Origin of the sequence: Capnocytophaga sp. oral taxon 335 str. F0486 (assembly GCF_000277665.1) — a bacterium.
Classification (GTDB): Bacteria; Bacteroidota; Bacteroidia; order Flavobacteriales; family Flavobacteriaceae; genus Capnocytophaga; species Capnocytophaga ochracea.
Window position 1 is genome coordinate 1 of record NZ_AKFR01000022.1, and the last position, 53,620, is coordinate 53,620.

Consider the following 53,620-nt stretch of genomic DNA (forward strand, 5'->3'; position numbering starts at 1 on the left):
CTTTCTATACCAATCGTCCAAGATTCGTATAAGCTTCCTATAAGCTCTCTATAAGCTAACCCCACCCTCCTTACACCCTTTTTTCACCAAAAATCCTTCTAACTCACTTTTTATATTTTTCGTTTTTCTCCGATAACTCAGACCAGTCCAATTTGTCCGACAAGTCAGACTCGTCAAAAAACCTTTTTTATCACTACCACCCATTTGCTAATTTTCAAATTTGCTATTCTGCTAATTTTTCCCGCCCATCGTGCTACGACTGCCTGTGCGGCTCGCACCTTTGGCAAAGTTGATTACTGGTATTTCCGGTATTATTGGCATTCCCGGCATTACTGGCATTACTGGTATTCCCAGCATTATTGCCTTTTCCCTCATTTGCTATTTCGCAATTATTTTGTACTTTTGCACCCAATAACTCAAAAAACAAACAAGCGTATGGCTAAGAATGTAGTGATTGTAGAGTCGCCTGCCAAGGCTAAAACCATTGAAAAGTTCTTAGGTAAGGACTACAAAGTAGTGTCCAGCTATGGGCATATTGTCGATTTGCCCTCCAATGAACTGGGCGTAGATATCCAGCACGGTTTTAAACCTAATTACCTCATCTCTAACGACAAAAAAAATCTTGTAAAAGAACTCAAAGCACTCACGTCAAAAGCCGAAGTAGTATGGCTCGCTTCCGATGAAGACCGTGAAGGAGAAGCAATTGCGTTTCATCTTTCCGAAACACTCAAACTAAAAAAGGAAAATACCAAGCGCATCGTTTTTAACTCCATTACCAAATCGGCTATTGAAAACGCTATTAAAAACCCTCGTGGTATTGATTATAATCTGGTGAATGCACAGCAAGCACGCCGTGTACTCGACCGCCTCGTGGGCTATGAACTCTCTCCCGTACTGTGGAAAAAAATTAAAAGCGGACTCTCAGCAGGACGCGTACAGTCGGTAGCAGTACGCCTTATCGTAGAACGCGAACGCGAAATACAAGACTTCAAAACGCAATCCTCTTACCGAATTACTGCCGAATTTATCACCTCAGAAGGCAAAGTTGTAAAAGCCTCTTTGCCTAAAAATTTCGACACACAAGCCGAAGCTGAAAACTTCTTGCAACAGAATATCGGAGCGCATTTCAAAGTGCAATCATTAGAAACCAAACCAGCCAAGAAAATGCCTGCGCCCCCCTTCACTACTTCCACCCTCCAACAAGAAGCCGCACGCAAACTGCACTTCTCAGTAAGCAAAACAATGACGGTAGCCCAACGCCTCTACGAATCTGGTTTTATCACCTATATGCGTACCGATAGCGTGAATCTTTCACAAGAAGCGCTCAACACTGCCAAAAACGCTATCGTGCAACTCTTCGGAGCTCAGTACAGCCAAGTGCGCAAGTTCGCTACTAAAAGCAAAGGCGCACAAGAGGCGCACGAAGCCATTCGTCCTACCGATATGAGTCGCTCCTCTATCGCTGCTGAACCCGACCAGAATAAGCTATACGAACTGATATGGAAACGCACCCTTGCCTCACAAATGGCAGATGCTCAAATAGAGCGCACTACCGTAAAAATAGAAGCCGATAAGCACAAAGAATACTTCGTAGCCAATGGCGAAATGGTACAGTTCGATGGCTTTTTAAAAGTGTATTTAGAAAGTACCGACGACGAGGAAGAAGAACAAGAAGGAATGCTCCCCAATCTCAAAAAAGGAGAAGCTCTTACGCATCGCTATATTACTGCTACCGAGCGTTTCACTCGTCCATTACCTCGTTATACTGAGGCTTCGCTGGTGAAAAAGTTAGAGGAACTCGGTATCGGACGCCCATCTACTTATGCTCCTACTATTTCTACGATTCAAAACCGCGGATATGTGGAACGTAGCACACTCGAAGGTGAAGTGCGCCCCTATCAGCAACTCACCCTTGCAGGCAATACTATCAAAACACAAACCCTTAGCGAACGAGTAGGTGCCGATAAAGGCAAGCTTGTCCCCACCGATATAGGTAGTGTAGTAAACGATTTTCTCGTTTCCCATTTCGATACGATAATGGACTATAATTTCACTGCCAAAGTAGAAAATAGCTTCGACGAAATAGCCGAAGGCACTGAGAATTGGACAAAGATGCTCACACAGTTTTATAATCATTTTCACCCCGTAGTAGAAAATGTTGAAAAGCATACAGGTCGTGAAACAGGTGAACGCGTGCTGGGTACCGACCCTAAATCAGGTCGCCCTCTCAGCGTACGCTTAGGTCGTTATGGAGCTATGGCGCAAATAGGGAATCCCGATGATGCCGAAAAGCCTATTTATGCAAGTCTATTAGCAGGTATGTCTATCGAAACGATTACTTTTGAAGAAGCCCTCAAACTCTTCGAGCTTCCTCGTCAGTTAGGCATTGTCGATGGTAAGAATGTAGAAGTGAATGTAGGGCGTTTCGGACCCTATGTGCGCTACGGCGATGCTTTTATATCACTTGATAAAGGTGAAGACGTTTTCAGTGTAACTCTCGAGCGGGCTAAGCAACTCATCGGCGAGAAGAAAAAAGCTGACGCTCCTATTGCCACCTATCAAGGAGTGGAAGTTACCAAAGGTGTAGGTCGTTTTGGTCCCTTTATTAAGTGGAACAACACCTATATAAACGTTACCAAAAAGTACAATTTCGACCATCTTAGTCAGCAAGATGTAGAAGAACTTATAGAAGATAAGCTCAAAAAAGAATCGGAAAAGGTAGTGAAAGAATGGGACGAAGGAGCTATCCGTATAGAGAAAGCTCGCTGGGGACGTTTTACCCTCCTCAAAGGTAAAACCAAAGTAGAACTCCCCAAAGACACCGATATAGCAACTTTCACCAAAGAACAAGCTCTTGCCCTCCTTACCGAGAAAGAGCCTAAACCTAAAAAAGCCCCTTCTAAAAAGAAATAATACAATAATAATAGGCTATCAAAAAGATAAGATTTCTTTCTTGATAGCCTATTTTGTATCATAAAATAAGTATTTTTATAATACTGATTTTTTTAATTCCGCAATCGTTTGGGTAGGGTTAGTAGCATTGAAGATAAAACTGCCTGCTACTAAGGCATCAGCACCTGCCTCTACAAGTGCTTTAGCATTCTTTAAACTCACTCCACCATCTATTTCTATAAGTGCGTGTGCCTCTACTTGTTCAATAAGTGCTTTAGCTTGACGCACTTTCCTATAAGTATTTTCAATAAATGACTGTCCACCGAATCCAGGGTTCACACTCATCAGCAAGAGTACGTCTATATCTTGAATAACATCTTCCAACAAAGCGACAGGTGTATGCGGATTGAGGGCTACCCCTGCTTTCATTCCCTCTGCTTTAATTGCTTGTATAGTGCGATGCAAGTGCGTACACGCCTCGTAATGCACAGTAAGTATATCACTACCGAGCTTAGCAAAAGTGCTGATATAGCGGTCGGGGTCAATAATCATCAAGTGAACATCTAACGGTTTGGTAGCGTGTTTGTGAATCACTGAAAGCACGGGCATACCATAAGAGATATTAGGCACAAAAACACCGTCCATAATATCGATATGAAACCAATCAGCTTCGCTGGTGTTTACCATTTCAATAGCTTGTTGCAGGTTGCCGAAATCGGCAGCTAATAATGAAGGAGCGAGAATCATATTTTTAATGTTTAATGATTAATGTTTAGTAATTTATTTTATGAAGCAAAAGCAATTTTTAGTATACCATCGTTATTCGTAATTCGTCATTAGCCAACACTTCCTTCTAGCGAAATCTCTAAGAGTTTTTGAGCTTCAACAGCGAACTCCATAGGGAGCTTGTTAAGCACTTCCTTGCCAAAACCATTTACGATGAGTGAAATCGCTTTCTCGGTATCAATGCCCCGCTGATTGCAGTAGAAAATCTGGTCTTCACCAATCTTAGAGGTAGTAGCTTCGTGTTCTATTTGAGCAGTAGGATTTTTAGCTTCTATATAAGGAAAAGTGTGCGCTCCACAGAGGTTACCCATCAATAGGGAGTCGCATTGAGAGAAATTGCGTGCATTTTTAGCATTAGGCACTACTTTCACCAATCCGCGGTAGCTGTTTTGTGATTTTCCTGCCGAAATACCCTTAGAGATAATTGTGGATTTGGTATTATTGCCTAAGTGTATCATCTTAGTACCCGTATCGGCTTGCTGAAAGTGGTTAGTAACCGCAATTGAGTAAAATTCGCCTATAGAATTATCCCCTTTGAGCACTACTGAAGGGTATTTCCAAGTAATAGCAGAGCCTGTTTCTACTTGTGTCCACGATATTTTGGCATTTCTCTCAGCCAAAGCGCGCTTGGTTACGAAGTTATATACACCGCCTTTACCGTCTTTATCACCAGGAAACCAGTTTTGTACTGTAGAATATTTAATTTCGCCATTATCCATAGCTATAAGTTCTACCACAGCAGCGTGTAATTGGTTTTCATCGCGTTTGGGCGCCGTACAACCTTCAAGGTAAGAGACGTAAGCACCTTCATCAACAATGAGGAGGGTTCGCTCAAACTGTCCTGTTCCTGCTTGATTGATACGGAAATAAGTAGAAAGCTCCATAGGGCAACGCACCCCTTTGGGTACATAGCAAAAAGACCCATCAGAGAAGACCGCTGAGTTAAGAGCTGCGTAGAAATTATCGGTTTTAGGTACGACGGTACCAAGGTACTTACGCACCAAGTCGGGGTGTTTTTGTATCGCTTCGGAGATGGAACAGAAGATAATGCCTCGTTCTGCCAATGTTTTTTGAAAAGTGGTCGCTACTGAAACTGAGTCCATCACTACGTCCATTGCTACGGCAGGTTTTTCTTCTTCTACTCCCGCAAGGCGTTTTTGTTCTTCAAGAGAGATACCGAGTTTTTGGAAAGTTTCCAATAGCTGAGGGTCTACCTCATCAAGGCTGTTGAGTTTAGGTTTCTGTTTAGGAGCAGAATAATAAGCAATATCTTGAAAGTCGGGAGTTTCAAACTTGAGATTTGCCCAATGAGGAGGCTCTTCCATCGCTTGCCACGCACGGAAGGCTTCTAAGCGCCAATCGGTCATCCACTGGGGTTCGTTTTTCTTTTTAGAAAGGGCTATTACCACTTCCTCGTTGAGCCCTTTAGGAAAAGTTTCTGATTCGATATCTGTATAAAAGCCGTATTTGTATTCGCTGTTTTCTAATTCTTCTTTAAGTTCTTCTTCTGTATATTTAGTCATAATTGCTTTTAGATAAGAGGTAAGAGATAAGAGGTAAAAACTCCTCTTATTTATACCGAGATGCGATTTTACAAAGCGCAAAGATAGTACTTTAAATTGAATCTAAAATACTATCTTTATAATTATTTTGTTTGAGAGATAGAGTTTGCCTATAGTTAAGCTATTGGGTAAGACTGTCTAACAACTGATGTACTGCATCACTATTCCAGCGTGCAATGCCGTCTTTCTGAGCGCGTACATAACCGTTTTTATCTACTATGTAACCTGCAGGAATCTTATCGGGGTCAAAAGGCTTTTTAGGAGCTTCGATAATGAGGTAGGTAACTTTGAAATGAAAATTGCGCTTTTGCATCATTTCATCTACTGGTTCAGGGAGCTCATTGGTGATGATGTAAAAATCCACTTTATCCTTATAAGCATCGTAGAGTTTTTCGACTGCATAAAGATCGGCTACACTGATTTCACGCCAAGAAGAGAAGAAGTATACAAATGATGGTTTCTTACCTTCGGTTTGGGAATAGTTAAACTGCACATTATTGCGGTCTTTCAGTTGCCAATCGAAGTCTATTTTACGAGCTTTATCAGCGGGAATAATATCTACCGAACCGGCAAAGACACGCTGTAGTAATATCTTACTTTCGTACCCCAAAGGAGTTACAAAGAAAGAGAGCACAAAAAGAATAAGTAGTAGGTTGAGTATGGTACGTTTTTTCATAAACTAATTTTATTGATAGCGATTGCAAAGGTAATACTTTTTTTCTAATTGGGAAACTTACTTCAATATCAGAAATCAAATAGCTTTTCGTGTTACTCATCTATTTAATTTATAATCAATTACTTTTTACTTCCTGTAATTGCACATTTTAAAGCTAATACACTTCCCAAATGTACTCCCTCGTGTGAAATATTGAAGTAAATAGCTTCTTCAATAGTATTGAGTTCGTACTCTATGCCCGTTACATAATGATTATAATGCTTAAAAATTCCTTTTTGATAATCAGTTTCGAGCCAATTTACAGTGCTGATGAGAAGGTCTTTTAGTTCCTCTATCTCGGCAGAAGTAGGGATATGTCCATCAGGAATGGTGCCTTTGCGATAACGCTCTACAAACTCAGGGGTGAGATAAGTAGGCAGGTCGCTATTGGCATAGCAATAATTTTGCTGGGTAACTACGCAGTGAGCGAGATTCCACAATATATTGTTTTTAAAGCCCGCAGGAATAGTTGCTAATTCTTCGGGGGTAAAGCTATTGAGCAATTTGAGTTGTCGCTCACGCAATTTTCGGTATAAAGTAAACACTTCTTTCATATATTTAAAAATCAAAATCAAAGTCGTTGAGTTCGTCTAATTTAGTATTCTCTTCTTCCGTAAGCACTTCTTGCAAGAGTTCGGCAGTAGCTTCTTTGCCGGTACCCCAAAGGTCTCCTAAAAGTTCAGCGATACTGTTCTTTTGGTTGGGCTCAAAATCGGAAAAAGCACGGCGCAAGAATACTACCGAGCGCATAAACTGCTCTTCGTCCAACTGCCGTACATAATTGTCTAACTCTTGCCATATAATCGTACGCGATAACAATGCGTATCTATTTCTTCCAGAAAAGCCTTCAAACCACGAGGCTCCTAAATCGGCGGGAACACCTGCTGAAAGGCGACGAGACACTTCTTTTCCACATTGTTCTTCAGTAGCTAAATTGTGCTCTAACAATATAGCAAAGGCTACCCCCGAGAGCTTGGTGTTCACATCGTCGCGCCACGCAAGGTGGGTGAGTTCTTTTTGCCACGTTTCGGTATCTACCAATTCGTATTGCTGTTCGGCTATAAACTCCATAGTATTGATAGCTTCTACAATTTGTTTAGAGGCTTTATCATCACAAGATGAAGCATCTATCAGTAATAACGAAGCACGGAGGAAAAGCTGTTGCAAGATAGGTTTCAGCGGTTCGAGATTGAACTGACGCAGGTCACCGTACTGTATAAGCACCGAGAGCTCGTGTGCAGCAAAGGCAGTTTCGGCAAAACTATTACTATCTACCAAAAGGCGTTGCAAGGTGCTGAGCGCATTGCTAAAAATATGCGTAAGCTGACATTCGCAAGCCTGCCTAATGATTTTAGCCACCACCGAAAGGTCGGTGCTTTCGTTGAGCTGTTCTTTGAGTACAAAAGCGGTTGCTATTTCAAGCGTTTCACCTTTAAGGTTAGCTTCTACGATTTCTATTTCGACCTCAGGACTCCACTGTAACACCCATTTCTCTGCCCACGAGGCTTTATCCTGCTGTACGTGCTGCTGGGTGGCAAAGTGAATGTCCAACACTTCCAAGCGATGGAGGAATGTAGAGCGATTTAGGTCTATAAAAGCAGCTTCTTTGGTCTTTACTTTTAAGTTCTCACGCAGGTCGAGGGTGAGGTCTTGCGCTACCGCCGATTTGTAGTTGGTGAGCTTTAAGCGTTTCAGCTCTTGGTTCATACCCTCTTGTACGGGCGTCTGGCTCACCCCTTCGGGTAATGCCCCAATAGCCGTACCGATATCTACCTTATTGATAGCATCGGCTACCACAGCAAGGTCTCCCCCACCAAAACAAGTAACTACTGCATCGTGGAGGTCTTGCAACACAGGGTAAGTACCGCCTTTCATAGCCGAAAGCACATTAGCAAGACGCACCGCTTCAATTACGCTAGCAGAAGAGGCATTTTGCCCTTGATCACGCAAGATTTTGGCTACTTTGGTGAGATAGACAGCTGAGAGCTGATTGAGGGTGTTTTCGTGCATCGCTTGCCACATCAGTTCAAAGTAATAAGGAGCCGTATTGCCCGCTCCGTAACCCGTGCGACTGCTGAGACGCAAATAGGAATAAGGCATCAGGGTGAGTTGAGAGGTAGCTTTGGGGAGCTTTTTGAGCTCGTCATCAGTTATAGCAGGTAGGCTGTTTTGGATACCTGATAAGTGGTAAGCCCCTACGATTACTACTATTTCTTCGGGTTTGAACTCGGTGCAAGCCTTAGCAATCTCACGTTTCATATATGCCTCACGAATGAGATTATACGAGAAATCGAAAGGCGCGTCTTCATATTCTTTATCTATGACCATTTGGCGCATTTCACCCGATTGTAAGGCAAGTGTGGGTGCAAAAGCATCAGGATTGAGATTGTGTTCAAAATGGCGTTCCCAATAATCTTCATAGTCGGTTTCGCCCCCCTCTTCGGCTATTTGCTTGTAGAGGGTATTATGGTAGAGATAAAAATCTTTGGCTTTTTCGGCTTCTTCCTCCGTGCGTTGCTCCTGCTTCAATTTCAGCATATTCTCCGAAGGCAAATCGATGAAACGAAGTGTTACCTTCTTCTTTACTCCCCAACATATTGCTTGATATTCGGGAGAATAAGACGCAAATGGATAAAGCACTGTTTCGATAGGCAATTCGGTAGTATAGCCCAGCATAGCGATAGGAGGTTTTACCCCCTTTTGCGCTATTTGAGATATCAGAGGGGTAGCATCGGCAGGACCTTCGATGAGAATACACTTGGGGTTGTTTTCCTCTAAGAAGGCAATTAAATGGTAGGTTGCCGAAGGCGACAGATGCCTTACACCGAAAAAGTGAATGTTATTCATAATAACTGAGGGTGCGTTCTATAATTTGTCGGGGTTCACCGTTGATGAAAGTCGTTTTGGCAATCCAATTACCTCGATTATCGTATTTATACTCGTAAGTCGCTACATTCTTCTGTTTTTGAGGTAGTTTATTTTCTGCTTGTAGTTTGATACAATCTCCTTGACTATTGTACTTTTTGGTCGTAATATTCACCAACTTATCATCTTTGTCGTAAGTGCGATTACGTTCGGCTAAATGCTGTTTATTGAACTTGCTTTCTACCCTTTGCAACAAATTGCCCTGAGCATCGTAGTAGCGCATCTCGACAGGGTCGCCTTGTTTGTTGTAAGTATAAGCTATGGTAGACTCTAACTGATTGGCGTGATAAGTTTCCTCTTTTAGCACTTTGCCATTGGTATCTACTTGATAGTTATAATGCGTTTTTAAGAAGCCCCCAGGTGAGTAGGTCGCATCTTTGATAAGATAGCCTTCGGGGTTGTAGACATAAAGGGTTTTATCGGAATTGTAACGGGTTTCAAACAGTTGCCCTTGCGGATTGTAATAGTATTCCATACAACTGTACAACTCACCGTTTTTGAAGAAAAAGCGCATTTGAGTGAGATATCCATTGGGGTTGAAATCTTTTTGAAGATTGTCGAGGTTACCTATCTTGACTACTGTATCCAAATCGCGGTCGATGGCTCCTTTTACGAATGTTTTTCCTTGGGTAACTACCTCATAAGGGATACTGCGCTGACTTTTCACTTTTCCTTTGAGTCCTGAGAGTTCCCAATCGGTAGGGGCTTTGTGTTGAGCGGTGAGGATAGTGGTTGCGATGAATAGGATAGATGTGATTAGATATTTCATTAGTTATGAGTTAAAAGTTATGAGTTATCAATTAAGAGTTATGAGTTGTGCAAAGGTAGGGATTAATTATGAATTGGCAAAAAAAGAAAGAGGAATTGATTATTTTTAGTCAATTCCTCTTCCTCGTTTAATCAAAATTCAGTATTAAATTACTTCATTGAGGTAGGCTTTGAGCATCCAAACGGTTTTCTCTTGTTCGGTTACAAAGTCGCTCATTAGATTATTAGTCCCTTCATCACCTATTTCGTCGGAGAAGTCTAACAATTCTCTTTCCAAAGGTAATAGAGCGCTAAGGGTATTAATGACCAAGCGTACGGTTTTATCATCGTCGAAAATGTTTTCGCCTACGGGAACAGAAGTGTGCTTTACATAGCTTTCGAGAGTGTGAAAAGGTACGCCACCGAGGGTAAGAATACGCTCAGCTATTTCGTCGACTTGTTCTTGTGCGGTATTATAAAGTTCTTCGAACTTCACGTGTAGTTCAAAGAAGCGTTTTCCTTTTACGTTCCAGTGTACACCGCGCAAGTTTTGATAATACGTTTGATAATTGGCAAGCAGTACATTTAGCAAGCCGATTTCTTTTTCTACTTTGGCTTTATCAAGCCCTAAGGTATTTAAACTCATAATTTGTTATTTTAAAAATTCTACGGTGCAAAGATAGCAGTTTTTTTGCAAAGAAAAGCTACTGGATTTATAGATTTTTTTAATTTTAAAATAATGGTAATTAATAGTAGAGAATGAGAAAATGAGAGAATGAGAGAATTAGAAAATTAGCAGATTAATAAATGAAGGCAGAGAAAAACGAAAGATATCAGAAGTGAGTTAAGAGGAATTTTGATGAAAAAAGGCTATGAGAAGGGTGGAGGGAGCTTATAGGAAGCTTATAGGAAGCTTATACGAATCTTGGACGATTGGTATAGAAAGGGTATATAAATAGTTGATTCATAATATAATACAACAGCCCTAAAAATGTTAAAATCGGGGTTTCGAGGCGAAAGAAAGAGAAATAGGCGTTAGGCCTTAGGGCATAGGCACTAGGGGGAGTATGACGGAAAAGGGAAGGAATGACGAGGAACGAATGACGAATGACGGAGGTAATGAGGTGAAAAATATCTCCCTTTACAAATATTCCGCTCTCGCGGGGCACATACCCAGCTGTCGCTGGCTACCTTCAAAGGGGGAATATAGCGACGGGAAAGTCGAAGGTAATGTGGTGAAAACCTCGTCGATGAGATGATGGTAAGGCGAACCTAAGATGGGGGTATAGCGATGGGGAAAAGGATTTTTGGTAGTGGTTGTTTTTAGATAAATAAGAAGAAAAGCGTTCGTATAATTGCTTATAAATGAATAATAAGGAAAGAATAGAGAAAGTTTTCGTAAAAATATTTGATAAAAAACTTGTACGTGTTAAAAAAGTGTTATACTTTTGTAGCGTTGAAATTTTCCTGATTTAGTTAACCAAAATTTTTCTTGTTATATGAACAAATGCATTTATTGTTTGTTACTGCTTGTGCTGGTCTTCTGTACACAAGTAGGTAGGGCTCAAATAAAGGTAACCGGTGTTGTTACCGATGAGCATAAAAGTCCACTGCCTGGAGTAAGTGTACTGATAAAAGGGACTACTCACGGGGTAGCAACGGACTTTGACGGTAATTACAGCATTGATGTACCTAATAATGCTGTATTGGAGTTTAGTTCAGTAGGTTACGAAACACAGACTAAGAAAGTAGCCGTAAATGGGGGGGGTGTAAATCCCTTACAATCAACACTTTACTAAAATCTCAAGTACAAGAGTTGGGCGATGTGGTGGTGGTAGGTTATACCACATCTACTAAAAGATCTCTTGTTTCTGCAGTATCCTCTGTTAAGACAGAGGAGTTAAAAGAAATTCCTGTAACTAATATCACGCAAGGATTGGCAGGGCGTTCACCAGGGTTGATAGTGAAAGGCTCGGCTGGGCTTGACAACCGCAGTACGATTTCTATTCGCGGGGGAGGTACGCCATTGGTAGTAATTGATGGCATTATACGCGATTACGACGATTTTGTAAATCTGCTTCCCGAGGACATCGCATCTATTTCGGTATTGAAAGACGCTTCGGCGACAGCGGTGTATGGAGCGCGTGCTGCTAATGGTATTTTGCAAGTGACCACTATGCGTGGTAAAGAGGGGGTTACTACCATTGAGTACAATCACTCTGTAACCATTTCACAACCTTCGTTTCTTCCTAAACGCTTAGATGCCTATCAGTGGGCGGTGCAAAACAATATCGCTAAACAGAACGACAATTTGCCCATCACTTATACCGATGACAAATTGCAAAAGATTTTAGACGGTAGCGACCAGCTGAATTACCCCAATACCGATTGGCAAAAACTTATTTTAAAAGAATTTGCACAGCAATATCGCCACAATTTGCAAATAACAGGAGGTAAAGAACACAACAAATATTTGGCTTCGTTAGGTTATTTGCATAAGGGTTCACTCTACCGCAGTGGTACGCACCATATGGAGACGATTAACTTCCGTGTGAACCAAGAGTTCGACATACCCGGCACGGGACTTTCGGGTAATACCTCTATTGATAGCTATTTGAAAGAAAACGAACACCCTTATTCATCGACTGCAAGTGGCTATTACCAAGTGTTTAGTCATACTTTGGTAAACCACAATCCGCTGACTCCTGCGGTGAACAAATATGGACTTCCTTATGTGAATACTACTGATAATCCTGTAGCGGAGACTTCAAAAGATGCAGGGTATTCACGTCAGAACTACAAACAAATCAACGGACAGATAGGCTTGCAATGGGCACTGCCTTGGGTAAGTGGCTTGAAATTGAGAGGTAACTTCAACTATCGTTATATAAGTTCAGAAGATAAAGCTTGGCGGAAAGATGCTAAACAGTACGACTGGGACAGTACTACGCCTGCAGCTGTAGCTAAACCGCAACTCAACAAATCGGTTGGCAATGCATATACGTATACTTATCAAGCTTTTGCCGAGTACGCTAAGGATTTTAACAAACACGGCATTTCAGTACTTGCGGGTTATGAAGCTTCTTATGGTTTTAACAATAACCTATGGCATCAGCGAATTAACTACAATTTTCCTATCGACCAATTTAATCCAGGGCCTAAAGAAGGTATGGACGGAGGCGGTGGAGAGAGCGAAAACGGTAGAGCTGGTGTTGTGGGACAAGTGAAATACAATTATGCCAAACGCTATTTTGTGGAAGGCAGTATGCGCCACGATGCGTCTGACCTCTTTCCTAAGGACAGGCGTTGGGGTACCTTCTTCTCAGGTTCATTCGGCTGGATACTCTCGGATGAGGTGTTTATGAAAACGCTTAAAGAGCGTCATATTTTCGACTTACTCAAACTACGGGGTTCTTATGGAGAAGTGGGCTTGGATAGTGGAGTAGGGCGTTATGCTTATTTGCCCTCTTATAACCTGAATAATACAAGTTATGTGATTGACGGCAAGTTTTATCAAGGTTTTTCGGAAGGCGATATTCCTTCGTCTGATATTACGTGGTATACCACCAAACAAACCGACATAGGTTTTGATTTTGAGTCGCTCAGCAATCGCTTGTACGGTTCGTTTGACTACTTTTTCTACAAAACTACTGGTTATCTTACCGCACCAGACCCATTGGAAGTAGGGTATACCGCCCCTCTTGGAAAGTCGTTACCTAAAGTACTCTCTAACAAAGAACACCGCCGTGCGGGTTACGAAGTGCAATTGGGTTGGAAAGACAACATAGGCGAACTGAAATACAGTATTTCGGTGAACACTACTTTCTTTGACCAATTGTGGGCTAATAACCCTGATGAGAGCTTGGAAAACCGTAAAAACCCGTATTTGCGTACCACTCAACAAGTAGGTTACTACGGTACAGGTTATCGCACCTTGGGGTATTACCAAGACGCTAACGATGTGTACAACAATCCTAAGCGCGTGAACTCACATCACTTAACAGGAGGAGACATCAAATACGAAGACTTCAACGGAGACGGTAAGATTGATGGAGCTGATTTTGCACGTATCGGTAAAAACGGTTTCCCACGAGCTAACTATGGAATCAATTTAGGAGTGAGTTATAAAGCTTTTTCGTTTAATATGCTTTTACAAGGGGCTACACGTTTTGATATTTATTTAGGTAGTACTATTTTGGGACAAAGTGCTAATGCGGGTACTACGCCTTTCTACGAGTTCCAATTGGATTACTGGCGCCCCGACAATACAGGAGCTAAGTTTCCACGATTAGTATCCTCGCATTCAGTAAACGGCAATAATAACGTGGCAAGTAGTGACCATTGGCTCATCAATGGGGCTTATTTGCGATTGAAAGACTTTTCAATTTCTTATGATTTGAAGAAAGCCGCTTTGAAGGACTACAAGTGGATATACGCTATGAAGCTTACCCTTAGCGGACAAAATGTATTTACTATTTCGGAAGCCACTAAGTACGGTATGGATCCTGAAATAGTGAACAGTGATTTCTTTGGATATCCTAATGAGCGAATGTTTTCATTAGGTTTAAATGTCGCACTATAAAAACAAGAGTATATGAAAAAATATATCGAATATATCAGTATAGCGGTAGTTCTAACAGGGCTCACTGCTTGTAATGAACTTGATACCAAACCATTTGAGAGTTATGACGACGAGACGGTTTGGGGCAGTAAAGAGTCGGCTGAGTCGTTTGTAATCAACTCTTATAACGGCACTATTACCAACTTTACGGGTTATGCTTATTCAGAAAGTATTACGCCTAATGGTATCCACAGCGATTTAAACAACTTAGATGCGTTTCCTGTGGAGCGATTTGATAGATTTACAGGTTCGGCACAAGGGCTTGATGACTTTTTTGCCAACTTGCGCGAGTGCAATATGATTATAGAGAAAGCTCCTACTGAGGCGTTAAAAGCCGAAGGTTATTTGCTAAGAGGGGTATTATTTTTCCACCAAACACGCTGGCAAGGACGTTTTGTACCCATTTTAAGGGTGCTCAACACCAAAGACAAAGAGGCTTTTAGGACACTCTACACCAAAAATCCTACCGAGAGCTACAAATATGTAATGGACGATTTGACCAAAGCCACCCAAGGAATGCCAGAGACTTCGGCACCAGGGAGAGCCAACAAGTACGCAGCTCACGCTTTTAGAAGCCGTGCTGCCTTGCAAGCCTACGCTTATACCAAAGACGCTCATTATTTAGATATCGCTATTGAATCGGCAAAAGCAGTGATTAACTCAGGCAAATACGCCCTTACTTCCGCCGAAAACTTCGGCAATATGTTTGTAGAGGCAGGCAAGTATGACAAGGAGATTATCTTAGCTCATTATCGCTTAAGCCTCAATACAACGGTAGGTAATTTTAACGAGATGATAAGAGTTGTACCGAATATCAACAATAACGAAGTGAAATTTGTAGGCGGTAAAGAATTTGCCGATGCCAAAGGACGTTCGTTTGAAGGTTGGGCAAGTTACTTCCCTACACAAGATTTAATAGACCAATATTTGGTGGTAGACCAAGCAGACCACACGGCTAAACCTTGGTATGAAACTTCACAGTTCCTCAACAATGTGGAAAACGGAGATATTTCATCGCTTACTGAAGGCGCTTTAAACACCGTACGGCACAATGTACCTGAGGCTGCCGATTTGGGAACCAATGCCAAAGGAAATATCATCACCCGTTACGGGAAAATAAAAAGTAGTGCCACAGAGACTAACATCAGCAACCTAATGTATCAGCACCGCGATGCCCGTTTCTATCAAACCGTTGTATATGACCAAAGTAATTGGCTAAAAGAAGAGGTGGAAACCAATATTTGCGGTAACCTATGGGCAGGAGTGCGTGAAGGGCAATCGGACTCTTGGTATACTACCGCTTCGGGGTACTACTGGCGCAAAGCTGTGGTGCAAGTTGAACCCCGCGTGTACGTAAGCAATAATACAGATTACCATTTTGTAATAGCGCGATTGGGCGAAATGTATATGAACTTGGCAGAAGCCTATTTGCTAAAAGGTGATGTGGCACAAGCGGTTACTGCTCTTAACAGAACACGCGTAACCCACGGAAACTTACCTGCTTCGACAGCAGCCACCTTAGCCGATGCTTGGAAAGATTACATACGCGAACGCCGTGTAGAAATGGCTTACGAAGGTGACCTATACTGGAGTTTCTTGCGCTGGGGACAATACGGAGGCGATGCTAATGACGGAGCTGCAGCAGGAGCAGTGATAAACGCACTTAACACCCCTGTGCACAAGATACAAATCACCAAAGACCGCAAGCAGTTTATGGTAGCCCAAATTACCCGCAACGGGGCGTGGGAACGCACTTTTACTACTAAACGCTACTTGATGCCTATCCCACAAGGTACTTTAGACCAGCGCTCGGCAAGTGGTATAAACGACGCACAAAACCCAGGTTGGTAATAACTTAAAAACGAAAGAAAAATGAAAAGATATATATTATATGCACTTTTTGCTATCTTAGCGATAGGCTTTAACAGTTGTTTGAAAAGCAATTTGGAAGAGTTGCCTGCCTTTGAAGAAAATGATGTTACCAATGTAGACAGAGTGGAATATCGGTTTATCAGCGATGAAATATCGAAGGCAAGTAACCAAAAGATTGTGAAATTCATCAATTTAACAGTGAACAAGAAGGAGATTAACAAGACCGATAAAACTGTAAAAATAGAAGTAACAGTACCTGCTGCCAATAGCGATTTCCCGACCGTGGAAAGAGATAAAGTAAGCAAAGCTAATCTCACTGTTATTCTATCGGTTTCCACCGCTGCTCGTGTATTCCCGATAGGCGATGCACCGCGATTGGGCACTCCAGGAGACTGGACGAACCCACATAAATACAAGATTGAGGCAGCTAATGGCAATACCGCTGAGTGGACAGTAGAAGTAACAAACGTTACTAAGTAACTTGGTTATTAAATTTTTATAAGGAAAATCGCTACACAGGTTGTAGCGATTTTTTTATATAGTTGTAGCACGAAAGACAATTTAATTAGCAGATTTGAAAATTAGCAAATGAGAACTGGTGGGACGAGGTAGAACTGGGGTGAGATAGAAGAAACGGGGAATAAATGACGAGTGTTAAATTTGGGGATTTGGGAATTAGTTCGTAATTTTGCCACCTTAAAAGAAAACAATGTCAGAAAAAACATCTCGGACTAAACATACTTTTCGTCAGCTGTCGCGCTTTGTAAAACCTTATCGTGGGGTATTTATAGCCGTAGCTCTCTTTGCAGTGCTATCGTCTATCTTTTCGACCGCACAACCTTACTTGATAAAAGTAGCGATTGACAATTATATCACTCCTAAGGATTACGAGGGTTTAGTGCGCATTGTGTACATACTCATAGCTTTGCTATGCGCGGAAGTAACGATGCAGTTTCTGTTTTCTTATTACTCTAACTGGCTGGGACAAACGGTAATACGCGATGTACGCGAAAAGCTTTTTGCGCACTTGTTGCGCTTTAAGATGCGGTATTTTGACAAATCGTCCATAGGGGTATTGGTAACGCGTGCGGTGAACGATATGGAACGGATAGGCGAAATTTTCAGTTCGGGGCTTTTTGAGATGGCAAGCGATATACTGAAAATGTTTGTTATCACGATTGTAATGTTTGTGATTGATTGGAAATTGGCGCTTATCAGCTATGCTACGATGCCTCTTATTTTGTACTTTACGCGTTGGTTTCAACGTTCAATGAACGCTGCTTTTGTGGAGGTACGTCACCAAGTGGCAAACCTAAACGCCTTTGTACAAGAGCGCATTTCGGGTATTAAAGTATTACAACTTTTTGCGCAAGAGCGCGAAGAATTGGAGAATTTCAAAAAGATAAACGAGAAACACAAACAGGCGTGGCTGAAAACAATATGGTACAACTCTATTTTCTTTCCGATTGGCGACTTGTGTGTATCGATTACCATTGCGCTGATTGTGTGGTTTGGCGGTCGGCAAATTATAGGAGATAACGTGTACGACTTAGGGAATATCTTCCTTTTTATACAGCTCTCACAACAGTTATTCCGACCTATTAGGCATATAGCCGATAAGTTCAACACTTTGCAAATGGGCATTATCGCTTCTGACCGCGTATTTGCTATTTTGGATACTGAAACGGATACTGAAACCGGAGGTGAGAAAGAGTTGAAGGAGGTGAAAGGTAATATTAAGTTTGAAGACGTCCGTTTTGAATACGTAGCAGGGGAAGAAATCTTACACGGCATTAGTTTTGAAGTAAAAGAAGGCGAAACCATTGCGATTGTAGGGGCAACGGGTGCAGGGAAGACCACTATCACCAATTTGCTAAACCGTTTTTACGACTTGACTTCGGGAGCGATTTACATCGATGGGGTGAACATTGAGGAGTATACTCTCTGTTCGCTACGAGAGCACATTGCTACCGTGTTGCAAGACGTATTCCTATTTGCCGATAGTATTTACAACAATATCACCTTGAAAAATCCTGCTATCACGGAAGAGGAAGTGATTGCGGCTGCTAAGAGTATAGGAGTTCACAACTTTTTGATGAGTTTGCCAGAGGGATATCATTACAACGTGAAAGAGCGTGGGGCTATGCTTTCGGCAGGACAACGCCAGCTAATAGCTTTCTTGCGCGCCTATGTACACAAACCGCAAATTCTTATTTTGGACGAGGCAACATCTTCAGTAGATTCGCATTCGGAAAAGCTCATACAAGAAGCTACCGATAAGATGACCGAAGGGCGCACGTCCATCATCATTGCGCACCGCCTTACCACCGTGAAAAAAGCTGATAGAATAATAGTATTAGACAAAGGGAAGATTGTGGAAATAGGCAATCACGAAGAGTTGTTGCAAATAGAAAACGGCTATTACCGCAACTTGTATGAGGTGCAGTTTTTGGAAGAAGTGAAATATAAGGAGTGAGACTGCATCTCAGAAATTAGTATAAATGAGGTTCAGAATCAAATAGATAAAAGGCAATTGAACTGACGTTACATAAAATTTAATTGAAAAAACGCTTAACTATAAATGGCTAAAAAGAAACAACCACAAGAAACACAAAAGAAGAAGAAGGATACTAATAAACCTCAACAGCGCAAATTGGCTTTTGGCGTATTTTTAGTACTGCTATCGCTGTATTTGGTATTTACCTTTTCGTCATTCTTCTTCTCGTGGCAGACTGACCAAAGTGGATGGGCAGATTTGAGCAATCGGGAAGAAATTGCTGACAATATAGGCAGTAAGATAGGAGCCTATTTGGGGCAGTTATTTGTATATAAAGGTTTTGGACTGGCAGTTATCTTTCCTGTGTGGCTTCTATTTCTCTCAGGGATGAAACTTATCCTGAATATGAAAAAGCCATTGCTAAACCGCTGGTTCTGGGGGATTCTGTTAATGGTATTCACTTCAACCGCCTTAGGATTTTTGGGAGGGAAAGCTACCATATTAGCAGGTGTTTCGGGCTATGAACTAAACCATTTTCTACAAGACTATTTGGGCAAATTAGGCACTATACTCCTTTTGGTACTTATTGTGGTACTCTATGGCATTTTCAAACTAAATCTCACTACTGAAAAGGCTGTTGCTTTCTTCCAAAATACATTCTCTAAACTGAAACGCGAAGGAGAAGAAGAACAGGAGCAAGGCGATGAGGAGGAAAACAGCTTTGAAAGTATAGAAAAAGAGCCTAACTCCATAGAATTTACTACTGATGAGGGTGATTTAGACTTTATCATTCCACAAGGTGAAAACGAAGAGTTAGACCCTTTTACCCATAAAAAGGAAATTCCGCGCCTTGATGGACAAGAGGGAGGTTTGGAAATCACTAATATTCCCGAAGAAGAACAACCTGATTTTACAGTAACGCCTACTCAGCCAACAGAGGCAATAGACCCCGAGACTCTGGCTAAGCAATTGGTAGAGAACTATGGAGAGTATGACCCAACGTTAGAACTTAGCGATTACCGTTTCCCTACACTCGACCTCTTAGACGACCCCAAAGACAGTGGTATTGTTATTAACCAAGAAGAATTGGAGGAAAACAAGAATACAATCGTACAAACGCTGAACGATTACAAAATTAAAATAGAGAAGATAAAGGCGACCATAGGTCCTACTGTTACTCTTTACGAAATTGTACCCGAAGCAGGGACACGTATTGCAAAAATCAAGAACTTAGAAGACGACATAGCCCTTTCATTGGCAGCACTTGGTATTCGTATTATTGCACCTATTCCAGGGAAAGGTACGATAGGTATTGAAGTGCCAAACAAGAAGCCTACAATGGTGTATATGCGCACGATGATTACCGCACCGCGATTCCAACACGCCGAAATGGAACTTCCTATCGCCTTCGGAAAGACAATTAGCAACGAAACTTTTGTAGCCGACCTTACCAAGATGCCTCATTTACTAATGGCGGGGGCAACCGGACAAGGTAAATCGGTAGGGATAAATGTAGTGCTCAGTTCGCTACTCTACAAGAAGCACCCAGCCGAAGTGAAGTTTGTGTTAGTAGACCCTAAAAAGGTAGAACTCTCGATATTTGAGCGTATAGAACGTCACTTCCTCGCTAAATTGCCCGATAGTGAAGAAGCAATTATTACCGATAACAAAAAGGTGGTGAACACGCTGAACTCCCTCTGTATAGAGATGGACAACCGCTACGAACTGCTGAAAAATGCCCAAGTGCGCAACATCAAAGAGTACAATGCTAAGTTTAAAGCGCGACAGCTAAACCCTAACGAGGGACACCGCTTCTTACCTTACATCGTATTGGTGGTAGATGAGTTTGCCGACCTGATAATGACAGCAGGCAAGGAGGTAGAACTTCCTATTGCACGATTGGCACAGCTTGCCCGAGCCATTGGTATTCACTTGATTATCGCTACTCAACGCCCATCGACCAACGTGATTACTGGTATTATTAAAGCTAACTTCCCTACGCGTATTGCCTTCAAGGTAAGCTCTAAAATCGACTCTAAAATCATCTTGGACGGCTCGGGAGCAGAACAGCTCATTGGACGAGGTGATATGCTCTACTCGCAAGGGAATGAACCCGTACGTATACAATGTGCTTTTGTAGATACCCCCGAAATAAAACACATTACTGACTTTATTGGGGCACAGCGCGCTTACCCCGATGCGTACTTGCTTCCTGAGTATGTAGGACCTGAGGGAGAGGGTGTAGATTTAGACTTCGACCCCTCGGAGCGTGACCCTATGTTCCGTGAAGCTGCCGAAGTGGTAGTGAATGCCCAACAAGGTTCGGCTTCCCTCTTGCAACGCAAACTGAAATTAGGTTACAACCGCGCGGGTCGCCTCATCGACCAATTAGAACACGCAGGTGTAGTAGGTCCGTTTGAAGGCAGTAAGGCAAGACAAGTGCTCATTCAAGACATTGTAAGCTTGGATAGATTATTAGACGGGCAATAGTGAAAAATGAAAAAGTTAAGAATGAAAAGTATGAATCAACAACAAGATTTTTTAAAATATCAAGCCCCCACCTCGCCTTATCCGCGATTGTTGGAGATAGAACGCGCCGAGGGTAGCTATATCTACACTACCGATGGCAAGCGTTATTTAGATTTTGTAGCAGGTGTATCGGCTTGCACCTTAGGGCATTGTCACCCTGCGGTAGTGAAGGCTATACAAGAGCAGTGCGCTACCTATATGCACGTAATGGTATACGGCGAGTACGTACAAAAACCGGCGGTAGACTTCTGCAAACTCCTTGCTGAACAGTTACCACCAGAGCTCAATACTACCTATTTGGTAAACTCCGGTACGGAAGCTATCGAGGGCTCGGTGAAATTAGCCAAACGCGCTACGGGCAGAACTCAACTCATCGCTGCCAAAAACGCCTACCACGGCAATACACAAGGTTCGATGAGCCTAATGGGCTATGAAGAACGCAAACGCGCTTATCGTCCGCTTATCCCTGATGTAGATTTTATAGAGTTCAACAACGAAGCCGATATCCTCAAAATCACCGAACGTACCGCAGGGGTAGTCTTGGAAAGTATCCAAGGGGGAGCAGGATTTATCGAACCCCAAAACGACTATCTTATCAAGGTAAAACGCCGTTGTGAAGAAGTGGGAGCCCTGCTTATCATCGACGAGATACAACCAGGTTTCGGACGTACCGGAAAGCTCTTTGGTTTCCAAAACTATGGCTTTACCCCCGATATTATCGCAATAGGCAAGGGTATGGCAAGCGGTATGCCAGTAGGGGCATTCGTGTCGTCGTATGAGCGTATGCAACTCTTGGCGCACAATCCTAAAATGGGGCATATCACTACCTTTGGAGGCAACCCCGTGATAGCAGCAGCCTCGTTGGCAACCCTCAACCAGCTACTCACTACCGACCTGATGGCTCAAACCTTAGAGAAAGAGAAACTCTTCCGCAAGTATTTGCAACACCCACTCATTGAAAGCGTGAACGGTAAAGGACTGATGTTAGCAGTTATCGTTAAGACTGCCGAAATCGCCGATTTTGTAGTGAATTACTGTCAGGATAGGGGACTCATCGTGTATTGGCTGTTGTTTGAACACCGCGCCGTACGACTTTCTCCTCCACTTACCCTTACAGAAGAAGAAATAAAAGAAGGCTGTGATATTATCTTAGATGCATTGAATCAGGTAGAGAAGACATTCTAAATTATTACTATCTACATTTAATTCCTTTTTAATCGAAGCTAAAGCGAACCTAAGGCGAATCTAAACCGAAGTTAAGACGAAAAATAGGTGGAATAGAATTAGGAAGCAATCGGTTATAATTGCAATTTATTTATTATCTTTGCCCAAAATAAGTTTTTTGAACTTACTAATTATCCATTGTAAATTGTTAATTGAAAATATATGTCTGCAATCCTAAACTCATTATTAGACAACGACTTTTACAAATTCACTATGCAATGTGGCGTAGTGCAGTTATTTCCTAAAAACAAGGCACGTTACACTTTTATCAACCGTGGCAAACACGAATTCCCCGATGGCTTTGCTGAGGCTTTGAGAGAAGAGGTGAACAATATGGCAAAACTGAAACTTACCAAAGCCGAAAAGCAGTTTTTGATAGATAACTGCCCCTATTTGAGTCCGCTGTATTTAGACTTTTTGGAAGGGTATCGCTATGACCCTTCGGAAGTACATATCAAACAAAACGGTAGCGACTTGCAGGTAACTGTTGAGGGCTATTGGTATCGTACGATACTTTGGGAAGTGCCCCTACTTTCTATAATTAGCGAGCTCTTCTATAAACTCACCAAAGCGACCGCTTGGACAGACGAGCAGGTGATAGCCAATACTCGTGAAAAAGAACTGTTATACAAAGAATTAGGAGTGGTATTTGCCGAGTTTGGTACCCGTCGTCGCCATTCGTATCACGTGCACGACATCGTGATGCACACTTTAATGGAAGGCTACAACCAAACCTTTATAGGTTCTAGCAACGTGCATTTTGCGATGAAATACAAGGTAAAACCCATAGGTACTCACGCTCACGAATGGTTTATGTTCCACGCAGCTGAGTACAGCTACAAAATGGCTAATGCACTCTCTCTCGAACACTGGGTGGATGTGTACCGCGGCGACCTTGGGGTAGCATTATCCGATACGTATACTACCGATGTGTTTTTCAAGCAATTCGACAAGAAGTTCAGCAAGTTGTTCGACGGTGTGCGTCACGATAGTGGCGACCCTATAGTCTTTGCCGAAAAGACAATAGCACACTACAAGAAAATGGGGATAGACCCACTCTCTAAATACATTATCTTCTCTGACGGACTTAACCCTAAAAAAGTACAAGCAATCACCGAAGCTTGTAAAGGTAAAATAGGTATTTCATTTGGGATAGGTACCGACCTCACTAATGATGTAGGCTTACGTCCGATGAACATAGTGATGAAGCTCACTGGGGTACTTACCAGCGATAACGAGTGGGTACCTACTGTAAAACTTTCAGACGAGCCTAACAAACACACGGGCGACCCAAGAATGATTGAACTCGCAAAAGGAATATTGGCAATTAGCTAATTAGCCAATGAGCAAATTGATAAATCGAATTTATGAATTATATATTAATGATTTTAGGGATATTGGTAGCACTGTCGCGTTATCTTTTCCCAAAATACGACCAAGCGTTACTCATCATAGGTATAAGCCTACTGATGATAGGTATCTATCGCATTTCGCGCAACCTTTCCTCAAGAAATGAGGAAGATTTTCAAGACCCAGCGACGAAAATAAGAAACCCAGAAGACGAGTGACGAGTGACGTTTCGCGTCTCTAAAATGGGATAATTTACAAATTTACAAACTAACAAATTAACTGCCCGTGTGGCTCGCACTGTGAACATAGGAGATTACATAGAAGTATTAGACGATATCATTAAGGGACACATCGTGCGCCTTACGCCTCAGCAGGTAACAGTGCTTACTACTGAGGGGTTTGAATTAACTTACCGCCCTGAGGAAATAATAGTTATTGAAGAGGAAGCGCCTTTAAAAGGTGCTTTTACGAATATAGATGAAGAGAGTTTGCGCAAAGATGTGGTGAGCAAGCGCAAGAACAAATGGCCACTCACTAAAAAAGAGCGTAATATCCCTCCAATGGAAGTAGATTTGCACATTGAGCAACTGGTCAATTCTACTAGGAATATGACCAACTACGATATGCTTACCCTACAACTCGAAACCGCTCGCCGGCAGTTAGAGTTTGCCATTGCACAGCGTATCCAGCGGGTTGTGTTTATTCACGGAGTAGGCGAAGGCGTGTTGCGCACCGAATTAGAATTCCTGTTAGGACGTTATTCTAATGTTACTTTCTACGATGCCGAATACGCTAAATACGGCATAGGTGCTACCGAAGTATATATCTATCAAAATGCCAAATAAATGATTCAAGCTACCAATATTCATAAAACTTATAAAGATTTAGAAGTGCTCAAAGGCGTATCGGTGAATGTTGCCAAAGGCGAAATCGTATCGATAGTAGGAGCTTCAGGAGCAGGAAAAACCACCCTGTTACACATCTTAGGTACTTTGGACAGTCCAGATACCAATAAACCATCGTCGTTGGTGATTAATGGTACGGATATATTGTCGTTATCCTCCAAAGCCTTGGCAAAATTCCGCAATGAACACATAGGCTTTATCTTTCAATTTCACCAGTTGTTGCCCGAGTTCACTGCTTTGGAGAATATCTGTATTCCTGCACTCATCAAAGGGATAAGTAAGAAAGAAGCCGAAAAACGCGCGATGGAGCTTTTAGACTTTTTACACCTCACCTCGCGTGCTGACCATAAGCCCAATGCCCTTTCAGGAGGCGAACAACAACGAGTGTCGGTAGCACGTGCCCTGATGAACCACCCTTCGGTAGTATTCGCTGATGAACCCAGTGGCAACCTCGATTCCGAAAGTGCTGAAAAACTGCACCAACTCTTTTTCCAACTGCGCAATGAGTTCCAACAAACATTTGTAATCGTTACCCATAACGAAGAATTGGCTACTATGGCAGATAGAAAGCTGGTGATGGTAGATGGAAGGATAATTATTCCCAATTCTTTCCAAAATTAGGTAGTATCTTTGCCCCGTTAAACTTAAAAACAGATTAAACGATGAAAAAATTAGTATCAATTATCGCCACTTTTTTATTGACTGTAGTAGCAGTACAAAATGTATCAGCTAAAGACACTCCTATTACTTTTGAACAATTGCCAGCTAAGGCGCAAGCTTTCGTGAAACAACACTTTAAAGTAAATGATATCGCATCGGTATGGAAAGACGACGATTTCCACGACCAAGATTACAAAGTGTATTTTAACGATGGTACTCAAATTGAATTCTATAGCAATGGAGACTGGGAAGAAGTGAAAACTCGCACTCAGGCTGTACCTGCAAAACTTATTCCTAATGGTATCGCTCAGTACGTAAAGAAAACCTACCCTCAAACGGATATCTACAAAATCCAAAAGAAACGCTATGGCTATGAGGTAGAACTCGCTAGCGGACTCGATTTGGAATTCAATACTAAAGGACAATTTCTAAGAATAGACGACTAATAAAAAGTACCATTCATTTGGTACTTTTTTTATTTTTAGCTACCTTTGTCGCCTTAAACATATCAATTATAAAAAGATGAATACATTCAAAACATTATCAACAGTAGTCTTCTCTTTACTTGCTTTTGGAGTGGCTACCGCTCAAGACGAAGGTCTTGTACCTATAAGTACTTTGCCTGCCAGTGCACAAAGTTTTATTAAGCAACATTTTTCTGCTAATAGCATCGTTTCGGTATGGCAAGATACCGAGAAAGGCAAAGTAGAGGACTACACCGTGCTCTTTGCTGATGGCACAGAAATAGAGTTTCGTGCTGATGGCAATTGGAAAGAAGTGAAATCACGCAACGGACAAGTTTCGCCCAAGATTGTTCCTACAAAAATTACTAAGTATGTGCACAAAAACTACCCTAATGTAATTGTTAAAGAAATTAAAAAAGAACGTACTAAATACGAAGTAGACCTTTCTAACGGGGTAGAACTCATTTTTAACTTAAATGGTAAATTCTTAAAAATAGACGACTAAAATGAAACGTTTTTTATTACTCATTGCTACTACACTTACCTTCAGCGCAGCCTCAGCACAAGACAAAAAAGTAACTTTTAACGACCTCCCTGCTGATGCTATCAACTTTGTGCGCGAGCATTTCTTAGTAGACCACATCGCTTCGGTATGGAAAGACACCGATTACAAGGACGAAGAGTATACCGTCATCTTTCGCGATGGACTTGAAATAGAATTTAACGGCGATGGCGATTGGAAAGAGCTTAAAGCTCGTCACGGCAAAGTGCCTGATCACGTAGTGCCTGAAAAAATATTAGCACACGTACGCGCCACTTTCCCTTTTGAATCTATCAAAGAAGTATCGCGTAGCCTTAGTAAAAAGAAATATGAAGCAGAACTTACCGACGATCAAGAACTTAAATTTGACGATAAGTTCAACTTTATTGGGGTAAAATAACTATGTACGACCTTCTTATTATCGGTGGAGGAGCTGCTGGCTTCTTCACCGCTATTAATACTGCTGAAAAACACCCTAACTTTAAGATTGCTATCCTCGAAAAAAGCAAAGAAGCACTCCACAAAGTGCGCATTTCGGGCGGAGGACGCTGTAACCTCACCAACGCTACTTTTACTCCCCAAGAACTCGTAAAGAACTATCCTCGTGGCAGTAAGGAACTCCTCAGTCCTTTCCTCCGTTTTATGTGTGGTGATACAATAGACTGGTTTGAAGCTCACGGTGTCCCTCTCAAAACTGAAGCTGATGGTCGTGTATTTCCTATTTCTAATACTTCGGAGAGCATCATAAATTGCTTCCTCAACGAAATAAAAAGACACCATATAGAGCTCTTCGCTGAGCAAAATGTACAAGCCTTCTCTCCTACTCCCGAAGGTTGGCAAGTAAGTACGCCCAAGCAGACCTACATTGCTCGAAATGTAGTCATTACCACCGGCAGTAATCCTAAAATATGGCAATTGTTATCTAATTTGGGGCATACTATCATAGCACCAGTCCCTTCTTTATTTACCTTTCATACTTCCACCCAATGGACAAAAGAACTATCGGGTATTGCTGTAAATGCCTCTGTAAGTTTGCTTAGCAAAGAAGGAAAATCACTGAAAATAACCGAGACTGCTCCACTACTCTTCACTCATACAGGTTTTAGTGGACCTGCGGTATTGCGCGCCTCGGCTTGGGGGGCTCGTGTGCTAGCTGAATGTAACTACGAATGCTTAATGGAAGTAAATTTCACTGTTAACGTCGTAGAGGCGCTTTCTTATGACGAAACGCTCTCTGTTCTCCAAGAGTTTAAACAACACAACGGACGCAAAACAATGCAAAGCTTCTCACTTTTTGAACTCCCCAAACGCTTATGGTCTGCTCTGTTAGGAAATGCAGGAGTCGCCCCTGAACAAGTGTGGGCAGAACTCAACAAACCACAATTGCGTCGGCTGGCTGAAGCTCTTACCCAATATCGTTTCCCCATAGAAGGCAAAGCTACCTTTAAAGAAGAATTTGTAACAGCAGGTGGTGTAAAACTCTCTGAAATCAACTTTAAGACTTATGAGAGCAAGCTATACCCTCAGCTCTATTTAGCAGGAGAAGTACTCGATATTGATGCTATTACTGGAGGGTTTAACTTCCAAAATGCGTGGACGGGTGGTTATATCATTGCAGAAAGTATTCAATAATAATCCTATTATAAACTTAATACTTGGCACTATTTTTGTTGATTTTCATATTATTAATAATAACTATATTTTATGGCAAATATTACGTTTCACGAACAACCAGCTCATACTGTTGGAGAACTTCCCAAAGTGGGTACTATAGCTCCTAATTTTTCAGCTGTAAGGAATGATTTAGCTGAAGTAACACTCAAAGACTTTCAAGGAAAGAAAGTTGTACTAAATATTTTTCCGAGTGTAGATACGGGGGTATGTGCAGCTTCTGTACGCAAATTTCACGTGGAAGCTTCTAAACTCAGTAATGTAGCTATCCTTTGTGTATCTAAAGACCTTCCTTTTGCACTTACTCGTTTTTGTGCTGCTGAAGGAATAGACAATCTCACTATGCTTTCAGACTTTAGAGGTGATTTTGCAAAGCATTACCCTATTGTCTTTACTGATACTCCCTTAAAAGGGTTATTATCACGTTGTGTAATAGTTTTAGATGAACAAGGGAAAGTGGTTTATACAGAACAAGTAGCTGAAACCACAGACGAGCCTAACTACGTTAAAGCGTTAGAGGCTTTGAAATAGGTAGAGAAACAAATAAAAAAAAGAGGTTATTGGAATAGTATTCTAATAACCTCTTTTTTATTTTATATCTCTTATTTGTAACTGCAAACTTACTCTGCCATTCCACTCATTTTCTTCTATTGAATATACTATGTTGAAAGGTCTGCCAGAGGTTACTATGGGGAGTTTATGTGCTAAGCCAAAGCCTACTGCGTCATAATACGAGGTAGTACCTACTTCTTTTAAGGTGAGTTTTAAGTGTTCTTCATCTTTACCGATACGTTTGGCAAAGCCGGTATCTATTACGTTTTCGGCATAGAAAAGCGGAGGGAGATTCAGAGGACCGAAAGGCTCGAACTGTTTGAGTACGTTATACAACTTTTGGGTAAGTTTACTCAATGGCAAAGCGGTATCTATAAAGAGTTTGGGAATGCGAAGCGAAGAGTCTATGGTTTGCTTTACTACTTCTTCAAAGGCATTTTTGAAAAGCGGATACTGTTCAGGGCGCAAAGTGAGTCCGGCAGCGTATTTATGACCACCAAACTGCTCCAAATACTCACTGCATTGTTCCAAAGCTTCATAAATATCAAATCCTTGTACCGAACGCGCTGAAGCGGCATACTTATTACCACTCTTAGTAAAGACTACCGTAGGACGATAATAATGCTCTATAAGGCGAGAGGCGACAATGCCTATCACCCCCTTATGCCATTCTTCATTAAACACTACCGACGTATAGTGTTCTTGCTCGCCATTTGCCTCTATTTGGTTGAGGGCTTCGGTGGCGATAGTGCTGTCCAGCTCTTTCCTATGTGTATTAAGCGCGTCTATTTCCTTAGCTTTAAGTACAGCTTGCTCTTCATCAGTTTCGGTGAGGAGAGCAACGGCGTATTTGCCGTGTTCTATACGTCCTGCTGCATTCACACGAGGTGCTGCTTTGAATACCACATCGGTTATGGTAATTGTACCTTGGTGCTGACCAAAAAGCGCTTTTACGCCTGCCGACGGATTATTATTGAGCACTTCTAAACCAAAGTACGTCAAGCAACGGTTCTCGCCGTCCATTGGTACGATATCGGCAGCAGTAGCCACGGCTACTAAGTCTAAAAGGGAAATGAGTTCGCTGAACGGGCGTTGTAAATACTCGTGATAAGCTTGGGCTAATTTAAACCCTAAACCACAACCACAGAGTTCTTTATATGGGTAAGGACAATCAGCTTGTTGGGGGTCGAGTACTGCCACGGCATCGGGCACTTGGTCTGAAGGGCGGTGGTGGTCGGCAATGATACAATCAATCCCTTTTTCTTTGGCATATTCTACTTTATCAATGGCTTTGATACCGCAGTCGAGCGCAATGATGAGGGTACAACCTTGCACCTCGGCATAGTCTATGCCTTGAAAAGAAATACCATAGCCTTCGGTATATCGGTCAGGGACGTAGGTGTGCAATTTAGAAGTGAAGTTGCTAAGATAGCGCTCCATTAAAGAAACGGCGCTAGTACCATCGACATCGTAATCACCATAGATAAGGATTGTTTCGTTACTTTTTAAGGCTCGGTCTAAACGAGCAACAGCTTCTTTCATTCCTTTCATCAGGAAAGGATTATGTAATTGGGAGAGTGTAGGACGGAAGAAATCTTTTGCTTGCTGAAAGGTAGTCACGCCTCGTTGTGCTAAGAGTATCGCCAAAGGCTCACTGATGTTGAGCTCTTGTTGTAAAGTAGCGACAATGGCTTGCGGTGGTAGTGGTTTAAAGTTCCAAGTGTAGTCCATTTATTTAGGTAAGAGATAAGAGGTAAGAAAAAACTTTGCCAAAGTGTGAAACTTTGGCAAAGTGTGTGATATTATTGCTTGTGTGGCTCGCACTTAGCCTAAGTATGTTTTTAGAATTTTACTACGGGAAGTGTGTTTGAGGCGACGTATTGCTTTTTCTTTAATTTGACGTACACGTTCGCGGGTGAGGTCGAAGGTTTCACCTATTTCTTCGAGGGTCATTGCGTGCTGGTCGGAAAGACCGAAATACAAACGAACTACATCGGCTTCGCGAGGGGTAAGCGTTTCGAGCGCGCGCTCTATCTCGGTGCGCAAAGAATCTAATATTAAAGCCTTATCAGGGTTAGGTGACTCGTTACTGCGAATCACGTCGTAAAGGTTGGAGTCCTCTCCTTCTACCAAAGGTGCGTCCATAGAGATGTGGCGACCTGCATTCTTCATAGATTCCTTCACATCATTTACCGACATATCAAGTTCGCGCGCAATCTCTTCGGCTGAAGGTACGCGTTCATTGGCTTGCTCGAGGTAAGCATACATCTTGTTAATTTTGTTGATAGAACCTATTTTATTCAGCGGTAAGCGCACAATACGGGATTGTTCGGCTAAGGCTTGGAGAATAGATTGGCGAATCCACCATACGGCGTAGGAAATGAATTTGAATCCACGGGTTTCGTCGAAGCGTTGTGCTGCTTTGATGAGCCCTAAGTTCCCTTCGTTAATAAGGTCGGGCAGGGTAAGCCCTTGGTTTTGGTATTGTTTAGCTACTGATACCACGAAGCGCAAATTGGCTTTGGTGAGTTTTTCTAAGGCGGCTACATCGCCTGCCTTAATGCGTTGTGCCAATTCTACCTCTTCATCAGCAGTAATCAAATCTACACGACCAATCTCTTGCAAATACTTATCAAGAGACGCGGTTTCACGGTTGGTTACCTGTTTGGTAATTTTTAGTTGTCTCATTCAGAAAAAATCCTTAATTTTGTCGATTCTTATACGCATATTATACGTATGGTATTATAGAGATGTTACAAAATCTTTTAATTTTAACATTACTTTAACAGATGAAATATAGTTTTATTATCCCTATATACAATCGCCCTGAGGAACTTGACGAACTGCTAAACAGTCTTGCATCACAAACTTACGAAGGTGATTTTGAAGTAGTAGTGATAGAGGACGGCTCTACTATTACCTCAGAGCAGATATGTAAAAAATACCAAAACGATTTATCGATTACTTATCTTTCTAAACCTAATACAGGTCCGGGCGACTCGCGCAATTACGGTATGCAACACGCTCAGCACGATTATTTTCTCATTTTAGATTCCGATTGCATTTTGCCTTCTCATTACTTGGAAGCGGTAGATGACTTCTTGCAAGCCCATTATGTAGATTGTTTTGGGGGCTCGGATACTGCTACCGATGACTTTACCGATATTCAGAAAGCTATTAACTATACGATGACTTCTTTGCTGACTACGGGGGGCATTCGCGGTAGCCAAAAGCGTATTCAGCGGTTTGAACCTCGCAGTTTTAATATGGGTTTATCGCGTAAAGCTTTTGAGGCGACGGGAGGTTTTGGAAAAATACACCCTGGTGAAGACCCAGATTTGGTGATACGCCTTTGGGAAAAGGGTTTTGATTCGGCTTTTATCCCTACTGCTTTTGTGTTTCACAAACGGCGCATTTCGTGGGCGAAATTCCTTACCCAAGTGAGCAAATTTGGACAAACGCGGGCTATCCTTAACCATTGGCACCCGCAAACGCGCAAGCTGACTTTTTGGTTGCCCACTTGCTTTGCCTTGGGACTTTGTGGCGCTATACTGTTAGCCTTTTTTGGACACATCGCTCCCTTGCTTGTATACGCTTCTTATTTTATATTGATAGGGTGGGACAGTGCCCGAGAGAACCGCAGTGTGAAGATAGGATTTTTGTCGGTTTGGGCACTTCTGGTACAGTTTTTTAGTTATGGTTGGGGATTTCTGAGAGCAACATTAAAAATAGCTTTCGTTAAGAAACCAATCGAAACTCTTTTCCCGCATTTATTCTTTAAATAACCTCTTTTTTAGTAGTAGGGAGCTTATAGAAAGCTTATAGGAAGCTTATACGAATCTTGGACGATTGGTATAGGATAGCTATATAAAGATTTGATTTTCAAACTGCTATAAAGGGCATTTACACAGAAATAAAACGAAAGAAAACAGACCTCCAATAGGAGGTCTGTTGTTTGTAAGAGGGAGGTGTTTTATTTTAATATTGTTTTTTACGTTACTCTCCTTCGCCTTCTCGGTATACGCTTTCTTCGCCTTTTAGGATTTGGAGATAGCTTTTGTAGCGCGACCAAGCGATTTCATCGCGGTCTAAGGCTGCTTTTACAGCGCATTGGGGTTCATCGGTATGGAGACAGTTATTGAACTTACATTGGTGTTTGAGAGCGAAAAACTCGGGAAAATAGTCGGTGAGTTCTTCTTTTTCGATTTCTACCATACCAAAGCCTTTGATACCTGGAGTATCAATAATGCGTGCCCCAAAAGGTAAATCGAACATCTCGGCAAAAGTGGTAGTGTGCTGACCTTGCTGATGTTGCTGAGAGATTTCGGCAGTTTTGAGATGTAAATTGGGAGCTATGGCATTGATGAGAGTAGACTTGCCCGCACCAGAATGCCCTGATACCACGCAGGTTTTTCCTTCCATAGTAGCTTTTACCTTATCGATATTTTTGCCCGTAGTAGCCGAAATACCTATACATTCATAACCTGCCTTGCGGTATATTGAAGCGAGGTATTTCACTTCGGAGAGCTCGTCTTCTGTATAAGTATCTACTTTGTTAAAAAGCAATACGGTTTTGATGCCATAGGCTTCGGCAGTTACCAAAAAACGGTCGATGAAAGTAGTAGAGGTAGGCGGATTGTTGAGGGTTACTACCAAAAAAGCGAGGTTGATATTGGAAGCGATGATATGAGTTTGCTTAGAGAGGTTTACCGATTTACGAATGATGTAGTTATCGCGTTCTTTTATCTCGGTAATGACGCCTCTGTTGCTCTCTTCCAAACGAAAGAGCACGCGGTCACCCACAGCTATGGGATTTGTGTTCTTAATGCCTTTTAGGCGAAATTTGCCTTTGATACGACACTCGTAGAATTGCCCCGTAGCGGCGTCCTTCACTGTATACCAGCTTCCTGTAGATTTATAGACTAACCCTTCCATTTACTATTCACTTTTCTCTTCTTTTTTCTCTTTCTCGGGAAATACATTGGCGTATACTACTTGACTGATACTCTTTACGGGTTTGTACAGAAGAGATTCACTCAAAGCGGAGGCTGAGAGCCATTTTTCGGTTTGAAAGGTACGCTCTAAAAACAAGAACATCGACCCTGCAATTACAGCCACTTTGAGTAAGCCAAACAAGGCTCCTGCTAAACGGTTCAGAAGACCGAGTTCGGCAATTTTGAGCATCTGGGTAAGAACTTTAGCTAAGAGCATTACCCCCAGCATTAATACAATGAGAGTAATACCAAATGCAAAAATCTCCAAGGTTTGCTTTTCGGCAGGTAGAATCTTGTCCAACAACGAGGCTGTAAAGAACGAAAAGTGTATCGCCCCATAGATACCTATCACAATAGCTAATAGCGATGCCATTTCGATGATAACCCCTCGCATAAAGCCACGTAAAGCTCCGAAAGCCAGAATTACCAGTAATAAAATATCTATCTTATTCATTCATCAATTATATTTTTAGTAGTATCATTTTACGTATAAAATTCCTTTTTTGGTTTGTTGTTGTCCTTTTAAATAGTAGGTAACCACATAGAAATAAGTACCTGCTAAGCGTTTGCTACCTACCACTCCTTTTACGTTAGGGTCGCCTCTGAAATAGTCACCATTTTGCTGATAGTGGTTATTTTCGTACACTTTTAAGCCCATTTCATCAAAAATAAGTAATGAGATAGGGCGATCTTCATCGGCATTTTCTACCTTGAAATAGTTCTCGGGGTTAGTGGTTGAGACAGCATTATATATTATAAGTGCCGCAGAGGGTGATTTGGACGGGTCGGACGGATTAGGTTGCGGTTGAGGTTGAGGCTGTGGTTGTGGTTGTGGCTGGGGTTGTGGCTGAGGCTGTGGTTGCGGGTTGGGTTGGGGTTGTGGTTGTGGTTGTGGTTGTGGATTGGGTTGGGGTTGGGGTTGAGGCTGTGGTTGTGGCTGTGGTTGAGGATTTTGAGCGTTAGGATTAATAGTGATTACTTGTTCATAACGGTTTTCGTTATGAGCACTATCTTCTACAAACCAGACATAGCGTATTATTTTTTTACCGTCTTTGGTTTCATTGCTTTGGCTAGACACTACTTGTAAAGCCCCATCACAATTATCGGTTGCAGTGAGGTTTTCTCTTACAGGTACATCGGCTTCGCTCTTTACGGTCATACTTGGGGGGTAAGACGAGAGCACTGGTTTTTGAGTGTCCCTGAGGAAAATTTGTTGGGTATGGCGGATAGGCAAAGCTCCATCGGCATAGGCTATCCAAGAGCGAGTGAGTTTGTAGGACTTACGGTCACCTTCTCTAAACTCTTCTTCATAGTCTATGTGAATGTTATCGGCTCCCTCTGCTTTTACTTCAGCTTTGGCAGGAATATCGCCTCTGCATTGTACGTGTTTATCCTCAGGAAGAGGAGCTACAAATCGTAAGGTTTTAGTAGGTGGTTCTTTTTCGTAATAGATAAATTGCTGTGCTGTAGCAGAATAGTTGCATTTATCTTTTGCTACCCATTTGCGCAATAAATAGGTAGTATGGTCTTCTTCTGAAAAAGTTACCTCAGCTTTTTTATTAGCACCACAATAATGAGATTCGGCAGTAACGTTAGGTTTTTCGGGAATAGCATTCTTTTTAACAGTTATCACAGGCTCAGGCAAATTTTTAAAGGTAATGTCAGGGGTGTGCATATCCAAAGTGCCTGGGGTGTCAGTGCTCACAGCATAGGCAATATGATTGAGTACTTCTATTTTAAAGAGTCCTTCTACAAAAAGATTATAATTTTTCCACCCTTTAGCTTGTGTAGGGAAAATGACCGTAGCTTGTCCGTTGTTTGGTATTCCATCAGCTAATACATATTTGTAGGTCTTGCCGTTATCCTCAGAGAAGAGTATACGCACCTTACTATCGTTGCCAAAAACATTCTTATCAACATCCCAGTAGATAGTAGTTTCTTTACCATATTTAAATCTTCCGGCACTGCTTTTAGTTATATTAGTTATCCTAAAAGGCTTACCTTCTACTATATTTACTTTGGTTTCATAGACATCATAGAGCGCTACGTGAGGTTTTCCGTCTTTGTAAGCTCCTATTTTACCGTCGGATACGCCTAACCAAAAAGTGAAAACGCCAGTTTCGTTTTCACCTGTGAACTTATAAGGAACAGGTTTCCATTCATTGTATTCATTTTTTCTATAGGGTCGATAGAACTCTATATGATTGCTCTCGGTAGGGCGATTAGAAGGGAAACGCGCTTTGCCAAATTGATTAAAATCGGCTTGGTGTGCCATATAGAGAAGGGGGTCGCCATCGGGGTCGGTTGCTTCTATATTGAATTGAAAGTAAGTATTTTTGGGGAGTTTGTATTCCTTTTTCAAAATAGAACGTTGGATCACAGGGGCACGGTTAGTAGAAACTTCACCGTAAGGGATATTGTCCTGTGGCAAGCCTACCAACTGAGTACGGGCTTTATCGCTATAATAAGCATCGTGCAAATTGGTACGGTTGCGGATGGTGTATATAGAAGGAAGTGAGAAATATGTGCCATTAGGGTCGTTGATATAGCTCATAATAGAGTTCCCTCTATCGGGCTCGGTATGAGAAGAAGCTGTTGCCCCTCCTATGGTAAAAGTGTGTGCGGAGCCTAATAAGTGTCCTAATTCGTGAAGGATGATATAAAACTCGTGATTGGCGATACAGCCTCCTTTTAGCTTTCCTGTAATTTCACCCAAATGCGCCAAACCACGGTTATCACTGTATATAGAAAAGACAATACCTGCATCGTAATTCTCTTCGCCTATAAGGTTATTAAAATCTGAAGTCGCTCTATTCAATACCTCTCTCACCACAGGATGATCGTATATTTCTTTGTCTTTAGTAGTGATGATAAGACGAGGGTCGTTCACCAAAGCAAATTGACAACCAATCTCTCTACCGCATACCTCGTTGAGCCCTGCCTCTACTTTTGTCATAAATTCTTTTACCTTATTTATATCACCATAACAACGTTCTTTGTAGAAACTGTAATCGATGAGCATTGCCAAACGATAGGTTCTGAGTACATTGGTATTGTAAAGCACTCTTTTGTCGTCAGACGGAAGTGCCTCTTCGTGCAGTATTGCCCCACGTGCAGCCGTCGTATTAGCAGGCGCAAGCTGCATAGGTAGTCTTTGGGAAGTGGGCGTTGTAGCTTGGGAACATTGCCCATCGGCGCAAGTGCCACAAGCGAAGTGTTCTTTATCGGTAGTAACTTTCAGTATTCCGTTTTCAGTGTTGATGAAATAAGAATGACCGTCGTGCCATACTTCACCTGATAGGGTATTTTTATTCATTGAGAGTGTTCCTGCAAAATTGCCATTGTGATAGGCAACAAAAGTGCGGAAGCCTTCTTGGGCAAGGCTATTGGGGCGTGCTTGCCAGTCGAGCGATACAGATTTTCCTTCGATAGGAACATTCCATTGTACTGAGGAGTTTGTACCAAAAAGGCGTATCACCTCAGTAGCTTTTTGTTGTGCATTTATGGTTCCTGCTACGAAGAACCAGAGTAGTAAAAGTCGTGATATTTTCATTTGTTGTTAGTTATTAGTCGTTAGTATTAGGTAACAGGTAAGAATTCCGATTACCTTACATATAGGAATCCTTTCTTTTCTTCTAAGTTACCATCTTTATAATAGGTAACTATATAGAAATAAGTACCTGCAAGAGGTTTGTTACTTATAGTTTTTAGATTAGAGTAGCCCCTAAACACTTCACCGTTTTTGCCGTAATAGTTGTTCTCGTATACTTTGAGTCCCATTTCATCGAAGATGTGCACCGAGATAGGGCGATCTTCGTCAGCATTTTCTATTTTAAAATAGTTCTCGGGGTTAGTAGTTGAGACAGCATTGTATATGATTGCTGTTGCATTAGGTAATGTTGATGAGTCAGAAGAGTCTGACGGACTGGGTTGAGGTTGTGGGCTAGGCTGTGGTTGGGGTTGAGGTTGAGGTTGCGGGTTGGGCTGTGGTTGAGGCTGAGGTTCTGGTTCTGGCGTAGTTTCAGGTTTTGTAGGGTCTTTTTGTATCATAAAACCTCCTACGTGATAAGGCTTTGTACAAGACAATGCATAAGCCAAGCCATCGATTACTTCTATTTTGATGATGCCTTGTCCTCTTTGTTTGCCAAAATGTCCGCGAGTAGTACCTACGGATATATTGGGAAGCTCTACTTGGCAAGTGCCATTATTAGCTACTTCTTTTTTCAATACATACTTATAGGTTTTACCAGAGTCGGTTGACAAAAGGATACGCACCTTACTATCTTTGGTAAAAATAGCCTCGTCTACCTGCCAATGAAGCGAAATTGTCTGACCTCCTTTGTAGGTCTTGTTCTGCTCCCTACTACCATTGTCGAAATTCTGTATTTCAAAAGGTTTACCTTTGACTATTTTCACTTGTACCTCTTCTACATCGTATTTCACTACGTGGTTACTATTGTCTTTGTTATGATCGGCAGCAGCTAACCAAAAGGTGAAAGTACCTTCTTTGTAAGAATCGGCAGCTCCTATGGGTACAAAGGTATTGCGTTCACTCTCAAACCAAGTAGTTTCAAAGCGTATATTACCATCAGATTTTCCTTTGTAGGTGATAAAACGAGCGTTAGATTTGGTAGAGTGAAAACGCCTATCAGCAGGGTGAGCTATATAAGTAAGCGCATCGCCTTCGGGGTCGGTAGCGTTGAGATAGAATTGAAAATATGTTTCTTCGGGTATGGTATAAGTTTTCTTTAAATGCTTTCTATCAAGCACTGGGGGGCGGTTGTTGCTCTTTACTCCATAAACAAGGTTAGAACCTGTGCCCTCTACGCGTTTACCTGCCTCTTGGGTACGTGTTTCATCAGCGTAATAGGCCATAGAGTTACCCAAGAATTTGCGTATTTCTTGCAAACTTACGAGCGAAAAGAAATCGCGTGGGTGCTCGTGTCCATAACTCATAATCGACTGACCCGAGCCTGTTTCAGTTTTGCTAGAATACTGTCCTCCGTTAGAAAATGTATGGTCTGCACCAAACATATGTCCTATTTCGTGGGCAATGGTAGAAGGTTTTATAGGGCGTGCTGCCGCATTAGCTTTGTTGTGTTGCTCATAAGCAGCATAGACCATCGCCAAGCCATTGTACCTTTCGCGATAATCGGTGAGGATAATTGCTATATCGTATTTGTTTTTATCGTAACGTTTGTTGAGAGTGATAGTACCGTTGTTTACCACTTCATTAGCAGCTTCCCTTCTGCGGAATAAATGATTTTCTTCAGTAGTAAAAATAAGTGCCTCATCATCTACCAAAGTAAAATCCACCCCCACATCATTGCGATATAACTCATTCATAAAGGCAACGGTAGCATACCAAAACGCTTTGATTTTATTTACATTTCTATTAAAATATGCCGAATTGTAAATGCTGTAATCTACCGGTATTGCCAAGCGGTAGTGCCTGAACACACCATCGGTGTGGATGAGCGCTTTAGGATAAAGTGAATTGTAAATCTCGGGTTGTTCGATAGGAGGGTCGTTCTTATCTTCATTGCCTTCGGGAAAGAAATTGCGGGCAGTGAGGGCTTGTTTTCCCAAAAAACTCGCACCACAATCGTGTTCATCGGTTACTGCCTCTACAGTGAGCATTCCTTGGGGAGAAGTTCCCAATACATAGGACTTTCCTCTGTGAAACAATTCACCGCTTAACTGCTGTTTGTCAAAGCTGATAACGCCTACAAAATGCTCTTGGTAGTAACCTACAAACGAGCGAAATTCCTTAGAAGTAGTTCGCGCTTGCCATTGTACGAGCATAGAAGGTGAGTTAGGAATAGGAGGTGCCCATTCTACAGAAGGTTTTTCAGCAAAAAGAGCTATAACACTTTGGATATTAGTTTGTGCATTGGCTACCTCTATGCTTAGGCATAGCCAAAGTAAGTAGCGTAGTATATGTTTCATTAGTTTGGTTTTAAAAAACGGCGCAAAGGTACAAAACAATTAACAAATAGCAAGCAAAAATTAACAAGTTATCTTATGTATAGGAATCCCTTTTTTGTTTCTTGCTGTCCTTTGAAATAGTAGGTAACCACATAGAAATAAGTACCTGCTAAGCGTTTGCTACCTATCACTCCTTTTACATTAGGATAGCCTCTAAAATATTCACCTTTTTGTTGATAATGGTTACTTTCATATACTTTCAAGCCCATTTCATCAAAAATAAGTAAGGTAATAGGTCGGTTTTCATCTGTATTTTCTATTCTGAAATAGTTATCAGAGCCTTTTTCAGTAGAAACAGCATTGTAAATCACCACTTCTTTAACAGAAGGAACTATTGGCGGTGTAGGTGGTTGTGGTATTACTGGGGTAATAATAATGGTTTGCGTATGCACTCTTTCATTGCCACACACATCACGCGCTACCCACTTATAAACAACTTTATAGAGCTTTCCGTTAGTGAGAGTTTCTTCTTTTGGAGACATTGTAACGGTAGGTTGTCCTGCACAAGTATCTTCTGCTGAAATACTCTGTTGTTGGGGGACGGGTGTCCCTTCTTTAATCGTGAGGTTTTGAGGTAAAGTCCCTACAAAAGTAGGTGGGGTAGTATCGGCTACGGTAATGCGCTGGGTATGGGTAAGAGTCGTGCAACCATCGGAAGCGGTAAAAGTACGCTCTAACGTGAAGTTGTTAAGGCATTGCTTGTTGAGTTCCTTGTCGGCGCGACTAATCACTACCTTAGCACAACCTCCTTGTGTGGTGGGGGTTTGCACAGCGGGAATAGCTTTGGCACAATTGACGGTTATATTGTTAGGAAGTGTTGCCCAAGTGAGAGGTATAGGAGTTGTTTTAGACACAATGGTAATAATTTGCTGGTGGGTAGTAACATTGCCACAAGCATCTTTGGCTTCCCACATATAGATAAGCTGAGAGATTTTTCCATTAGTTTTTACTTCTTTATGAGAAGGCGTAACAGTAGCGGTGCCACAATTATCAGTAGCAGTAAGCGTTACTTGGGTAGGGGTCATTTCGCCTTCTTTAATACTCATATTTTGGGGTAAAGCCTCTACAAAAGTGGGGCGAGTTTTATCTGTTACGCTAATAGTTTGAGTATAAGTAAGCGTTTGGTTACAAGTGTCAGTAGCTATAAAAATGCGTTTGATAATATAAGTATAGTCACAATTGCCTCCGATGCGTTCTTCTTTTTGAAGGGTAACCACAGGATTACAACCACCTGTAACAGTAGGAAGTGTTACCGCTGGAATAGATTGCTCACACGAAAGGGTCAGATGATTAGGAAGTGATGCCCAAAGAAGAGGTTCGGGGAGAGCAGGGTTCTTTTCAATAGTAAAACCACCGCTTTTAGGGTTGTAGTTAGTAAGATCAAAGGCTAAACCATCGATTACTTCTACTTTTAAGACGGCTTGGGTAGTGCTGATATTAGGCAAGGTAATTTCTTTACTGCCGTTGTTATCAGCTTCTGCTACTACCATATGTTTAAACGTCTTGCCTAAATCATCTGAGAGCAGAATACGCACTTTGGTGTCTTTGAAAATAGTATTATCTACATTCCAACTAAGGGTGAGTTGAGCGCCTCCTTTGTATTCGTTTTTTGGGGTAGTCGTAATTTTGAAGGGGGTACCGTCTTTTACCGTTACTTTGGTTTCAGCCAAATCGTATTGCACTATATAGTCGGCTGACGGTTGGAGTGGGGCATCGCTCACTCCCAACCAAAAGGTAAAAGTACCCGTAGTTTGTTGTGCTAAGCCACTATTGGCTATTACACTACCTGAGTCTTTGTGATACTCTGTTTTAATAGTTACAGGGTTAGCAGGAGTAGGTTTGTAGATAATGTATTGCGTTATAGGGGTTTCATCACCATTGCGTACATCGTGTTGGTTTACGGTGTATAGCAGTTCTGCACTATCGGGGTCGATAGCGGGGATATTGAATTGAAAGAAAGTACCCTTGGGAATAGTATAATGACTTTTAATCTTGCTGTGGTCTATGCGAGGGGCTTGAGTAGTGAAAGTCTTGTCGTGAGCTTTCACGGGGACTCTTGTCAATAGTTCCCGTATGCGCTGAATGCTCGACAGCGAGAAAAAGTCACGCGGACTGCCATAGCTCATCACCGAAGTACCTCTGTCATACTCTGTCTTTTCACTATCGTAAGCTTCTGAGCCCTTATAGCTACCAAAAGTGTGTCTCCCTCCGAATAAGTGTCCTATCTCGTGAGCTATGACTTCTTTGGTAAGTACTGCTACGGCATCAGCTTTGGTATTAGCCTGATAAACACCTTTAAGATAAGCCAATCCTCTGACTCCTTTTTTTAAGGAAGCGGTATACGCAAGAGAGATACCCACGTCATAACTATTTTCTCCTATAAGTTCATTGATAATCCTTGTTGAATTATCCTTAACGTAACTAGCATCACGATAGCTTGCAAAAGTCTCATCTTTTTCATCTTTAATGATAAGACGCTCATCGTTTACTAATTCAAAACGCACTCCCAAATCGCGTAGGTACACTTCATTTAGGAAGTTTTCAGTATCTGCCCAAAACGTTTTTACTTTCTGTATGTTTTTCTCTAAGTGTCCTGTACTGAATGTGCTATAAGGGATATGCATTGCCAAACGGTATACCCTTAGTGTTTGTGTGTTGGCAATGGTAGGAGCGGTTTCTTCGGCTAATATTGCGGGGCGTGCTGTCGAAAGGCTTAGGTGCGAATGAGGTGTATCGGTGGTGCCACATCGGAAATCTTTATTAGGCGAAAAGACCAATTGTCCTTTTTGCTCGTTTATCTCATACGAGGAATCTCCATAGTGAAAACTCCCCGACACGCTCTGTCCTCCTACCGAAAGAGTCGCTACAAAATTGTCTTGGTAGTAACCCACAAAAGAGCGAATACCCTCTGAGGCAAGAGAGGTTTTGCGCTCCTGCCACTCAATGGCAATACCTTGTTGTGCCGATACTGCTTTTAGCCATTTATCCGCCTCGCTCTGTGCTTTCCCAAAGAACACACACCCTATTAGCAATCCTATTGTAATGATGTTTTTCATTCTTTAGTCTTTTAACTGCTCTATAAGTGCTTCTACTATAGCTTTTATAGGTGGGGACATTCGCGGTATAACAGAGTAAGCTCGTGCTATCAGTTGCAAACGAAGTGTCTTATCCTGAAATTGTTGTCTCCTTGCTTTTATAACTTCTGTAGAAGGCAAAATATTTATATCCCATTGCTGTTCCCTCAATGAGAAAGTTTCTAAATGTCTTTCAGCTTGATAATTGTAAAGATGTATTTTATCTACTGCCTTTTCGTTGTACAAACGGTCTAATGAGTGAAGTAAGCCTTCTACTGCTCTGTCGTGGGAATTTTTATCTGACAATCGCCCGTATCCTTGAAAATCTTTTTCTTCCTGATAGCGCAAATAAAAACCTAATTCGGTAAAGAGTGCAGGAGCTACAATCGCAAAAGCTTCTACATTAAAACCGTTTTCTCTAAAAGCCAATGCCGTACGCAAAGGTACTTCAGGATTGCGCATAGTACCCTCTACAATGATATTGTATTTATGGATAATAGCCTCTTGTATGAGTGCTTCTGTAAAAAAGTTAGAGAATATTTGCGTCTCTGTTGAGTATCTCTCAGGATATTTTATAAGCTCATTAGCCTTAGGATGAAACTCTCTGTAAATATCTCCATTTACAAAAAGAAAATCTTTGTCAGGAAATTGTCTTAGGATAGCTTTTGCTAGCCCACTCTTTCCTGATGCAGGCTGTCCTCCTAATATAAAGGCAATAGGATTTTCTTGAGATTTTAAACCTGATAAAAGGTCTGTTTTCTCTCTTTCAAAAATATCCTCAACTTTATAGTACTCCATTCATTTGTTTTATTAGCGGACTATAATAATGTACTACTTTATCCATAACAGAAAGCCTTGCCATATCATCAGTACCATATAACATTTTTTCTTCCTTTAAATACATTTTAATTTTTTGGTCTAACGCATCCTTCTCTACCAAATTAGTTAAAGTAGATTTTTCCTTAATAGCCCTTACTTTTAATGAGCCTACAATCTGTAATGCTGTATCTAAACTAATAGGTTCTTTCATCATATACCTTTGTTATTTTAATTCAATGAGCATAGGAGTTTTAGCAGATATTTCTAAAGTGTCACCACTCAGAGAGACCTCTTTCCCCGAGATAATATCTCTCCCCCTCAAAAATCCCGCCAAACTCTCGGCAAAGCGGTTTAGGTGGAGCGTTTGGCTCTTTTCGCTGTTGTTGAGCACTACCATTACGGTCTCGGTATCATTGTAGCGGAAATAGACATACACTTCGTTTTCAGGCAAGTATTGCTTGGTCTTCCCGTAGTGAATTACGGCTTTGTCCTTACGCCAGTTGAAGAGCTTAGCCGTAAAATCGTAATACTCTTTCTGGGTAGCCGTACGCCCCGAAGCGCTAAAAGCGTTCTGCGCATCGCCTGCCCAGCCACCAGGGAAATCCCGACGTATATCGCCATCGCCTTTGCTCTTGTCGCCTCCCATTGCTATCTCACTACCGTAGTACAATTGTGGAATGCCTCGTGCCGTTGCCAGCAATGTGATAATCATCTTATAATCCTCTATCTTAGGATATACGTGATTGATACGTGCCGTATCGTGATTTTCTGCAAAGATGAGCAGATTGTTGATGTCTTTATACAGAAAGTCGTTCGCAAAGTTGTCGTAGAGTTGCATCATACCTTTGTTCCACGAAGGTGTAGTACGGAAAGCCTCGCCTATTGCATCGAAGAGCGGGAAGTCCATTACCGTAGGCAGGTGGGTGTTATAGCTTTGTATCGCACTGATAGGGCTATCCTTTTGCCAATACGACACTTGTGCGCTTTGAGTAAGCCATACCTCGCCCATAATGTTGAAATAAGGATATTCATCAGTAATGGCTTTCGTCCATTGGGCAATGCCTGCTTTGTCGTTATACGGATAAGTATCCACACGCAAACCGTCGAGGTCGGCGTATTCTATCCACCAAATCGCGTTCTGGGTGAGGTAGTTTAATACCAATGGGTTCGCTTGGTTGAGGTCGAGCAAAGAACGCGCAAACCAACCTTTTTCGCAGTACTTTTTGTCCCAGTCCGAGGCATTGCTGTCCATCTGAGTAGTTATCCTAAAAGAGCTCTGTCCATAACCAGGAAATTGGTGTAACCAGTCGTAGCAAGGCAAGTCTTTCAGCATCCAATGCTGACTGCCCCAGTGGTTAGTTACATAATCTTTGATGAGCTTCATACCGCGCTTGTGCAAAGCCTCTGAGAGCTGTCGGTACTCTTCATTAGTACCATAGCGGGGGTCTATTTTGTACACATCGGTTTGGGCATAAGTGTGATAAGAGTGTTGTGGTTCGTTGTCCTCACATAAGGGCGTACTCCATATAGCCGTAGCTCCTAAGGATTGTATATAATCCAAATGGTCGATAATCCCCTGAATGTCGCCCCCGTGACGACCGAAAGAATCTGAGCGGTTGAGCTTATCAGTAAGTGCGGGGTGCGAATCGTTGTCGGGTTTACCATTGGCAAAGCGGTCAGGCATAATCAGGTAAACCACATCGCTACTGTCGAAACTCTTGCGGTAAGCCGAGCCCTCACGACGCGCTTTTAATTCGTAGCGAACACTGCCCACTTTCTTTTTCTTTTGCAATAGCGAAATGGTATAGTTGCCCGCTTTTTTATCTTTGGTATCGACGGTTACAAACAGATAGTTAGGGTTTTCTGTTTTCAGTATGTTTACAATAGGCAAATCGCTCTCCACATTGTACTGAGCGATATTTTTGCCATAGAGCAATACCTGCACTTGGCTGTAGTGCATTCCTTCCCACCAAAAAGGTGGTTCTACACGCTGAATCTGAGCGTGAGTCATTCCAAAAGTAAATAATCCCATAAGGGTAATAATGTATTTCATAGTGTAAGTTACACGGGTGTTTATTCGCGCAAAGATAAGCATTTCTTTTTAAATAACAATGAAAAATAGTAGTTAATTATTTTAGGTCGGACAAGTTCGACCCACAGAACGAGAGATACAGTTGATAGTAACAACATTGTAAGTTCTATTAGTATTCTATTAATCTTTGGTTAGTCTTCATTGTAGAGCCACTGTAGAGCCACTGTAGAGCCACTGTAGAGCCACTGTAGACCCACTGTAGACCCACTGTAGAGCCACTGTAGACCCACTGAAGTCCCACTGTAAAACCATCATAGTTCCGTTTAAGGTTTGTTTAAAGTCTATCAAATGTCTCACCCCTATTCAATTGTCAATTATCAATTGCGAATTGTCAATTGTTTTGTAACTTTGCCCCGTTAATTATATATCACTATGAAAATCGTTATCTCTCCCGCCAAAACCATTAACGAAACATCAGCCCTACCTACTACCGTACACTCTTCGGCTATTTTCCCAAAGGAAATTGGCGAGGTAAGCACTGCCCTTAAAGCACTCTCTCCAAAGCAACTTATAAACCTGATGCATATCTCCCAAAAACTCGCCGACCTAAATTGGCAACGACACCAACAGCTTTCATTGCCTTTTACCCCACAAAATGCACGTCCGGCGCTCTTTGCTTACAATGGTGATGTGTATGAGGGACTCGATGCCTATTCACTCTCTGAAACGCAAATTGATAAGTTACAAAGGTCTTTGCGTATTCTCTCGGGATTGTACGGACTGCTTAAACCCTTAGACCTTATCGCACCTTATCGGTTGGAAATGAGTATCAAACTACCCGTAGGGAAGGCTACAAATCTATATGCTTTTTGGAAAGACAAAATCACTCAGGCATTGAACGGCGAATTACAAGGAGGAGAATTGTTTATCAATCTCGCCAGTGAAGAATATTTTAAAGCAATTGATACCACAAAGCTAAAAGTGCCCGTGATTACACCTATCTTCAAAGATTATAAGGGAGATACGCTGAAAGTCGTTAGTTTTTATGCGAAGAAAGCGCGGGGTCGTATGGTGCGTTTTTTAGCAGAAAACGAGATTCGCTCAGTAGAAGATTTGAAAGGGTTTAACGCTGATGGATATGCGTTTTCAGAAAAGTTTTCAGAAGGGAATACACTTGTTTTTGTTAGATAAAAAAACAAGCCCACTGAGCTTTTTTTTAAATTATCAATTGTCAATTGTCAATTGTTAATTGAATCACCAGTCCTTCGTTACCTCGCACATTAAAGACGGTGTTGTCCCTAAAAATAAGGTATTGCCCTTTGATGCCCATTAGTTTACCACTATAAGTAGGGGTTTGCACCAGTTGCAGAGAGCGCACTTGGGTAGGGTATTTTTCTACGGGGAAATGAATATGCAAAGGGGTGATATCTTCGGTGATGTAAGGTTGTACTTGGTCGGGGACAAAGTCGCGCACCTCTAATTTTACTCGCAGTAAATCTACGGGGGTGATTTGGTTGGTGAGCATTTTGCGCCAATTAGTTTTATCGGCTATATGAGCTTTAAGAGCGACTTCGGCAATGCCTGCCAAATAGCGATTGGGTACTTCGGCAAGTATAAGGGCTTCGTGCGCTCCTTGATCGATCCAGCGGGTTGGAGCTTGTGATTTGCGTGTTACCCCCACTTTTACGTCGCTGGAATTGGCAAGATACACATAATGCGGTTGCAACTGCATTTGTTGCTCATAAACCAAATCGCGCTCTTCGATGTTTAAATGCGCTTTGCTAAGTTCGGGGTGCATCACCCAATCAGCAGTTTGAGGTACTTCAAAAAAGCACTCTTTGCAATAACCCTGACGGAAGATAGGCTTATTTTCCCCACAATTCATACACTGAAAGCGCACAAATTGGAGCGTTATCTCCTTTCCGATGAGTTGGTTCATCAGCACAAAATCGCCTTCCATTGGCAAGTAATACCGTATGGGGTCAGCCCATTCGGTAAGCATTTTCTGAAGTACTCCTTGAAACATAGTTTTAACAGTGAAATGAGGGGACAAAGATACAAAAAAAGTCGTAACACAACAAGCAAAACGATTAGCAAATAGAGCAAACATACGAAATTAAGAGTTAATGTCCGTTCAATATATAATTCTGATTTACAGTTCCTTTTTACAGTATACTTCTGTGAAATCTAAGCAACTTGTTGCTAAATTCTGTGGATAAAATGAATAGCATCTAAAATTTGTCTGTGAAAAATCCGTGTCTTCCGTGAAATCTGTGCGAGACTCTTTGTAGCGAAGCTATCTTTTTTCCTCTCGGCAGGTGCGTTTCTTATAGCTCGTACCTCCCTTTGAAAGAGAAAACAGATTACAGCAGAAACAGAAGATATAACAGTGTTATTTTTTACACAAGTAAGGAAAGGTAAAGAGTAGAAAGTGTAAAGAAAAAGAGATTTAAAAAGAATTAAAAACAGTTGTTTTTAGCTCTAAGTTTGTTAAAACTGTGTTAATTATTGTCTTAGTGTAGAGAGATGTAAAAAATCTTTACTAATTTTGCACCCAAATAATCACTAACAATGTCTTTTTATAAAACAAGAATGAAAAATATCACTAAAATCCTATTAGCTATAACATTTTTCTTAATCTCTTTTGAGGGGGTAGAAGCACAAGTGCAATCTTGTAATGTTATGCCTGAACCTGTGAGCTACACAAAGGTGAGCGAAACTACTAAAAGAGTAGAAGAATACGCTGATATTAAAGGTATTAGAGTAACTCGTATATTGGAGGTACGCGGTAATGCCGGCGATAAGATTATGTATTCTAATCAGGAAACTATTCCTGGAGACACACAAAGTGACGAAACCTATTGTGGTAAATCTCGTAAGAATGCTTTTAAAGATAAGAAGTATCCTTTTATGGACTCTAATAAGGTAAGCAAAATTACCTATAAGTTTAGTAAGCCCGTAATAGATGCTGAAGTTTTTTTAGCTGCTTTTGGTTATAGTGGAACACGTAAGCCCGGATGGGGTTCTTATCCTCATATAGATGTGGTAAAGATAACAACCAATAATGGAACGGCAACTTTACACGCACGTTCTACTTGTGGAGAGAATAATTTAGTTACTGTCTCAGGTAATGAAATATCATCTATAAATCATAAGACTACCGATGCTAAAATAGGGATTACTTCTACAGAGCCTTTTACAGAGCTTGTGTTACAAGTTATAGAAAAGCCAAATCAAACAGGTGGTTATGGTTTCTTTGTGGAAATTTGTCTAGCATCTATTGTTACTCCTATAGAAAGTAGTTCTTGTACTTCACCCTCTATAGGAGACCCATTTAATAGTTTTCCTAATCAAACAGTTTCTGTCGCAGGAATGACTGTTACTCGAAAAGCAGATAGTGGTGTTAATAAATCTGCTTCTTTTTCTGGTTCTTATTGTGGTTTAACTAAAACGTATCCAAGCAAAGATCCTTTGCTAAAAGATAGTAAGAAAATAGTGTATGAGTTTAGTACTCCTGTTAAAAGTGCAGAGATTTTCTTACTTGCCTTTGGTGATAATACAAAAGTTAATTCCTTCGATAAAGCAAAATTTGAAGTAAATGGAGGAGGTGCTATCTCTCTTTCTAAAAGTTATGATTGTAATCCTATAGTATCTACGATCAATAATAACGTAGTAGAGAGTGTTAATAGAAAACTCACTACTGATGTGGGTATAAAAGTAGCTTCGAGCAAGCCCTTTAGTAGAATTACCATTACTGATATGGGAAGTACAGGATTGGGCTATTTGGTGGCTCTTTGTCCTACTTCTATCGTCAAAGCTACTGATGATGATATTTTTACAATAGATAAAACTCTTACAGCACAAAGCGTATGCGAGGATGCTATGACAGGAGTTCCTCCTTCTTATCAAGCGCAAGCTACTTCAAAATTCAATGGAGGTTCCTTTAAATATGAGTTACAAGCTAAGAAAAGTGGAAGCAGTTCTTGGCTAACTATCGCAACACAAGATAATAAAACAAGTGGTACTAATATTAATTTTGTAGAAGCTAATTTAGGTACATTACCTTATGATCAAGCTAATATCAGGGTTAAGTACACTTATAAAAATCCTTCTGAGTTCTCTGAAGAGATTGTGCGTTACTCCAATGTAGCTACCTTAACTGTAAGTGAAGCAAAAGTAACAAAACTTACAGCTACTCCTCTTTCTGTTACACAAGGAATTACTACCAATGTAGCGTATAGAATAGAAGGAACTTCTAATGCTACAGTTACTTATCAAGTAAATGGAGGTACACCTCAAACAGTGGGGCTTAACAATTCAGGGGTAGCAACCGTAACCCTCCCTACTTCACAAGCTACTACTTTTAAAATAACACGTGTACAAAAAGGAGCTTGTAATATTACTCAAAATAAACAAGTACAAGTAACAGCAGCTTTTAATAATGGTCTTTGTACAACTAAGCCTAATAGCTTGTTTGCAACTACTAATGATGCTACTTATACTATTAATAATATTACTGTTACTCGTAGCTATGTAGGTGGAACAACACCTAATAACTTCTTAACAAGTAGTTTAAACGATCCAACAGAATATTGTTCTGTATATCCTGCTAATTCTAATTATCCTTGGTTACAAAAAGCAAATAATAGAATTACTTCTGTTACTTATAAATTTAGCCAACCTGTGAATAATGTAGAGGTATGGCTCTTGATAATGGGAAAAGGAGCAGTAGGTACTGTTGATAAAGCTAAATTCAGTATCAACGCAGGTTGCGGAAATCCTACTCTGAGTTTAGTAGCTGATTGTAAAGGTACAGCTACGATTAATGGAACTACTGTAAGTGAAAATAATCTCATAGGTACAGATTTAGCAGTAAAAGTAACTGCCACTAAACCTTTTACTGAACTTACCATTACCGATGATAATAGTACTGCAGGAGGTTTCTTAGTAGAACTCTGCCCTGCTTCAATCAAAAAGCAAGGTACTGGTAATACCGATGCGGTAACTATTACTACGGAACTTACCGCTACAACTACTGCTTGTGTTGGGTTTACCACTACCCTTACTACACAAGCTACTTTAGCTAGTCCTTTCAGTGGTAGTCTCAATTACCAATGGCAAAAATCTACTAACAATGGTACTACGTGGAGCGATATAAGCGGACAAAGTGGTAATGCAACTTCAGGTGCTAATGTCACCTATAGCTTTACGCCTACTACTTCTGATAACAATGCGCTATACCGTGTAGCATATACTTATACCCACGCCGGTAGTTTCTGTGGTACGATGTCGCTTACTACCAATGCTACTAAATTGGTAGCTAACACAGTATCTTCAGTCATCGCGATAAATGCACCTGCTTATACTGATGTAGCTGTATGTGCAAGTGCTACAGGTACTACTACCATTACGGCTAAAGCAACCCTCAATACAGGTATGGGAGGAACTGGTGTTACTTATCAGTTACAATACCGTCCTACCGATACTGCTACTTGGACAGACCTCTCCACTCAGAAATATACACTTGTAACTGGTGGTGCAGAAAGGACTTTTACAATAGCAAATGTAGCTTCTAACACAGGTTATTACCGAGTGAAGTATACCTCCGATGCCTCAGTATGTGGCGGTGGAGAAAGCTATTCTAATATATTTAAATTTACAGCTCTCACTGTTACCGATGTGCTTACTATCAACCCTACTACTTATCCTGATAAAGTAGTATGTACAGATGCTAGCTTTACTATCAATGCGCAAGCTACAGTAGCTACAGGTACTATAGCTAATGATGGAAGTGGTAATAAATTCGCTTATGAATTGCAGTACAAAGCCGATAATTCTGCCAATTGGGTAACCTATGTGCTCCCTAATGGAGGAGCTGCTCAAATCTATAGCAATAATAGAAAAGTAGGGGCTACTCGTGTCTTTACTATTAATACTGCCAATGTGGCTAATGGTGGTAAGTTCAGAGTGCGCTATGCTGTAGACCTCGTAGGTTTATGCGATGATATAACTGTATACTCTAATGAGTTTACTGTTACTAAAGCTTCAGTACTCAATAACATTACTGAGTTTTATGCTACTCCTGCAACGCTCAATGAAACAGGAGCAACCAATGTAGTATATACTATTAAAGGTGTTCCAGGTACGCAGTTGCTACATAAGTTCAATAATGGTACAGGTACAGCTGCCTCTATACCACCAGGAGGAGTTTTAACCGTAACTCACAACGGACAAACTGCTACGGCTACCTTGGCAATTACACAAGTAGCCAACGGTACTTGTACCCTCACTACTAACTATTTAGTAGAAGTAGGTAAAGCAGGAGGAGCTTGTACTAGCTTCCCTTCACCTCAGTTTGCTAAAACAGCTACTGCAGCAGCACAAATAGGAGGACTAACAGTAAACAGAACTATTACAGGAACTCCACAGTTTTTTGACGCCTATACCTATGATTCAGGACAGATGTGCCAAAGCACTATATTGGCAGGCTATCCTATAATGAAAGGTGGACAGGCAACTATTAAGTATACATTTAGCAAACCTGTAACCTCTGTACAAGTATGGCTTTCAGGATTCGGAGGTAACCCTAGTGTTGCCAATGCCGATAGCGTAACCTTTGCAGTAAACTGTGGTGGCACAGTAGCAGTAAACGCAGTAGGTTGTGGTACCGATGCTGGAAAACTCACCGTAGCTGGTGGAAAAGTATCACACCAAGCCAATGTGTATACTCAAGCAAAAGTAGTCGTAACCTCTGATAAACCGTTCACCGAACTTACCCTTACCGACCCTGATAACAGTAGCGCAGGTGGGTATGTAGTAGAATTGTGCCCTACTTCTATAGCGCCTACTACCCTCAGTGTAACTACTAACCCAGTACCTCAAACAGTTTGTAAAGGCGAAACTGTTACCCTCACAGCGGTAGCTTCTGTAAGAAATACTAATTATCAATGGCAACAACAAGTGGGCGGTGGTGCTTGGACGAATATAGGTTCAGCGGTAGCTACTAACAATGGTACGGCTACTCTTACGCTCAATACTAATAATAGTCCGTATAACCAAACAGCTTCTTATCGTGCGGTATTTACCATCACTTGTGGCAATACTATCACAAGTACAGTTGCTGTGGTAACTGTACACACTGCAGCGGCAATGCCAACAGTAAGCAGTACTACTACCCTTTGCCCTACAGCAAATAGTAATATTGTATCGTTTGATAATTATGTAACCCCTGCAGTAGGTACTACCTTGCGTTGGTATGCTACCCCTACAGCTACTGCAAGCACTACTGTAGCTCCTACTATCAATACGAATGTAACGACTCGTACTACTGCAACAGCCTATGTACGAGCTATCAATAACAACGGCTGTACTAGTGGCCTCGTAACTGTTACTCTTACAGTGAACGATACCACTCCACCTACCTTCAATGCTCCATCTGCTTTGAATATAGTGTGTAACTCAACTACAGCTACTACAGCTATCAACACTTGGCTCGGTACGGCTACTGCCACCGATGCTTGTGGTGCAATAGCAACTATTACAAATAACTATAATGCTCCAGCTGACTTTTGTACTGTACCTGGTGGCGTTATCACAGTTACCTTTGTAGCAAAAGATACCTTTGGTAATGTAACTACTAAAACATCAACTATTAAGTTAGCAGCTACACCTCTTACAGTAGCAAGCGATACCTTCACAGTAGGTAACGGAGTAACAACCCAAACAGCGGGTAATATCCTTACCAACGACAATTTAGGAGGCAATACCCCAACAGCAGGCCCAACAGGTAGCGTAACCATCACTGTGGTTACCCCAGCAACGCCAATAGGAGGAGGTAAAACCCCAACCTTAGATGTAAACACAGGTATAGTAACTGTACCAGCAGGAACTAAGTCAGGCACATATACCATTACTTATAAAGAGTGTGAAAGCTTGAACCCAAGCAGCAACTGCCAAACACAAACAGTAGTAATCAGCGTAGGTTCAGCCAGTCTTACAGTAGTGCCAGAAACACTTACAGTAACGCCAAGCACCAGCACTCAAACAACGCCAAGCATTTTCGATAACGATAGCATAGGCGGAGTAACAACGCCAACAGCAGGCCCTGGTGGTAATGTAACAATGACGGTTCATAATCCAAGTGGTAGCAAAGTACCGACTATGGATCCAAACACAGGTAAAGTAACCGTACCGGGCAATA

The 53,620-nt window shown here is 41.5% G+C and carries 39 protein-coding genes; 20 read left to right on the forward strand and 19 right to left on the reverse strand.

What is annotated here, in order from left to right; genetic code table 11:
• Positions 1 to 48: 48 nt before the first annotated feature.
• Positions 49 to 204, reverse strand: coding sequence for a hypothetical protein (locus tag HMPREF1320_RS11655; RefSeq protein WP_002673486.1), 156 nt, complete (start codon positions 202 to 204; stop codon positions 49 to 51).
• Between the two features lie 231 nt (positions 205 to 435).
• Here HMPREF1320_RS11655 and topA point away from each other — a divergent pair, with 231 nt between their 5' ends.
• Positions 436 to 2,913: a type I DNA topoisomerase gene (gene topA, locus HMPREF1320_RS04405; RefSeq protein WP_034554136.1), complete on the forward strand. Its 2,478-nt coding sequence runs from the start codon at positions 436 to 438 to the stop codon at positions 2,911 to 2,913.
• Between the two features lie 75 nt (positions 2,914 to 2,988).
• Here topA and rpe read toward each other — a convergent pair whose 3' ends face one another.
• The 7 genes from rpe to HMPREF1320_RS04440 form a co-directional block, all read right to left on the reverse strand.
• On the reverse strand, positions 2,989 to 3,639 hold the full coding sequence (rpe, locus tag HMPREF1320_RS04410) for a ribulose-phosphate 3-epimerase (RefSeq protein ID WP_009417587.1): 651 nt from the start codon (positions 3,637 to 3,639) through the stop codon (positions 2,989 to 2,991).
• Positions 3,640 to 3,728: 89 nt separating this feature from the next.
• Positions 3,729 to 5,201 (reverse strand): Fe-S cluster assembly protein SufB, encoded by a 1,473-nt coding sequence (gene sufB, locus HMPREF1320_RS04415; protein WP_009417556.1) that lies wholly within the window; start codon positions 5,199 to 5,201, stop codon positions 3,729 to 3,731.
• A gap of 160 nt (positions 5,202 to 5,361) precedes the next feature.
• Complete coding sequence (locus tag HMPREF1320_RS04420) at positions 5,362 to 5,916, reverse strand: TlpA family protein disulfide reductase (protein ID WP_009417578.1); 555 nt, start codon at positions 5,914 to 5,916, stop codon at positions 5,362 to 5,364.
• A gap of 119 nt (positions 5,917 to 6,035) precedes the next feature.
• A complete protein-coding gene (locus HMPREF1320_RS04425; protein WP_009417572.1) occupies positions 6,036 to 6,509 on the reverse strand; it encodes a DinB family protein in 474 nt (157 codons plus the stop codon).
• A gap of 4 nt (positions 6,510 to 6,513) precedes the next feature.
• The gene (locus tag HMPREF1320_RS04430) at positions 6,514 to 8,802 is read right to left on the reverse strand and encodes a DUF5682 family protein (protein ID WP_009417580.1); all 2,289 of its coding nucleotides are present in this window, start codon (positions 8,800 to 8,802) and stop codon (positions 6,514 to 6,516) included.
• On the reverse strand, positions 8,795 to 9,649 hold the full coding sequence (locus HMPREF1320_RS04435; RefSeq protein ID WP_009417591.1) for a hypothetical protein: 855 nt from the start codon (positions 9,647 to 9,649) through the stop codon (positions 8,795 to 8,797). Before HMPREF1320_RS04435 ends, HMPREF1320_RS04430 begins: the two co-directional genes overlap by 8 nt.
• Before the next feature lie 144 nt (positions 9,650 to 9,793).
• On the reverse strand, positions 9,794 to 10,273 hold the full coding sequence (locus tag HMPREF1320_RS04440) for a Dps family protein (protein WP_009417571.1): 480 nt from the start codon (positions 10,271 to 10,273) through the stop codon (positions 9,794 to 9,796).
• Between the two features lie 853 nt (positions 10,274 to 11,126).
• Between HMPREF1320_RS04440 and HMPREF1320_RS11660 the strand changes: the two genes are divergently transcribed.
• The 16 genes from HMPREF1320_RS11660 (at position 11,127) to tpx (ending at position 28,492) form a co-directional block, all read left to right on the forward strand.
• Complete coding sequence (locus HMPREF1320_RS11660; protein WP_009417586.1) at positions 11,127 to 11,426, forward strand: carboxypeptidase-like regulatory domain-containing protein; 300 nt, start codon at positions 11,127 to 11,129, stop codon at positions 11,424 to 11,426.
• Positions 11,427 to 11,452: 26 nt separating this feature from the next.
• Positions 11,453 to 14,209, forward strand: coding sequence for a SusC/RagA family TonB-linked outer membrane protein (locus HMPREF1320_RS04450; RefSeq protein ID WP_232207528.1), 2,757 nt, complete (start codon positions 11,453 to 11,455; stop codon positions 14,207 to 14,209).
• Positions 14,210 to 14,221: 12 nt separating this feature from the next.
• Positions 14,222 to 16,099, forward strand: coding sequence for a RagB/SusD family nutrient uptake outer membrane protein (locus HMPREF1320_RS04455; RefSeq protein ID WP_009417576.1), 1,878 nt, complete (start codon positions 14,222 to 14,224; stop codon positions 16,097 to 16,099).
• 21 nt (positions 16,100 to 16,120) lie between these two features.
• Entirely contained in the window at positions 16,121 to 16,600 is a 480-nt protein-coding gene (locus tag HMPREF1320_RS04460; protein WP_009417582.1) for a DUF5018-related domain-containing protein, read from the forward strand.
• A gap of 229 nt (positions 16,601 to 16,829) precedes the next feature.
• Positions 16,830 to 18,596 (forward strand): ABC transporter ATP-binding protein, encoded by a 1,767-nt coding sequence (locus HMPREF1320_RS04465; RefSeq protein WP_009417562.1) that lies wholly within the window; start codon positions 16,830 to 16,832, stop codon positions 18,594 to 18,596.
• 105 nt (positions 18,597 to 18,701) lie between these two features.
• Positions 18,702 to 21,107 carry an FtsK/SpoIIIE family DNA translocase gene (locus tag HMPREF1320_RS04470; protein WP_009417567.1) on the forward strand — a complete coding sequence of 802 codons (2,406 nt, stop codon included), beginning with the start codon at positions 18,702 to 18,704 and terminating at the stop codon, positions 21,105 to 21,107.
• 30 nt (positions 21,108 to 21,137) lie between these two features.
• Positions 21,138 to 22,331 (forward strand): aspartate aminotransferase family protein, encoded by a 1,194-nt coding sequence (locus tag HMPREF1320_RS04475; RefSeq protein ID WP_009417568.1) that lies wholly within the window; start codon positions 21,138 to 21,140, stop codon positions 22,329 to 22,331.
• Between the two features lie 201 nt (positions 22,332 to 22,532).
• On the forward strand, positions 22,533 to 23,705 hold the full coding sequence (gene pncB / locus HMPREF1320_RS04480; protein WP_009417577.1) for a nicotinate phosphoribosyltransferase: 1,173 nt from the start codon (positions 22,533 to 22,535) through the stop codon (positions 23,703 to 23,705).
• A gap of 32 nt (positions 23,706 to 23,737) precedes the next feature.
• Positions 23,738 to 23,938, forward strand: a complete 201-nt coding sequence (locus tag HMPREF1320_RS04485) for a hypothetical protein (RefSeq protein ID WP_009417583.1) — start codon at positions 23,738 to 23,740, stop codon at positions 23,936 to 23,938.
• Between the two features lie 81 nt (positions 23,939 to 24,019).
• Positions 24,020 to 24,565: a Smr/MutS family protein gene (locus tag HMPREF1320_RS04490; RefSeq protein WP_034554145.1), complete on the forward strand. Its 546-nt coding sequence runs from the start codon at positions 24,020 to 24,022 to the stop codon at positions 24,563 to 24,565.
• Complete coding sequence (locus tag HMPREF1320_RS04495) at positions 24,566 to 25,246, forward strand: ABC transporter ATP-binding protein (RefSeq protein WP_009417584.1); 681 nt, start codon at positions 24,566 to 24,568, stop codon at positions 25,244 to 25,246.
• Between the two features lie 41 nt (positions 25,247 to 25,287).
• Positions 25,288 to 25,731 carry a PepSY-like domain-containing protein gene (locus HMPREF1320_RS04500; protein ID WP_009417569.1) on the forward strand — a complete coding sequence of 148 codons (444 nt, stop codon included), beginning with the start codon at positions 25,288 to 25,290 and terminating at the stop codon, positions 25,729 to 25,731.
• A 76-nt stretch (positions 25,732 to 25,807) separates the two neighbouring features.
• Entirely contained in the window at positions 25,808 to 26,254 is a 447-nt protein-coding gene (locus HMPREF1320_RS04505) for a PepSY-like domain-containing protein (protein WP_009417565.1), read from the forward strand.
• A 1-nt stretch (position 26,255) separates the two neighbouring features.
• Complete coding sequence (locus HMPREF1320_RS04510) at positions 26,256 to 26,690, forward strand: PepSY-like domain-containing protein (protein ID WP_009417581.1); 435 nt, start codon at positions 26,256 to 26,258, stop codon at positions 26,688 to 26,690.
• A gap of 2 nt (positions 26,691 to 26,692) precedes the next feature.
• The gene (locus HMPREF1320_RS04515; protein WP_009417570.1) at positions 26,693 to 27,922 is read left to right on the forward strand and encodes an NAD(P)/FAD-dependent oxidoreductase; all 1,230 of its coding nucleotides are present in this window, start codon (positions 26,693 to 26,695) and stop codon (positions 27,920 to 27,922) included.
• 72 nt (positions 27,923 to 27,994) lie between these two features.
• Positions 27,995 to 28,492 carry a thiol peroxidase gene (gene tpx / locus HMPREF1320_RS04520; RefSeq protein WP_002673532.1) on the forward strand — a complete coding sequence of 166 codons (498 nt, stop codon included), beginning with the start codon at positions 27,995 to 27,997 and terminating at the stop codon, positions 28,490 to 28,492.
• Between the two features lie 57 nt (positions 28,493 to 28,549).
• On the opposite strand, the gene recJ is transcribed toward tpx, so the two are convergent.
• On the reverse strand, positions 28,550 to 30,244 hold the full coding sequence (recJ, locus tag HMPREF1320_RS04525; protein WP_009417574.1) for a single-stranded-DNA-specific exonuclease RecJ: 1,695 nt from the start codon (positions 30,242 to 30,244) through the stop codon (positions 28,550 to 28,552).
• Between the two features lie 93 nt (positions 30,245 to 30,337).
• A complete protein-coding gene (locus HMPREF1320_RS04530; RefSeq protein ID WP_002673542.1) occupies positions 30,338 to 31,201 on the reverse strand; it encodes an RNA polymerase sigma factor RpoD/SigA in 864 nt (287 codons plus the stop codon).
• Positions 31,202 to 31,302: 101 nt separating this feature from the next.
• Here HMPREF1320_RS04530 and HMPREF1320_RS04535 point away from each other — a divergent pair, with 101 nt between their 5' ends.
• Positions 31,303 to 32,298 (forward strand): glycosyltransferase, encoded by a 996-nt coding sequence (locus tag HMPREF1320_RS04535; protein WP_009417590.1) that lies wholly within the window; start codon positions 31,303 to 31,305, stop codon positions 32,296 to 32,298.
• 211 nt (positions 32,299 to 32,509) lie between these two features.
• Here HMPREF1320_RS04535 and rsgA read toward each other — a convergent pair whose 3' ends face one another.
• The 8 genes from rsgA to HMPREF1320_RS04575 form a co-directional block, all read right to left on the reverse strand.
• Complete coding sequence (gene rsgA / locus HMPREF1320_RS04540) at positions 32,510 to 33,448, reverse strand: ribosome small subunit-dependent GTPase A (protein WP_009417557.1); 939 nt, start codon at positions 33,446 to 33,448, stop codon at positions 32,510 to 32,512.
• Between the two features lie 3 nt (positions 33,449 to 33,451).
• On the reverse strand, positions 33,452 to 33,961 hold the full coding sequence (locus tag HMPREF1320_RS04545; protein ID WP_009417566.1) for a CvpA family protein: 510 nt from the start codon (positions 33,959 to 33,961) through the stop codon (positions 33,452 to 33,454).
• Between the two features lie 24 nt (positions 33,962 to 33,985).
• Positions 33,986 to 37,060 (reverse strand): reprolysin-like metallopeptidase, encoded by a 3,075-nt coding sequence (locus HMPREF1320_RS04550; RefSeq protein WP_009417560.1) that lies wholly within the window; start codon positions 37,058 to 37,060, stop codon positions 33,986 to 33,988.
• Positions 37,061 to 37,110: 50 nt separating this feature from the next.
• Positions 37,111 to 39,456 (reverse strand): reprolysin-like metallopeptidase, encoded by a 2,346-nt coding sequence (locus HMPREF1320_RS04555; protein ID WP_009417559.1) that lies wholly within the window; start codon positions 39,454 to 39,456, stop codon positions 37,111 to 37,113.
• Between the two features lie 68 nt (positions 39,457 to 39,524).
• Complete coding sequence (locus HMPREF1320_RS04560; RefSeq protein WP_009417585.1) at positions 39,525 to 42,551, reverse strand: reprolysin-like metallopeptidase; 3,027 nt, start codon at positions 42,549 to 42,551, stop codon at positions 39,525 to 39,527.
• 3 nt (positions 42,552 to 42,554) lie between these two features.
• Complete coding sequence (locus tag HMPREF1320_RS04565) at positions 42,555 to 43,367, reverse strand: zeta toxin family protein (RefSeq protein WP_009417579.1); 813 nt, start codon at positions 43,365 to 43,367, stop codon at positions 42,555 to 42,557.
• Positions 43,354 to 43,599, reverse strand: coding sequence for a hypothetical protein (locus tag HMPREF1320_RS04570; protein WP_009417563.1), 246 nt, complete (start codon positions 43,597 to 43,599; stop codon positions 43,354 to 43,356). Before HMPREF1320_RS04570 ends, HMPREF1320_RS04565 begins: the two co-directional genes overlap by 14 nt.
• 12 nt (positions 43,600 to 43,611) lie before the next feature.
• Positions 43,612 to 45,483 (reverse strand): glycoside hydrolase family 13 protein, encoded by a 1,872-nt coding sequence (locus HMPREF1320_RS04575; protein WP_009417588.1) that lies wholly within the window; start codon positions 45,481 to 45,483, stop codon positions 43,612 to 43,614.
• Between the two features lie 369 nt (positions 45,484 to 45,852).
• Between HMPREF1320_RS04575 and yaaA the strand changes: the two genes are divergently transcribed.
• Complete coding sequence (gene yaaA, locus HMPREF1320_RS04580) at positions 45,853 to 46,611, forward strand: peroxide stress protein YaaA (protein ID WP_009417575.1); 759 nt, start codon at positions 45,853 to 45,855, stop codon at positions 46,609 to 46,611.
• 40 nt (positions 46,612 to 46,651) lie between these two features.
• Here yaaA and HMPREF1320_RS04585 read toward each other — a convergent pair whose 3' ends face one another.
• Positions 46,652 to 47,446, reverse strand: a complete 795-nt coding sequence (locus HMPREF1320_RS04585) for a DUF2797 domain-containing protein (RefSeq protein ID WP_009417561.1) — start codon at positions 47,444 to 47,446, stop codon at positions 46,652 to 46,654.
• Between the two features lie 566 nt (positions 47,447 to 48,012).
• Here HMPREF1320_RS04585 and HMPREF1320_RS04590 point away from each other — a divergent pair.
• The coding region (locus tag HMPREF1320_RS04590) for a beta strand repeat-containing protein (protein WP_009417564.1) at positions 48,013 to 53,620 on the forward strand (5,608 nt) is incomplete at its 3' end.

What these genes read in the sequence shown, in the direction of transcription:
- HMPREF1320_RS11655 (WP_002673486.1), bottom strand. Translation starts at nt 204, where the DNA reads ATGGGTGGTAGTGATAAAAAAGGTTTTTTGACGAGTCTGACTTGTCGG.
- topA (WP_034554136.1), top strand. Translation starts at nt 436, where the DNA reads ATGGCTAAGAATGTAGTGATTGTAGAGTCGCCTGCCAAGGCTAAAACC.
- rpe (WP_009417587.1), bottom strand. Translation starts at nt 3,639, where the DNA reads ATGATTCTCGCTCCTTCATTATTAGCTGCCGATTTCGGCAACCTGCAA.
- sufB (WP_009417556.1), bottom strand. Translation starts at nt 5,201, where the DNA reads ATGACTAAATATACAGAAGAAGAACTTAAAGAAGAATTAGAAAACAGC.
- HMPREF1320_RS04420 (WP_009417578.1), bottom strand. Translation starts at nt 5,916, where the DNA reads ATGAAAAAACGTACCATACTCAACCTACTACTTATTCTTTTTGTGCTC.
- HMPREF1320_RS04425 (WP_009417572.1), bottom strand. Translation starts at nt 6,509, where the DNA reads ATGAAAGAAGTGTTTACTTTATACCGAAAATTGCGTGAGCGACAACTC.
- HMPREF1320_RS04430 (WP_009417580.1), bottom strand. Translation starts at nt 8,802, where the DNA reads ATGAATAACATTCACTTTTTCGGTGTAAGGCATCTGTCGCCTTCGGCA.
- HMPREF1320_RS04435 (WP_009417591.1), bottom strand. Translation starts at nt 9,649, where the DNA reads ATGAAATATCTAATCACATCTATCCTATTCATCGCAACCACTATCCTC.
- HMPREF1320_RS04440 (WP_009417571.1), bottom strand. Translation starts at nt 10,273, where the DNA reads ATGAGTTTAAATACCTTAGGGCTTGATAAAGCCAAAGTAGAAAAAGAA.
- HMPREF1320_RS11660 (WP_009417586.1), top strand. Translation starts at nt 11,127, where the DNA reads ATGAACAAATGCATTTATTGTTTGTTACTGCTTGTGCTGGTCTTCTGT.
- HMPREF1320_RS04455 (WP_009417576.1), top strand. Translation starts at nt 14,222, where the DNA reads ATGAAAAAATATATCGAATATATCAGTATAGCGGTAGTTCTAACAGGG.
- HMPREF1320_RS04460 (WP_009417582.1), top strand. Translation starts at nt 16,121, where the DNA reads ATGAAAAGATATATATTATATGCACTTTTTGCTATCTTAGCGATAGGC.
- HMPREF1320_RS04465 (WP_009417562.1), top strand. Translation starts at nt 16,830, where the DNA reads ATGTCAGAAAAAACATCTCGGACTAAACATACTTTTCGTCAGCTGTCG.
- HMPREF1320_RS04470 (WP_009417567.1), top strand. Translation starts at nt 18,702, where the DNA reads ATGGCTAAAAAGAAACAACCACAAGAAACACAAAAGAAGAAGAAGGAT.
- HMPREF1320_RS04475 (WP_009417568.1), top strand. Translation starts at nt 21,138, where the DNA reads ATGAATCAACAACAAGATTTTTTAAAATATCAAGCCCCCACCTCGCCT.
- pncB (WP_009417577.1), top strand. Translation starts at nt 22,533, where the DNA reads ATGTCTGCAATCCTAAACTCATTATTAGACAACGACTTTTACAAATTC.
- HMPREF1320_RS04485 (WP_009417583.1), top strand. Translation starts at nt 23,738, where the DNA reads ATGAATTATATATTAATGATTTTAGGGATATTGGTAGCACTGTCGCGT.
- HMPREF1320_RS04495 (WP_009417584.1), top strand. Translation starts at nt 24,566, where the DNA reads ATGATTCAAGCTACCAATATTCATAAAACTTATAAAGATTTAGAAGTG.
- HMPREF1320_RS04500 (WP_009417569.1), top strand. Translation starts at nt 25,288, where the DNA reads ATGAAAAAATTAGTATCAATTATCGCCACTTTTTTATTGACTGTAGTA.
- HMPREF1320_RS04505 (WP_009417565.1), top strand. Translation starts at nt 25,808, where the DNA reads ATGAATACATTCAAAACATTATCAACAGTAGTCTTCTCTTTACTTGCT.
- HMPREF1320_RS04510 (WP_009417581.1), top strand. Translation starts at nt 26,256, where the DNA reads ATGAAACGTTTTTTATTACTCATTGCTACTACACTTACCTTCAGCGCA.
- HMPREF1320_RS04515 (WP_009417570.1), top strand. Translation starts at nt 26,693, where the DNA reads ATGTACGACCTTCTTATTATCGGTGGAGGAGCTGCTGGCTTCTTCACC.
- tpx (WP_002673532.1), top strand. Translation starts at nt 27,995, where the DNA reads ATGGCAAATATTACGTTTCACGAACAACCAGCTCATACTGTTGGAGAA.
- recJ (WP_009417574.1), bottom strand. Translation starts at nt 30,244, where the DNA reads ATGGACTACACTTGGAACTTTAAACCACTACCACCGCAAGCCATTGTC.
- HMPREF1320_RS04530 (WP_002673542.1), bottom strand. Translation starts at nt 31,201, where the DNA reads ATGAGACAACTAAAAATTACCAAACAGGTAACCAACCGTGAAACCGCG.
- HMPREF1320_RS04535 (WP_009417590.1), top strand. Translation starts at nt 31,303, where the DNA reads ATGAAATATAGTTTTATTATCCCTATATACAATCGCCCTGAGGAACTT.
- rsgA (WP_009417557.1), bottom strand. Translation starts at nt 33,448, where the DNA reads ATGGAAGGGTTAGTCTATAAATCTACAGGAAGCTGGTATACAGTGAAG.
- HMPREF1320_RS04545 (WP_009417566.1), bottom strand. Translation starts at nt 33,961, where the DNA reads ATGAATAAGATAGATATTTTATTACTGGTAATTCTGGCTTTCGGAGCT.
- HMPREF1320_RS04550 (WP_009417560.1), bottom strand. Translation starts at nt 37,060, where the DNA reads ATGAAAATATCACGACTTTTACTACTCTGGTTCTTCGTAGCAGGAACC.
- HMPREF1320_RS04555 (WP_009417559.1), bottom strand. Translation starts at nt 39,456, where the DNA reads ATGAAACATATACTACGCTACTTACTTTGGCTATGCCTAAGCATAGAG.
- HMPREF1320_RS04560 (WP_009417585.1), bottom strand. Translation starts at nt 42,551, where the DNA reads ATGAAAAACATCATTACAATAGGATTGCTAATAGGGTGTGTGTTCTTT.
- HMPREF1320_RS04565 (WP_009417579.1), bottom strand. Translation starts at nt 43,367, where the DNA reads ATGGAGTACTATAAAGTTGAGGATATTTTTGAAAGAGAGAAAACAGAC.
- HMPREF1320_RS04570 (WP_009417563.1), bottom strand. Translation starts at nt 43,599, where the DNA reads ATGAAAGAACCTATTAGTTTAGATACAGCATTACAGATTGTAGGCTCA.
- HMPREF1320_RS04575 (WP_009417588.1), bottom strand. Translation starts at nt 45,483, where the DNA reads ATGCTTATCTTTGCGCGAATAAACACCCGTGTAACTTACACTATGAAA.
- yaaA (WP_009417575.1), top strand. Translation starts at nt 45,853, where the DNA reads ATGAAAATCGTTATCTCTCCCGCCAAAACCATTAACGAAACATCAGCC.
- HMPREF1320_RS04585 (WP_009417561.1), bottom strand. Translation starts at nt 47,446, where the DNA reads ATGTTTCAAGGAGTACTTCAGAAAATGCTTACCGAATGGGCTGACCCC.